This is a genomic window from Ferrimonas gelatinilytica, assembly GCF_039544205.1.
GTDB classification, from domain to species: Bacteria; Pseudomonadota; Gammaproteobacteria; order Enterobacterales; family Shewanellaceae; genus Ferrimonas; species Ferrimonas gelatinilytica.
The window spans coordinates 1-57,345 of sequence record NZ_BAABLF010000008.1; the positions used below are offsets into that span (position 1 = coordinate 1).

50 protein-coding genes, 6 tRNA genes and 1 riboswitch (1 of these 57 only partly in view) are annotated in these 57,345 nt (G+C 59.7%); of the genes, 29 read left to right on the forward strand and 27 right to left on the reverse strand.

Annotated features, from left to right (window positions below):
* Positions 1–754 precede the first annotated feature (754 nt).
* The 6 genes from ABD997_RS07255 to yciH all read right to left on the reverse strand — a co-directional run bounded on the left by ABD997_RS07255 (position 755) and on the right by yciH (position 8,013).
* Positions 755–2,278 carry a tryptophan halogenase family protein gene (locus ABD997_RS07255; RefSeq protein WP_345316349.1) on the reverse strand — a complete coding sequence of 508 codons (1,524 nt, stop codon included), beginning with the start codon at positions 2,276–2,278 and terminating at the stop codon, positions 755–757.
* Between the two features lie 9 nt (positions 2,279–2,287).
* Entirely contained in the window at positions 2,288–3,007 is a 720-nt protein-coding gene (locus tag ABD997_RS07260) for a SapC family protein (RefSeq protein ID WP_345316350.1), read from the reverse strand.
* A 187-nt stretch (positions 3,008–3,194) separates the two neighbouring features.
* Positions 3,195–5,795 (reverse strand): TonB-dependent receptor, encoded by a 2,601-nt coding sequence (locus tag ABD997_RS07265; RefSeq protein WP_345316351.1) that lies wholly within the window; start codon positions 5,793–5,795, stop codon positions 3,195–3,197.
* 882 nt (positions 5,796–6,677) lie between these two features.
* Positions 6,678–7,094, reverse strand: a complete 417-nt coding sequence (gene ruvX, locus ABD997_RS07270; RefSeq protein WP_345316352.1) for a Holliday junction resolvase RuvX — start codon at positions 7,092–7,094, stop codon at positions 6,678–6,680.
* Positions 7,091–7,654 carry a YqgE/AlgH family protein gene (locus tag ABD997_RS07275; RefSeq protein ID WP_345316353.1) on the reverse strand — a complete coding sequence of 188 codons (564 nt, stop codon included), beginning with the start codon at positions 7,652–7,654 and terminating at the stop codon, positions 7,091–7,093. Before ABD997_RS07275 ends, ruvX begins: the two co-directional genes overlap by 4 nt.
* 32 nt (positions 7,655–7,686) lie before the next feature.
* Positions 7,687–8,013, reverse strand: a complete 327-nt coding sequence (gene yciH, locus ABD997_RS07280) for a stress response translation initiation inhibitor YciH (RefSeq protein WP_345316354.1) — start codon at positions 8,011–8,013, stop codon at positions 7,687–7,689.
* A 340-nt stretch (positions 8,014–8,353) separates the two neighbouring features.
* Between yciH and ABD997_RS07285 the strand changes: the two genes are divergently transcribed.
* Complete coding sequence (locus ABD997_RS07285; RefSeq protein WP_345316355.1) at positions 8,354–8,914, forward strand: DUF4136 domain-containing protein; 561 nt, start codon at positions 8,354–8,356, stop codon at positions 8,912–8,914.
* 82 nt (positions 8,915–8,996) lie between these two features.
* Here ABD997_RS07285 and yciA read toward each other — a convergent pair whose 3' ends face one another.
* The 8 genes from yciA to ABD997_RS07325 form a co-directional block, all read right to left on the reverse strand.
* Complete coding sequence (gene yciA / locus ABD997_RS07290; protein ID WP_345316356.1) at positions 8,997–9,401, reverse strand: acyl-CoA thioester hydrolase YciA; 405 nt, start codon at positions 9,399–9,401, stop codon at positions 8,997–8,999.
* Positions 9,394–10,398: a low-specificity L-threonine aldolase gene (ltaE, locus tag ABD997_RS07295; RefSeq protein WP_345316357.1), complete on the reverse strand. Its 1,005-nt coding sequence runs from the start codon at positions 10,396–10,398 to the stop codon at positions 9,394–9,396. Before ltaE ends, yciA begins: the two co-directional genes overlap by 8 nt.
* 152 nt (positions 10,399–10,550) lie before the next feature.
* Positions 10,551–11,378, reverse strand: a complete 828-nt coding sequence (locus ABD997_RS07300; RefSeq protein ID WP_345316358.1) for a mechanosensitive ion channel family protein — start codon at positions 11,376–11,378, stop codon at positions 10,551–10,553.
* Between the two features lie 217 nt (positions 11,379–11,595).
* Positions 11,596–12,198, reverse strand: coding sequence for a DUF924 family protein (locus ABD997_RS07305; RefSeq protein WP_345316359.1), 603 nt, complete (start codon positions 12,196–12,198; stop codon positions 11,596–11,598).
* 218 nt (positions 12,199–12,416) lie between these two features.
* Positions 12,417–15,602, reverse strand: coding sequence for an efflux RND transporter permease subunit (locus ABD997_RS07310; protein WP_345316360.1), 3,186 nt, complete (start codon positions 15,600–15,602; stop codon positions 12,417–12,419).
* Positions 15,599–16,912, reverse strand: a complete 1,314-nt coding sequence (locus ABD997_RS07315; protein WP_345316361.1) for an efflux RND transporter periplasmic adaptor subunit — start codon at positions 16,910–16,912, stop codon at positions 15,599–15,601. The genes ABD997_RS07310 and ABD997_RS07315 overlap by 4 nt, the downstream gene beginning before the upstream one ends.
* Positions 16,913–17,322: 410 nt before the next feature.
* Positions 17,323–18,438, reverse strand: coding sequence for a PilT/PilU family type 4a pilus ATPase (locus ABD997_RS07320; protein WP_345316362.1), 1,116 nt, complete (start codon positions 18,436–18,438; stop codon positions 17,323–17,325).
* Between the two features lie 22 nt (positions 18,439–18,460).
* Positions 18,461–19,495 (reverse strand): type IV pilus twitching motility protein PilT, encoded by a 1,035-nt coding sequence (locus tag ABD997_RS07325; RefSeq protein ID WP_345316363.1) that lies wholly within the window; start codon positions 19,493–19,495, stop codon positions 18,461–18,463.
* Between the two features lie 27 nt (positions 19,496–19,522).
* On the opposite strand from ABD997_RS07325, the gene ABD997_RS07330 reads away from it, so the two are divergent.
* The 10 genes from ABD997_RS07330 to ABD997_RS07375 all read left to right on the forward strand — a co-directional run bounded on the left by ABD997_RS07330 (position 19,523) and on the right by ABD997_RS07375 (position 30,718).
* Positions 19,523–20,206, forward strand: coding sequence for a YggS family pyridoxal phosphate-dependent enzyme (locus ABD997_RS07330; protein ID WP_345316364.1), 684 nt, complete (start codon positions 19,523–19,525; stop codon positions 20,204–20,206).
* 14 nt (positions 20,207–20,220) lie between these two features.
* Positions 20,221–21,060 (forward strand): pyrroline-5-carboxylate reductase, encoded by an 840-nt coding sequence (gene proC, locus ABD997_RS07335; RefSeq protein ID WP_345316365.1) that lies wholly within the window; start codon positions 20,221–20,223, stop codon positions 21,058–21,060.
* 21 nt (positions 21,061–21,081) lie between these two features.
* The gene (locus ABD997_RS07340; protein ID WP_345316366.1) at positions 21,082–21,633 is read left to right on the forward strand and encodes a YggT family protein; all 552 of its coding nucleotides are present in this window, start codon (positions 21,082–21,084) and stop codon (positions 21,631–21,633) included.
* Positions 21,630–21,926: a DUF167 family protein YggU gene (gene yggU / locus ABD997_RS07345; RefSeq protein ID WP_345316367.1), complete on the forward strand. Its 297-nt coding sequence runs from the start codon at positions 21,630–21,632 to the stop codon at positions 21,924–21,926. Before ABD997_RS07340 ends, yggU begins: the two co-directional genes overlap by 4 nt.
* A gap of 67 nt (positions 21,927–21,993) precedes the next feature.
* Positions 21,994–22,431: a DUF4426 domain-containing protein gene (locus tag ABD997_RS07350; RefSeq protein WP_345316368.1), complete on the forward strand. Its 438-nt coding sequence runs from the start codon at positions 21,994–21,996 to the stop codon at positions 22,429–22,431.
* Between the two features lie 93 nt (positions 22,432–22,524).
* Entirely contained in the window at positions 22,525–23,124 is a 600-nt protein-coding gene (rdgB, locus tag ABD997_RS07355) for an RdgB/HAM1 family non-canonical purine NTP pyrophosphatase (protein WP_345316369.1), read from the forward strand.
* Positions 23,125–24,267, forward strand: coding sequence for a radical SAM family heme chaperone HemW (gene hemW / locus ABD997_RS07360; RefSeq protein ID WP_345316370.1), 1,143 nt, complete (start codon positions 23,125–23,127; stop codon positions 24,265–24,267).
* 114 nt (positions 24,268–24,381) lie between these two features.
* On the forward strand, positions 24,382–26,229 hold the full coding sequence (locus ABD997_RS07365) for a DUF885 domain-containing protein (RefSeq protein WP_345316371.1): 1,848 nt from the start codon (positions 24,382–24,384) through the stop codon (positions 26,227–26,229).
* A 196-nt stretch (positions 26,230–26,425) separates the two neighbouring features.
* On the forward strand, positions 26,426–27,586 hold the full coding sequence (locus ABD997_RS07370) for an efflux RND transporter periplasmic adaptor subunit (RefSeq protein WP_345316372.1): 1,161 nt from the start codon (positions 26,426–26,428) through the stop codon (positions 27,584–27,586).
* A 9-nt stretch (positions 27,587–27,595) separates the two neighbouring features.
* Positions 27,596–30,718, forward strand: a complete 3,123-nt coding sequence (locus ABD997_RS07375; protein ID WP_345316373.1) for an efflux RND transporter permease subunit — start codon at positions 27,596–27,598, stop codon at positions 30,716–30,718.
* Between the two features lie 442 nt (positions 30,719–31,160).
* Here ABD997_RS07375 and ABD997_RS07380 read toward each other — a convergent pair whose 3' ends face one another.
* The 5 genes from ABD997_RS07380 to trmB form a co-directional block, all read right to left on the reverse strand.
* Positions 31,161–32,093, reverse strand: a complete 933-nt coding sequence (locus tag ABD997_RS07380; RefSeq protein WP_345316374.1) for a LysR family transcriptional regulator — start codon at positions 32,091–32,093, stop codon at positions 31,161–31,163.
* A gap of 128 nt (positions 32,094–32,221) precedes the next feature.
* The gene (locus ABD997_RS07385; RefSeq protein WP_345316375.1) at positions 32,222–33,031 is read right to left on the reverse strand and encodes a DUF2884 family protein; all 810 of its coding nucleotides are present in this window, start codon (positions 33,029–33,031) and stop codon (positions 32,222–32,224) included.
* Between the two features lie 313 nt (positions 33,032–33,344).
* Complete coding sequence (glsB, locus tag ABD997_RS07390; protein WP_345316376.1) at positions 33,345–34,256, reverse strand: glutaminase B; 912 nt, start codon at positions 34,254–34,256, stop codon at positions 33,345–33,347.
* Positions 34,256–34,594 (reverse strand): 50S ribosome-binding protein YggL, encoded by a 339-nt coding sequence (locus tag ABD997_RS07395; protein ID WP_345316377.1) that lies wholly within the window; start codon positions 34,592–34,594, stop codon positions 34,256–34,258. Before ABD997_RS07395 ends, glsB begins: the two co-directional genes overlap by 1 nt.
* A 9-nt stretch (positions 34,595–34,603) precedes the next feature.
* Complete coding sequence (gene trmB, locus ABD997_RS07400) at positions 34,604–35,320, reverse strand: tRNA (guanosine(46)-N7)-methyltransferase TrmB (RefSeq protein WP_345316378.1); 717 nt, start codon at positions 35,318–35,320, stop codon at positions 34,604–34,606.
* Between the two features lie 94 nt (positions 35,321–35,414).
* Here trmB and mutY point away from each other — a divergent pair, with 94 nt between their 5' ends.
* The 9 genes from mutY to ABD997_RS07445 all read left to right on the forward strand — a co-directional run bounded on the left by mutY (position 35,415) and on the right by ABD997_RS07445 (position 38,425).
* A complete protein-coding gene (gene mutY / locus ABD997_RS07405) occupies positions 35,415–36,464 on the forward strand; it encodes an A/G-specific adenine glycosylase (RefSeq protein WP_345316379.1) in 1,050 nt (349 codons plus the stop codon).
* A 50-nt stretch (positions 36,465–36,514) separates the two neighbouring features.
* On the forward strand, positions 36,515–36,787 hold the full coding sequence (locus tag ABD997_RS07410; protein ID WP_345316380.1) for an oxidative damage protection protein: 273 nt from the start codon (positions 36,515–36,517) through the stop codon (positions 36,785–36,787).
* Between the two features lie 99 nt (positions 36,788–36,886).
* Positions 36,887–37,444 (forward strand): acyl-CoA thioesterase, encoded by a 558-nt coding sequence (locus ABD997_RS07415; protein ID WP_345316381.1) that lies wholly within the window; start codon positions 36,887–36,889, stop codon positions 37,442–37,444.
* A 303-nt stretch (positions 37,445–37,747) separates the two neighbouring features.
* Positions 37,748–37,823, forward strand: a tRNA-Phe gene (locus ABD997_RS07420).
* Between the two features lie 114 nt (positions 37,824–37,937).
* Positions 37,938–38,013 (forward strand) — tRNA-Asn (locus ABD997_RS07425).
* A 31-nt stretch (positions 38,014–38,044) separates the two neighbouring features.
* A tRNA-Phe gene (locus ABD997_RS07430) sits at positions 38,045–38,120 on the forward strand.
* A gap of 6 nt (positions 38,121–38,126) precedes the next feature.
* Positions 38,127–38,202: transfer RNA gene (locus ABD997_RS07435), tRNA-Asn, on the forward strand.
* 37 nt (positions 38,203–38,239) lie between these two features.
* Positions 38,240–38,315: transfer RNA gene (locus tag ABD997_RS07440), tRNA-Asn, on the forward strand.
* Positions 38,316–38,349: 34 nt separating this feature from the next.
* A tRNA-Phe gene (locus ABD997_RS07445) sits at positions 38,350–38,425 on the forward strand.
* Between the two features lie 172 nt (positions 38,426–38,597).
* Here ABD997_RS07445 and ABD997_RS07450 read toward each other — a convergent pair.
* The 3 genes from ABD997_RS07450 to ABD997_RS07460 are packed head-to-tail and all read right to left on the reverse strand — an operon-like array spanning position 38,598 to position 41,035.
* Positions 38,598–39,443, reverse strand: coding sequence for a DMT family transporter (locus tag ABD997_RS07450; protein WP_345316382.1), 846 nt, complete (start codon positions 39,441–39,443; stop codon positions 38,598–38,600).
* A 57-nt stretch (positions 39,444–39,500) separates the two neighbouring features.
* Entirely contained in the window at positions 39,501–40,028 is a 528-nt protein-coding gene (locus ABD997_RS07455; RefSeq protein WP_345316383.1) for a prolyl-tRNA synthetase associated domain-containing protein, read from the reverse strand.
* A gap of 5 nt (positions 40,029–40,033) precedes the next feature.
* Entirely contained in the window at positions 40,034–41,035 is a 1,002-nt protein-coding gene (locus ABD997_RS07460) for a calcium/sodium antiporter (protein WP_345316384.1), read from the reverse strand.
* Positions 41,036–41,053: 18 nt separating this feature from the next.
* Positions 41,054–41,234: riboswitch (yybP-ykoY riboswitch) on the reverse strand.
* A gap of 92 nt (positions 41,235–41,326) precedes the next feature.
* Between ABD997_RS07460 and ABD997_RS07465 the strand changes: the two genes are divergently transcribed.
* Positions 41,327–41,968 (forward strand): glutathione S-transferase family protein, encoded by a 642-nt coding sequence (locus tag ABD997_RS07465; protein ID WP_345316385.1) that lies wholly within the window; start codon positions 41,327–41,329, stop codon positions 41,966–41,968.
* On the opposite strand, the gene amrS is transcribed toward ABD997_RS07465, so the two are convergent.
* Positions 41,965–43,056 (reverse strand): AmmeMemoRadiSam system radical SAM enzyme, encoded by a 1,092-nt coding sequence (gene amrS / locus ABD997_RS07470; RefSeq protein ID WP_345316386.1) that lies wholly within the window; start codon positions 43,054–43,056, stop codon positions 41,965–41,967. The two genes, ABD997_RS07465 and amrS, sit on opposite strands and share 4 nt — an antisense overlap.
* Before the next feature lie 115 nt (positions 43,057–43,171).
* Here amrS and amrB point away from each other — a divergent pair, with 115 nt between their 5' ends.
* The 7 genes from amrB to ABD997_RS07505 all read left to right on the forward strand — a co-directional run bounded on the left by amrB (position 43,172) and on the right by ABD997_RS07505 (position 53,770).
* Positions 43,172–43,957: an AmmeMemoRadiSam system protein B gene (gene amrB, locus ABD997_RS07475; RefSeq protein ID WP_345316387.1), complete on the forward strand. Its 786-nt coding sequence runs from the start codon at positions 43,172–43,174 to the stop codon at positions 43,955–43,957.
* Positions 43,932–44,486 carry an AmmeMemoRadiSam system protein A gene (gene amrA, locus ABD997_RS07480; protein ID WP_345316388.1) on the forward strand — a complete coding sequence of 185 codons (555 nt, stop codon included), beginning with the start codon at positions 43,932–43,934 and terminating at the stop codon, positions 44,484–44,486. Before amrB ends, amrA begins: the two co-directional genes overlap by 26 nt.
* A gap of 270 nt (positions 44,487–44,756) precedes the next feature.
* Entirely contained in the window at positions 44,757–46,604 is a 1,848-nt protein-coding gene (locus ABD997_RS07485; protein WP_345316389.1) for a DEAD/DEAH box helicase, read from the forward strand.
* A gap of 192 nt (positions 46,605–46,796) precedes the next feature.
* Entirely contained in the window at positions 46,797–47,324 is a 528-nt protein-coding gene (locus ABD997_RS07490; RefSeq protein ID WP_345316390.1) for a phosphatase PAP2 family protein, read from the forward strand.
* A 137-nt stretch (positions 47,325–47,461) separates the two neighbouring features.
* Positions 47,462–52,264, forward strand: a complete 4,803-nt coding sequence (locus tag ABD997_RS07495) for a PAS domain S-box protein (protein ID WP_345316391.1) — start codon at positions 47,462–47,464, stop codon at positions 52,262–52,264.
* Positions 52,251–53,303: an HD-GYP domain-containing protein gene (locus ABD997_RS07500; RefSeq protein ID WP_345316392.1), complete on the forward strand. Its 1,053-nt coding sequence runs from the start codon at positions 52,251–52,253 to the stop codon at positions 53,301–53,303. The genes ABD997_RS07495 and ABD997_RS07500 overlap by 14 nt, the downstream gene beginning before the upstream one ends.
* 35 nt (positions 53,304–53,338) lie before the next feature.
* Positions 53,339–53,770, forward strand: a complete 432-nt coding sequence (locus ABD997_RS07505) for an HIT domain-containing protein (RefSeq protein ID WP_345316393.1) — start codon at positions 53,339–53,341, stop codon at positions 53,768–53,770.
* A 38-nt stretch (positions 53,771–53,808) separates the two neighbouring features.
* Here the strand turns inward: ABD997_RS07505 and ABD997_RS07510 are convergent, their stop codons facing one another.
* Positions 53,809–54,351 (reverse strand): YaeQ family protein, encoded by a 543-nt coding sequence (locus tag ABD997_RS07510; RefSeq protein WP_345316394.1) that lies wholly within the window; start codon positions 54,349–54,351, stop codon positions 53,809–53,811.
* A gap of 246 nt (positions 54,352–54,597) precedes the next feature.
* Between ABD997_RS07510 and fkpA the strand changes: the two genes are divergently transcribed.
* Positions 54,598–55,359 (forward strand): FKBP-type peptidyl-prolyl cis-trans isomerase, encoded by a 762-nt coding sequence (fkpA, locus tag ABD997_RS07515; RefSeq protein ID WP_345316395.1) that lies wholly within the window; start codon positions 54,598–54,600, stop codon positions 55,357–55,359.
* Between the two features lie 100 nt (positions 55,360–55,459).
* On the opposite strand, the gene ABD997_RS07520 is transcribed toward fkpA, so the two are convergent.
* The 3 genes in view from ABD997_RS07520 to ABD997_RS07530 are tightly spaced (at most 33 nt apart) and all read right to left on the reverse strand, a layout consistent with a single transcriptional unit that may run on beyond the window.
* The gene (locus tag ABD997_RS07520) at positions 55,460–56,038 is read right to left on the reverse strand and encodes a DUF3833 domain-containing protein (RefSeq protein ID WP_345316396.1); all 579 of its coding nucleotides are present in this window, start codon (positions 56,036–56,038) and stop codon (positions 55,460–55,462) included.
* Positions 56,039–56,052: 14 nt separating this feature from the next.
* On the reverse strand, positions 56,053–56,574 hold the full coding sequence (locus ABD997_RS07525; RefSeq protein ID WP_345316397.1) for a chalcone isomerase family protein: 522 nt from the start codon (positions 56,572–56,574) through the stop codon (positions 56,053–56,055).
* A gap of 33 nt (positions 56,575–56,607) precedes the next feature.
* Positions 56,608–57,345, reverse strand: partial view of a class I SAM-dependent methyltransferase gene (locus ABD997_RS07530; RefSeq protein ID WP_345316398.1) — the 3' portion only. 471 nt of this gene lie beyond the right edge of the window; the window shows 738 of its 1,209 coding nt (coding positions 472–1,209); its start codon lies beyond the right edge, outside the window; the stop codon is at positions 56,608–56,610.

Below are 57,345 nucleotides of genomic sequence, written 5' to 3' on the forward strand. Positions count from 1 at the left end.
CTGCGCCATGTTCACTCCTTTGTGGGTCGGCTGTTAGTTTTGGTCGACCAACAGTATTCCGACTCGCACGGGAGTGAACAACCTCCTGAAAGATTACATCTAGGTCCTAAGAGCCGGATCCCCAGGCCTAAAGGAGCTGATGAACCGGCATCAAAAAAGCACTAACTGATTTACTGGATTAGTATTGAGCACAGATTGAAGTGTCCCGCCGCTTATGGCCGACTAGGCCGCTCCAGTGCATCCCTGCACGCTCGGCATTTATGCTTCCTGCATGGCAGAACGCCCGAACGGAGCCACTTAGGACAAGGCCTGAGGCCAGGGTGAAAACCCAAGGTTTGAACGCGAAGGCAGGATGCCGAAGCTGGACTTTAGCGCGCAGCAGGGACTGCGCAGCGATAAAGCCGAAGTGGTGCGTGAAGACAGGGTGAAAGCCAAATGCTTGAACGCGCAGGCAGGAAGCCGAAGCCGGGCTTTGCCGCGAAGCAGGGATAGCATAGCGTCAAAGTCGACTCGCGCCAGTGCCGCAGGCTCAAGCGGTGAGAGTGAGGATAAGCGACGACCGGAGGCAAAGGGCCGCGCTTTATGAAGAGAAGGAGGGGCAGAGCCGCTTTTGTTGTTGCAGGCAACCCGGCAAAGCGGCGTCCTGTGAATTTGACGGTCTAGTTAGAGGTTAATGGCAACAACACTGAACTCTGACACGGTCAAAAAAGGGCCCCACGCTTGGCGTGGGGCCCTTTAGGTTCAAGCGGGCAAATCAGATCCGCTGCAGGCCGTGACGGCGGATCTTCTCCAGCAGCGTCCGATGGGGGAGCAACCGCTCGCCGGCCTGCTGCCGCTGGGCCTCCAGGCGCTCTGCCGCCCGGCTCGCCTCGACCCCCTCTTCCAGTCGCTCAGGATCGACCCGCGTATCAAACTCCATGCCGTAAAGCACATAGAGGTAGTTCTCCAAGTTGAACACCTCCAGCGTGCTGGCGAAGTCATAGGCCGCCGGCAGGGTATGGCGCCAATGGGCCAGATCCGCCTTCAGGCGTTCCGACCAGCTGGCCGGGTCCCGGTTGTCACGCCAGAAGTTGGAATCATCCCGGTCGGACAGCACGTAGTGAAGCTTGATGAAGTCGATCACCCGCTCCCAGGCATGTACCACCCGGGCATTGAACCTCGGCGCTGCGGTGGCCATTGCCTCCCCATCCATCGGCAACTGCTCCGCCAGCATCCTTGAGAGCAGGTCAAACAGCAGCAGTCCGGTGGCTTCTAGGGGTTCGACAAAACCGCCGGAGAGGCCGATGGCCACACAGTTGCCCCGCCACGCCTGGGCCCGGTACCCCACCTTCATCTCGATGGTGCGACAGGGGATCCCCTCCGCCACCGGCCCCAGGTACGCCCTCAACTGCCGCTCCGCGTCGGCATCACTCAGGTAGCGGCTGGCGAAGACATGGCCCACGCCACGGCGGCCGGTCAGACCGATGTCCCAGATCCAGCCCGCCTCCATCGCCGTGGAGAGGGTATGACAGGGGATGGGCGCATCCGGGTCGTCGTAGGGCACCTGGATCGCCAGGGCCCGATCCACCAGCAGGGTATCGCCCCGGTCGCACCAGGGTACCCCCAGCGCATCCCCAATCAACCGAGCCGCGAAGCCACTGCAATCGATGTAGAGATCCCCCCTGATGGGACCCTCGCTGGTCACCAGGGAGAGAATATTCTCCCCACCGTCGGTGATCACCTCGGTTACCTCCGCCTGTTTGTGCTTCACCCCCAGGCGCTCGGTCCCGTGCCGGGTTAGCAAGGCGGAAAACTTAGCAGCGTCCAGGTGATAGGCGTAGTGCGCCGCCCCCTCAAACTCCGGGTGCACCATGGTCTTGGGACCCAGCCCCTGTTCGCACAGGCTAGCCTGCACCCCGACCCAGTCGGCATAGCTGCCGGGCCTGCCCTTAGCCAGCCAGCGGGCGGTGGCATCGTGATCAAGGCGGGGATAATCGAAGGGGTGGTAGTAGTGATGGGGCTGGCCATCGCGGGGCTTTCGCCACTGCTGGAAGCGGATCCCCTGTTTGAAGGTGGCATCGCACTCGCGCAGCAGCTCAGTTTCGCTGATGCCGAGATGATGGAGGGTTCGACGCAGGGTGGGGACGGTGCCCTCCCCCACGCCGATGGTGGCGATCTGGGGCGACTCCACCAGGGTCACCCTCAGGTGCCCCTGGTGCTTCCTCGCCATATGACAGGCAGCAAGCCAGCCGGCGGTTCCGCCGCCGACCACCACCACGTCGCGGATCCGTCCGGTCATGGCCAATCCTTATTCGGCGTCTTGCGCGTCCTGCCGGGCTTTCATGTAAGCCAGTCGATTGACCTGCTGCAGGGAGCCCAGGTGGGTGTAGATGGGGCCCAGCATGCCGCGCTTACGCAGATCGGCAAACTGCTCATCATCCAGCTCGTTGAGCTTCTTCTCATCCACCATGTAGACACCGTTGAGGCTGATCTCCTGGCCGTTGACACGGATATTCAGGGGGCGGGTCATTAGCAGGTCCCGCTTGGCCAGTTCCGCCGCGAAGCCCCGGGTCAGCTGGTCTGACTCCACGTACTGGCCCAGCTTCTCCCGACGCTGCTCGGCGAAGGCGGTCAGTTCGCCCTCGTCGTTAAACAGGGCTTCCCCTTCGCTGTCACCCACCAGGGTGCTGCTCTCGTTGATCGCCATGATCAGGTTATCGGACTGCTGCATGTCCGGCACCAGCATCAGCGGGTAGTGGCCCACGGAGGCCGGGATGTAGATCCCGTTCCAGCGCTCTCCAACAAACAGGTTTTCTCCGGGCTTGAGGCCCATCATCACCACCGCCTGGAACTGGCCGTTTTCGCTGTTCTTGACGAAGATGATGGGGAATTCGGCCGCGGCCTGAACAAACTCATGCACCACCACGGGTGCGATATGCTGCTCCTTCACGTGGGCGAAGGTCGGGTCCATCTTGATCTTGGTATTGGCGTGCTTGCTTTTCTGCAGGGGTACGATGGCTGCGGTCATCCTGTGACTCCATTGTTATTCTGTATGAACCGTTCAGGCTCGACCGAGAACGGCCGGATCCCTCCGGTATTGGCCAGCACGAAGAGAGGGGGTTGCCCTATCCCGCTTAGGCAAGGGTTCTAAAGTACCGGCATTGCTGAACAGAAAAAAGGGGGCATAGCCCCCTTTTTGCTCAGTTTACGACCGCTTAGAAACGGAAGGCGGCACCCAGGGTGACCATCCGAGCCATTTCATACTCGAAGGCCGGGAAACCGTTAGCAAAAGCGCTGCGATCGGTCTGGAATGCATTGTTACCGAACTGCTTGGAGCTCTCCTCGGTCAGGTTGACCCCGTCCAGGGTGATATCGAAGAAGTCGGTGACCCGCCAGCGGGCAGAGAGATCCAGGGTGCCGTAGTCGTCGTGCAGACGGTTACCGTAGGCACCGGACTCGCGGATCATGTACTCATCACGCCAGGCGTAGGAGAGGCGCACCTCGAACCAGTCGTTCTCGTAGTAGCCCGTCACGTTGTAGCTGTGCTTGGAGCTGTTGGAGAGGAAGGGGTTGCCGTCGGCAAACACATCTTCACCGGTTTCGGTATCGGTGTAGGTGTAGTTGACGATGGCGCCCAGGCCGTTATCGAAGTCCTGCTGGTACTGCAGTTCCACCCCGTTGATCTCTGCGGAGGGACCATTGTCCTTCTGCTGAACGGTCCAGAGGATCTCATCGGGATCCAGAGCGCCACCGAAGTCGACCCCGCCCTCACCGTTCTCAAACGGGCCGGACTCGGTAATGGTCACGAAGTTGGACACATCCTTGCGGAAGTAGGTGGCGGAGAGCAGGGAGCTGTCGGTGAAGTACCACTCCAGACCCAGATCGTACTGGTTGGCGATAAAGGGCTTGAGGCCGACATTACCGACGATCCAGAACTGGTTATTGGGCACACCATCGTTGGCACCGGTCACCTGGGGGTTGACGTACATGTCGACGTACTGGGGACGGGCCATCACCCGGGCAGCGGAGAAACGCAGGATGACATCAGCGGACACGTTGTAGGCGGCGTTGAAGCTGGGCAGGACCTCGGTGTAATCCGCGTCGGCCTCGGTTTTCTTGCCGTCGTTGTAGTAGACAGAGGTGGCATCGGTGCCGACGAAGCGCAGGCCGAAGTTACCGCGCAGGCCGTCGGCATCGTAGCTTGCCATAGCGTAGAGGGCGTAGTTGTCCTCCTGAATCTCGGAGTAGGAGGAGAGATCTTCCTGTTCGCCGATGATGCTGGAGCGGGCCCAGGCCTTGAGCGCATCCGGGTTAACCTTGAGGAACTCGTAGTCACCGGCACCGGCTTCGATCAGGCCCGCATTGACGGAGGCGGTATCGATGACGGTGTTGAAGCTCTCATCCTGGATGAAGTCAAAGCGACGGCTGGTGGTTTCGTGCTGGGCGTAGCGGGCACCGAACTTCAGCTCGGTGAGGGCACCAAACTCCACCGGTACGGTGAAATCGATCTGGCCATAGGTTTCGTCATCGGTCTTGGGGGTGCGGTTGAAGTTGGCACCGGTGCCCATCGCCAGGCTGCCCGGGTCGTAGCTGCCCATGTCGAAATCACCCAGGTCCCAGGTCTGTTTGCCGCCGGTGAAGTCGTAACGGGCGTCGGTCAGGGCAAAGCCGCCGGAGCCGTCATCCACCACCATCTCAAAGTCGGTACCACCGGTGGAGGTGGTATCGCCAAGCTGCACCTTGACGCTGTAGTTATCCGCCATGTACTCCAGGGTCAGGTCGATCACGTCGGAGTTCATGGTCGCTTCCCGGGGCCGGGCCTGGTAGTAGGCCAAGTTCAGCGGGCCGGCGATCTGAGTACCGGAACCTTCACCCGGGGCATCGCCACCACAGAGACCGCAGCCGCCCAGCCAGGAGGTCTCATCCCAGTTGCCGGACCAGGAGGTGTCGGCCTGCGTCAACCACAGCGCGTAGTTGGTGTTGTTGGCCTCCATCTTCATGTCGATGTAGTTCAGGACGATGTTCCAACGGTCGGTCGGGGCCCACTGCAGGGTCGCGCTAACAGTGGAACGCTCACGGTCCTGTTCGAAAGCCACCGGACCGGCACCCCACTCCCAGAACGCTTCGTTGCCCTGACGCTGCAGGCTGCGCTCCTGGAACACACCGCCGATCATGAAGCCGAAGGTCTCTTTGTCGTTCTTCCAGCTGCCCAGAACGGAGGCCTGGGGATCCCACTCCTCGGAGTCGGACTGGTAGAGACCGTTCACGGAACCAAAGAAGGAGTACTTGTCGAGGTCGAGCGGTTTGCGGGTGTTCACCACCACGGTGCCACCGATGCCGCCTTCCAGCAGGTCTGCCTGGGCGCTCTTGTACACCTCGAGGGCGCCGACAATCTCGGAGGGCAGCAGCTCGTAGTTAAAGGAACGCTTGGCGGGCTCCAGTACGAACCAGCCGGTGGAGGCCACGTTCTGACCGTTGAGGGTAGTCAGGGTCAGGTCATCGCCAGCACCACGGATGGAAACCGAGGCCCCTTCACCAAACTGGCGCTGGATGGTCACACCGGGGATCCGCTGCAGCGACTCGGCCACGTTGCGGTCCGGGAACTTGCCCACGTCCTCGGCGGTGATGACATCCACCACGCTGTTGGAAAAGCGTTTTTCATTCAGGTTGGCTTGCTGGGAAGCACGCAGGCCGCGCACTTCGATAGTTTCAACGTTGCTGGTGTCCACCTCTTCCGCCATGACCGGCGTGGTGGCCCCCAATGCGACGGCGATGGAGCTCGCCAACAGGTGGTGTTTGAATGTTACTGAGGCCATCAATTTCCCCTTCCTTGTGCTTGTTATCGTCTGTCACTTCGGTTCCATGGCAAATGACAGCGTTGTCATGGATGGAACATAAATTACACAACGCCATCAAAAAGATCCATTTTTTCACACAGATTTTTAACGTCTCAGAATCATGCGCTTAGGTGTTTTTTTCGCACAAGGAGGAGGAGAGCGTGGTTTTCCCGCTGCGGGGGTAACCGACGAATTTGCTTATATTTGCGCCAAAACCCGGCGGACAGAGGGGCCTCAAATGAAAGTAGGAAATTTTCACCCCCAGGTGCGATGCGGCGATCTCACCGAGGTTTCGGAATTACCAAGAATAAATGTCTCGTACATCACTGCATGAGTTACACAAGGTGCCAGCGCGAGATAATCCGAATGAAAGCGGGTAACGGTTTTGCAAGAAATGAACTCGGTTGCGCCCCCAAGGCTTCGCAGGCGCACCGCCACCGCGCGTCCGGGTGCACCGTCTCCCTGTTAACCCCAATGTAAATATTGCGATACGAGATCAGTGATGGACGAAATTGTTGCCGGCGGTGATGCTGGAGGAATGGAGCGCGGGGCAGGTATGGCCGGACTCTGGCGATGCCAGGAACCTAAATCACTGTTGCGAATTGTGCTGCCCCCACCTGCGTTGAAGATGACTGGGCGCAGTGGGGCGAGGCGCACTGAGGTACTAGGGACTAGGAACTAAGATCTGGTTCCTAGATCCTAAGAGCCAGGGCTTCTTGGCGTATGCAAACCTGGAGCATAGTAAGGACCGGCGATTTAGAAGCCACGGCCTCCTTTCTATCGAACCGCACCTTTTCCTATCTCCCTGGACTGATGCCGGCGCCCCTGAGCACACTGCGTCAAGGACGAACCGGGCTCCCCCTATCCGTACAGCGATTCGAAATAGCTTTCGATGATCACCGCCGCCGACTGGGCGTCTACCGCCCCCTTGGAGAGGGCGCGATATCCCCCCTGCTCAAACAGGCGGGCGCGGGCATCTGTGGTGGTGAGACGCTCATCCACGGTCACGGTCTCCAGCCCGAAGCGGCCATGGAGCCGGTTGGCAAACTTACGCGCTGCCCGGGTGACATGCTGCTCGGTACCGTCCATGTTCAGCGGCAGGCCCACCACCAGCTTGTCCGGTTGCCACTCCTGGATCAGCCGAGCAATATCCTCCCAATTTGGGATCCCGTCCTGCGCCTTGATCCCTTTGAGCGGGCGGGCGGTGCCTGTCACCGTCTGCCCCACCGCCACCCCGATGCTCTTAGTACCGAAATCAAACCCTAAAACTGTGCTCATGAGTGCCCTACATCCGATGAGATCTGCCACACATCGACGCCAAGACGACGGGTCGCCAGCTCCCAGCGCTGGTCGTGCGGTACGTTAAAGAGCAGATCGGGATCCGCTGGTATGGTCAACCAGGCGTTCTCCGCCAGCTCCTGCTCCAGCTGGCCCGCATCCCAACCGGCATACCCCAGCGCAACCAGGGCATGTCGAGGTGCCCTATCGCTGCCCAGGGTCGCCAACACATCCTTGGAGGTGGTCAACATCAGCCCCTCCGGCAGCGGGTGACTGGAACTCAGCCCCTCCATAGCGCTGTGCAGAACAAACCCGCGATCCGGTTTGATCGGCCCCCCCATCAATACCTGGTTAGCCACGCCGGGAGGCAGCACGAAGTCCGACTCCTTGACCGACATCTGCCGCAGCAGATCATCCAGGGTGACATCCACGGGCCGGTTGATGATCAGCCCCATGGCCCCCTCGTCACTGTGTTCGCATAGGTAGGTGACCGAGCGGGTGAAGTAGGGATCCTTCAGTGACGGCATCGCGATCAGCAGATGATGTTCAAGACTTTTCATAATCCCCTCCGACATGGCATGGTGCCATTTTGCTAGCCTCCAGCGAGCTTGACCCGGTAACCCTTCTGCTCCAGGAGCCCCTGAACCTTGGCTCGGTCATCGCCCTGGATCTCGATATCAAACCCCTTAACGGACCCACCGCAACCCAGCTTCTTCTTAAGCTCGGCCGCCAGGGTTTTAAGCGCGGGGGCATCGAGGGCCAAACCGGTGATCACCATGGCGCCTTTTCCTTTGCGCCCTTTTCGCTCCATCCGGATCCGAACCACCCCATCGCCCTCGGGAACGACCTCTGCAGCCGCCTCGGGCCGGATCCGTCCCCCATCGGTGCTGTATACCAGTTGAGAATCTTTCACGCGCATCCTCTGTCTGCGGATTGTTCATTAGGGCCATTGTACCAAATTCCCCGGTGCGCCGGTCCCCCCGATAAGACGGTCGGGCCTTACCGAGACGCCATCAACGCTGTCCGAATTCGGCAGCCAAGCTCCGCTCAACGCCCACCCGCGCGACTCTGGCCCGAGCTTGAATCCAAGCTGTTCAAAACGTCAGTGGGAAAAGGAAAAGGGTTGCGGTGTGATGATGGGGCTGCTTTGATACCGTCATCGTATTGGCTTCATTCGCCATGGCCGAGGCCCTGGGAAACAAAAGAGGCGGCTTCGCGGTCTATGCTCTTAAGTAGCAGGAAAAAAGGCAGGTAATAACATGATGAAAAAACTCTTTATCGCGGCGTTGGGATTACTCATCGCAGGCTGCGCCAGCGTCCGCACCAATGCCGACTTCGACACGGACACCAATTTTTCCAGTTACCGGACCTGGGCCTGGATTGAGCCTGCCGACCTGGAGGATGGTAAGCAATATCATACCGATGGTCTGATGGATCAGCGCATTCGTAGCGCCATCACCCAGGAGCTCAACGCCAAGGGGCTGCAACAGGTGAGCGTCACGGAGGCGGACCTGCTGGTGAACTACCTGACGAAAATAGAAAAGAAGATCAACATCGATACCTTCTACTCCAATTTCGGCTATCACCCCTACTACTACGGCCGCTACCCTCTCTACACCCCCATCCAGACCGACACCCGGGTGCGGGAGTATCAGGAAGGCACCATTCTGGTGGACCTGGTGGATGCCCAAAGCAAGAGCCTGGTCTGGCGCGGCAGCGGTACCGATACCGTCAAACAGCGTCAAAGCCCGGAGGAGCGTACCGAACAGGTCAACACTATAGTGAACGGGATCCTGCTCCAGTTCCCCCCGGAAAAGTAAGCGGGGACGCCTCCCCAATAGAAACGCCCGGCAACTATGCCGGGCGTTTTGCATTCTTAAACCAAGCCAATCAGGTGCTTAATCAAGCCGGCGGCAAGGGGCGGGGATGCCCATGATCGTCGATCGCCACATAGGTATAGACCGCTTCGGTGACGCAGTAGTGTTCACTGAGGTCCTCCAGCATCGGGCGCACCCACACTTCGAGCCGTAGCCTCATCGATGTGTGGCCCCGTTTTTCGAAACTGCCGTAGACGCACACCGCATTTCCCACCGCAACGGGCCGATAGAAGGTCATCCCATCCACGGCCACGGTACAGATCCGCCCCTGGCTGATCTGCTTGGCCATCAGGCCCCCGGCAAGATCCATCTGCGACATGATCCAGCCGCCAAATATATCCCCGTTGGCGTTGGTGTCCGCCGGCATCGCCAGGGTTCGAAGCATCAGTTCGCCCGAGGGCTCGGTTTTTACCACTTTATCCTTAGACATAACGGTTCAACGCCTCCAACAATTTATCTATCCCGGAACGATCAATATCTTTGTGGATCACCAGACGACTGGGTTGGTGCCGGTTGATGCCGAGCCGCAGCCCTTCACCCTCCAACTGCCCCATCAGGGCCACGGTGTCCTCTATCAAAAAGTTAGCAAACACCATGTTAGTGTGCTGTGCCGTCACCTCAATGCCCGCAATGCCACTGAGCCCCTCGGCAAGCAAACGGGCATTGGCGTGGTCCTCTTCGAGCCGCTCCACCTGCTGCGTCAACGCCACCTGGCCGGCGGCTGCCAGGATCCCGGCCTGTCGCATGCCACCACCGAGCACCTTGCGCCAGCGACGGGCCTTGCGGATCAGCGCTTCATCACCGATCAGCAGGGAGCCCACCGGCGCGCACAGCCCCTTGGAGAGGCAGAGGCTCAAAGAGTCAAAGTGCTGGGCAATGGTGGCCACCTCGACCCCCTGGGCGATCGCCGCGTTCATCACCCGAGCGCCGTCCAGGTGCAGCTTCAAGCCCCGTTCGAAGGCGAACGCCTGTGCCCGGGCCAGGTAATCCAGCGACAGTACCTGTCCACCGATGGTGTTTTCCAGGCTCAGCAGCCGGGTTCGTGCGAAATGCACATCGTCCGGCTTGATCGCCGCCGCCAGTTTTTCCAGGCAGAGGCTGCCATCCGCTTCGTTCTCGATCGGTTGGGGTTGGATCGAGCCCAGCACCGCTGCCCCGCCCCCCTCGAACTTGTAGTTATGCGCCTGCTGACCGCAGAGGTACTCGTCGCCACGCTCGCAGTGAGCCATCAACGCCAACAGGTTGGCCTGGGTACCGGACGAGGTAAAGAGTGCCGCTTCAAAGCCGGTTAATTCCGCCACCTGGGCCTCCAGGGCGTTAACGGTCGGGTCCTCACCGTAGACGTCATCGCCCACGGGGGCCTGCGCCATCGCCGTTCGCATCGCTTCGGTCGGCTGGGTGAGAGTATCGGAACGAAAATCAAACATAGGGTCCTGCCAAAGGAAGGAAAATGGGCGATAGAGTAGCAAAAGGACACCACCAAGATGTGACAACCATCACACCTGGGCATTTACTACCACTGCACCGACAGTAAAAAATTAACCCGCCAGACGGCGGGTTAGGAAATACAGGACCGAGGCTACTCGGACTTGGGTAACGCTTTGACGTGCAGATCCATCTGCGGGAAAGGGATCCCGATGCCTGCCTGGTCCAGCGCAAACTTAATGTCACGGGTCAGGGCAAAACGGGTTGGCCAGAAATCCTCCTTGCGCACCCAGGGACGAACGACGAAGTTCACCGATGAGGCGGCCAACTCCGATACCTCAATGGTGGGGGCCGGCTCCTGAAGTACCGCCGGGTTTTCATTGATTACCGACAGGATCACCTCCCGGGTCTGGCGCAGGTCCGCACCGTAGGAGACGCCGATCACCATATCGATGCGACGGGTGCTCTTGGCGCTGTAGTTCACGATAACCCCGTCCAAGATGGCGGAGTTGGGTGCGATGATGGTCTTGTTATCCGGGGTGACCAAAGTCGTGGAGAAGATGGAGATCTCCTCCACGGTGCCGGCGGTCCCTGCCGCCTCGATATAGTCCCCTGCCTTGCAGGGACGAAATGCGATAAGCAGCACACCGGAGGCGAAATTGGACAAGGAGCCCTGGAGAGCCAGGCCCACCGCGAGACCGGCGGCACCGATCACTGCCACCAGGGAGGCGGTCTGTACCCCCAACTGGCCCAATACCGCTATCAGGGTGATCAGGGTGATCAGGGCGCTGACAATGTTGCCGATAAAGCCAACTACGGTGGGATCGACCCCGCGGCCGCTCAGCACCTTGCGGGTCATGGTGGCGATCCCCTTGGCGACCCAGCGACCAATAATGAAGATCACCAGGGCCAGCAAGATGCGGGTGCCGTACACCAGCACCAGGTCCGGCGCCTTCTCCATCCACACTTCCATTCTTTCCATTTACCCCTCCTGACGGGTTCGCACAGCGGCAGGCTGCCCGAGGGCAACTGCGATAAAGTTAGCTTTATATTAGAGTAGTTTGCGATTTTTTATAACATTACAAACAGGCCAACTTTATTACCAGCTCGCACCCGTATTAACGCCTGAGCAGAGTGTCAGCGAGGAGAGAGCCCCTGGCGAAAAGCCAGGGAGGCCTATTGGTACTTTACGAGGCGTATTACTGACCGAAGCGCGGAGCGTTCTTGGCCAGGTAACGCGCCTCATCCTCACTGCTCTCTCTGCCCAATGCGGCGTTACGATGGGGAAAACGCCCGAAACTGTCGATGATCTCCAGATGAGCCTGCTGGAAGCGCAGCCCCTCGGCCACCCGGTCCCGCGCTGCGCCACTGAGGCTCGCCTGCCACTGGGCAAGCAAACGTTCGCCGAGGCGTTGCACCTCCAACTGCTCCGAATGCTGCAGCGGCATGTAGAAAAAGAGTCGATGGGCGACGGCCAGCTGCCGATCCTCCTCCTTTTTTATCCCCTCTTTGCAGAGCGCCAACGCCTTCTCATCGTAGGCAAACGCCTGCGCCTGACCACGAAACAGGTTGCGGCTGAACTGGTCCAGCAGCAGGATCAACGCCAGCCGTCCCAATGGGGTCTCAGTCCAGTGCTCAAGCTCTCCGTCGGCAGCCTGTTGGTGCAGCGCCGCGAACCGTTCGCGGATCTCGGCATCCATTGCCGGGCTGGCACCGAACCAGAGCTTCTCCCGTGAGGATGTCGGCAGCCCGTCAGCATCCAGTTCACCGAACCAGTAATCCAGAACATCATCTTTATTCATCTCGCAACTCCCCTTACTTCCGCCTCTCCAAGCAATGAGTGTTGCTCAAAACCAGGCAGCTTAAAAGAAAGGCGACAGGAAGCGAGCGAACATGGAGTCCCCCTTGTGGCGTCGGCCCCCGGAAGTGTTGGCCGGTACCGACAAGGCAACCGCGGTGTGAACGCACAAAGAGATCCCCGTTATTGAAGAAAAAGCCCGCTCAGTGCGGGCTTGGAACATCAGGTTGCGGCGGGCTCAGTGGCCCTGAGCCAACCCCGGTCCGCCAGGATGGCGTAGGCACAGGGGATCATAAAGAGCACCAGGAGGGTCGATGCCAGGATCCCAAAGACGATCGCCACCACCATCGGCTTCACCACCTGGGCCTGCAGGCTTGGTTCAAGCAGCAGAGGCAGCAGCCCAACCGCCGTGGTCAGTGAGGTCAGGAACACCGCCCTAAACCTGTCCCGACTGGCATCCACCACCGCCTCGAGCACCGGTCGCCCCTCGGTCAGGTGATGGCGAATATACTGCACCAGCAAGATGGCGTCGTTCACCACCACCCCCGCCAGAGAGATAAAGCCCATGATGGAGGGCATGGAGAGGTCGTAACCGGTCAACCAGTGGCCCCAGAGCACCCCGATCAGCGCCAGGGGAATGGCGACCATCACCACCACCGGCTCCCGGTAACTGCGAAACTGCACGCTGAGGATGGCGAAGATCCCGAACAGGCCGATCAGGAACCCGCGCATCATGGAATTGCCGGTCTCTTGGTTATTGCGAGCGGCTCCCTCGACACCAAAGCGCACCCCGGGGTAGCGAGCCTGCAGCTCCGGCACCTTCTCGGACAGCAACTGGCGACGGATCTCCGCGCCGTTGGCCAGGCGCTGATCTACACTGCCCATCATCGTCACCGAACGCAGGCCATCGTAACGCTGGATCCGCACATAGCCGCGGTGCCAGCTGATCTCGGCAACACTGGTCAGCGGCACCTGTTGGCCATCCGCCAGGGTGACCGGGAAACGGGCCAGGCGGTTGAGATCCGCCGCTTCGCTGCGGTCCAGCTGCACCATTACCCGCAAGTTCTCCGGCCCAAGCTGGATCTCATCCGCCAAACTGCCGTAATAGGCGCTGCGCAGTTGGTCGGCGATCAACTGACCGTTAACCCCCAGGCTGTGGGCACCGGGGCGAAGCCGTACCAGCAGTTCCTCCTTGCCCGGCCGGGTATCATCCAGCAGGTTGTGCACCCCCTGGAACTGGCCCAGGTAGTGCTGAACTTCCAGGGAGACCGCCTTTAGCTGATCCAGGTCATCCCCGCGCAAACGCAGTTCGATGGCGCGCCCGCTCGGGCCATGCATCGGCTGGCTGAACACCAGGGAGATCGGTTCCGGCAGCTCCCCCACCTCATCACGCCAATCTGCCAGGAAATCCTCGATCCGGCTGTTTCGACGGTCGGAGCCCAGCAAATCCAGCCGCACCGTGGCCACATGGGGGCCGCTCTCGCCGGCGTCCATATTGAAGTTAAACTGCTCCGCCCGGTGGCGGATCAGTGACTCGCCGCCCTCGACGTTGGCACTGTAGCGCTCGGCCACCCGCCCCGCGGCTGCGCTGAGCTCGGCTACCACCGCCTCGGTACGGTGCAGGGGCGCCCCGGGGGGCATGATCACCCGCGCCTCCGCGACATCACCGTCAAGTTCGGGGAATCCGGTAAATTTGACCGCCCCCCCCGCCACCAGGGCAATAGAGGCCAGCAGCAGACCCAAAATACTGCCGACAAACCCGTAGCGGCGAGCCACCGCCCAGCGTACCGCCGGCACCAGCCGTGCCCGGCGAAAGTGATCGAAGGCGGCATTAAAGTTCAGTTTGAAGGTCACTGCCCGCTGTTGCAGCGCCTGCCAATGCCTGCCCATGGGTACCCAGAGGCGCCAGCGCTTGGGAGCCACACGGCGGGCCCCAGCGGCGGAGCGGTTCGCGGGACGCAGGGAGTGGGCCAGGTGAGCCGGCAGGATCAGGAAGGCTTCCAGTAGGGAGATTGAGAGCACCAGCAGCAGCACCCGGGGCACATCCCCCAGTACAGCCCCCATCTGGCCATCCAGGAACAACATGCCGCCAAAGATGCAGATGGTGGTGAAGTAGCTGGAGAGCACCCCAGGCAACACCCTCTTGACCCCATCCACGGTCGCCTGCTCTACCGGCACCCCCTGCTCCAGGTGGGCGGCAATGGACTCGGCAATCACAATGGCATCATCCATCAGGATCCCGATTGCCATCAGCAGCGCCACCAGTGACATGATGTTGATAGAGAGCCCCAGCAAAGACATCAGGTAGAGGCCACCGAGGAAGGCCACCGGTAACCCCGCCGCTACCCAGAAGGAGTAGCGCAGGGAGAAAAACAGCCACATCACCAGGAAGACCAGCACTATCCCCTGCAGGCCGTTCTCCACCATCATGGTCAGGCGATCCCGCACCAAGGAGGAGAGATCATTGGAGAGCACCAGGGTGATCCCCTCCGGGGCCCTGAGCCGCTCGGCAGCGATGAAGTCACTCACCCGCGCCTTCACCCGCATGGCATCCTCCTCCCGGTTCTTGCTGATCTTCAGCACCGCAGCGGGCTTACCGTCAAATAGGGTCTTGGCTTCCTCCAGCTCAAAGGTGTCCGTGATGGTGGCGATCTCCCCCAGGCGCACCTGGCCCCCCTCGGCGGATGAGGCCACCACCATTTGGCGCAGGGAGTCGGCGGTGGTGCGGCGTTCATCGAAGCGGAGCATCAGGTTGCGGTCCGCCGTTTCCAGGTTCCCCGCCGGCATCATCACATTCTGCCGGCGTACCGCTTGGGCCACCTCGCCGACAGACAGGCCGTGGCGCCGCAATGCAGACTCGGTCAGCTCGACCCGCAGCAGGTGATTGGAGAAACCCGCCACATCGACCAGGGCCACCCCACCATCCACCTTGAGCCGGCGCTTGAGCTCCTCGGCATAGGCCTTGAGCTGAGGCAGGGGAAGATCGGCGCTGATCGCCACGTCCACCACCGGCTCGGTGAACTCCAGCTGCTCCACCACCGGGGGCTCGATCTCACTGGGAAAGTCCTTGATGGCCCGGATCCGGGTCTGCACATCGATGAGCGAGCGGGTCATATCGGCCCGGTCCTCCATCTTGAGGCGCAGGCTGGCCGCCCCCTCGCTGGCCTGGCAGTGGCTTTCCCGCACATCCGAGAGGCCATCCACCGCATCCTCCATCCGCAGGCAGAGGTTCTGCTCCGCCTGCAGCGCGGTGGCACCGGGATACACGATGCTGGCGGCGATGGTGTTGAATTTAAACTCCGGGAAGGTTTCGCGCTTTATCTGGCCCAGGCTCATCAGGCCCACCAGCAACAACAGCGCCATCAACAGGTTCGCCGCGGTAGGGTGGCGAACGAAAAAGCGGATCATAAAACCGGCTCCGGCGATGACGCATCTGGGGTTGTCGTCCCCTCCTCTACTCTCAGTTCCATCCCCGCCACGGCAGGGATAAGATCATTGAGCACCACCCGCAGGCCCGACTCGAGGGGCTCCCCGCTTCGGGCGACGATCGCCACCCGGTCACCCTGTCGAAACAGCACCTGCACCGGCAGGATCTCCAGGCGGTCCTCCCCGTCCATCAGGTAGAGTTGCTCTCCCCGCAACGCCCGCTGGGGCACGGACCAAACCCACCGTTCGCGCCCTTGCAGGCGCGCCTCGACAAACAACCCATCGATCAGCGGCGGCTGAGTGGCACCGTCCAGATAAGCATCCGGCTGATGCACCTCCAGCACTACCCCAACGGTGGCACGACTGGGATCCGCCGACGCGCGGATCCGGGTTGGCGTCGCCCGCCAGTTGAGCGTCTCACCGGCGGTGGCGAGGGTGACGGTCGCACTTAGGCCCAGCAGACTGTCACCCTGGCGCTCGCTCGGCAGCAACAGGCGCAGATCGTGCTGGGCCACCGCCACCTCGACCTCCATCTCATCGATGCCATGAGCCTCCAGCATCACCGTATTGGGTGTGACCACCTGGCCCTCCTCCACGTCGACAACGGCAATACGGCCATCGAACGGGAGGGTTATCTCGGTCTGGGCCAGGCGACGCTTGGCATCCGCCAGGGCTGCCTCGGCCACCTTCAGTTGTGCCTGGGCTACCCGGCGGTCGTCAGGCAGCAAACGACGCTGGTTTTCCAGCTCCTGCACCAGCTTGCGCTGGCTCAAGGCACTCTGTTGCTGGTTGTCGAGCTCGGATTGCGAAGCCAGCCCCTGTTCATGCAAACGCTGTTTCCGGGCCAGCTCCGCCTCCGCAAGAGCCAAGCGGCGCTGCTCCAGGGCCAGGGTGTCATCAAGGTTAACGGCACTTTGCTCCAACCGGGTCAGTTGGGCCTGGGCGGCATTATGGTCCGCGCGAGCCTGCGCCAGGTACAGCTGGTACTCCAGGGGATCGATGGTAAGCAGACGGGTGCCTGCTCTGAGTAGGCGTCCGGTCTCAAGCTGCGGGTGACGATCCTGCACCTCGCCTCCCAGCTCAGCCACCGCCTGCCAAACCCGCTTGGGCTTAACCCGGCCAAAAGCCTGGACCTCGGGTGTCATAACCCGTTGCTCCAAGGGGACCACCTGCACCACTTTGGCCGGAGCGGCGCGCTGTACCGTCGGTGCCGAGGGGCGTAACATCACCGCCAGCAGCAAAACCAGGGTGCCGGCCAACAGGCCATAAGCGAAACCGCGTTTGGAGGGCATCGATCTCATTGCAGTTATCTATCCAGTCCAGTTTGGGGGGGCGTCCGGTGTTCTAAGCCCCGAAACAAATGACGCGCATTCTAAGGGGTTTAGTTCCTGCCCACCGCGCCCAAAACGGCAAAACCCCTCTACGTCTCCCCGCTATCTGCCAATTTTTTGGCCTGGCTCACACCCCACCTCATCCAATTAAGCCAGGGTGGCCCAGCGGCAACGCCCCCCGCCACTGCGCCGCTCGCTGAGTGACGAAAGTGCCCCTCCAAACCATGGCATCAAACCGAGATAAAACCGATTAGGAAGACGATGAATGCGCATAAAAAAGCGCCGCCTGGGATTCCCGGCGGCGCTTTCAGATTGTCGACTGCAGCATGGATTGCTGGACGACGCCTCCCGACCGAGCGTCAGGCCCCGCTTCAGTCGAGATCTATGGTGATCCCGTCCAGGTAACCGGACGCGGTATTGCCCGACTGGGATAGCTTGATCATCAGGCGAAGGTCATTGGGTGAGTCCGCATGATGAAGGGCATCGGCAAAGCTGATGATGTCCTGCTGGTAAAGTTCATACAGCGCCTGGTCGAAGGTCTGCATCCCCTGCTCCCTGCTGTTAGCCATAGTCTCCTTCAGATGATGCAATTCACCCTTGGCGATGATATCCGCCACCCTGGGGGTGTTGAGCAGCACCTCGATGGCAACCCGGCGGCCCTTGCCATCCCGCCGGGGGACCAACTGCTGCGCCATCACCGCCTTGAGGTTGAGGGAGAGATCGAACTTCAGCTGTTGATGCTTCTCCTTGGGCATCAAGTGCATAATCCGCTCAAGCGCCTGATTGGCGTTGTTGGCATGCAGGGTCGCCATGCAGAGGTGTCCGGTTTCCGCGAAGGAGAGGGCAAACTCCATGGTTTCCCGGGAGCGGATCTCCCCAAGCAGGATCACATCCGGTGCCTGCCGCAGGGCACTTTTGAGCGCTTCATCGAAGCTTTCCGTATCGATCCCCACTTCCCGCTGGGTCACGATGCTCTGCTCATGTTGATGGACGAACTCGATGGGATCCTCGATGGTGAGGATGTGGCCACGCTGATTGCGGTTGCGATGCCCCACCATGGCCGCCAGGGAGGTGGACTTGCCGGTGCCTGTGGCTCCGACCAGAATCACCAATCCTCGTTTTGCCATACAAATCTCTTTCATCACCTCCGGCAGCTGCAGCGACTCCATGGTCGGGATCTCCGTAGTGATGGAGCGAAGCACCATCCCGGGATTATCCCGTTGCCAGAAAGCGGAGACCCGGAAACGGGCATCGGAACGCTCGCCAGCGAAACCAAAGTTGGCCTCTTTGTGCCGGTGGTAGCTGGCCCGTTTCTCCTCGGTCATCACCGATTCCACCAGGGCCAGGACCTCCTCCCGCTGAAGCGGCGCCTCAGAGAGGGGCGTTAACTCCCCATCAATTTTGGCGCTGGGAGGAAAGCCCACGGTAATAAAAAGATCCGACGCATTGCGCGCCAACATCTGGTCGAGCAGGGAGTGAATGTCCATATTCCTATCCAAAGTAGGTCCGTTAGAAAGCTGCCTTCTTGCTCATCTTGCTCATGGCATCCTGGCGGGTGATAAGGCCTTGGTTCAGCAGGTTTTCAATGCTTTGATCCAGCGTCTGCATCCCATAGGCCATACCAGTTTGAATGGCGGAATACATCTGCGCCACCTTGTCTTCACGAATCAGGTTACGGATGGCAGGCGTCCCTATCATGATCTCATGGGCAGCGACCCGGCCGCCGTTGATCTTCTTGATCAGCGTTTGCGAGATCACCGCCTGCAGGGACTCCGACAGCATGGTACGCACCATATCCTTCTCCCCAGCGGGGAAGACGTCTACCACACGGTCGATGGTCTTAGCCGCCGAGGTGGTGTGCAGGGTGCCAAAAACCAGGTGCCCGGTTTCCGCCGCGGTGAGCGCCAGACGAATGGTTTCCAGGTCCCGCATCTCCCCAACCAGGATCACATCCGGATCTTCCCGCAACGCGCTGCGCAGGGCCGCAGCGAAACTGTGTGTGTCCCGATGCACCTCGCGCTGGTTGATCAGGCAGTTCTTGGAATCATGAACAAATTCAATCGGGTCTTCGATGGTTAGGATATGATCGTGTCGACTCTGGTTGATGTGATCAACCATCGCCGCCAGCGTGGTACTCTTACCGGAGCCTGTGGGGCCGGTCACCAGCACCAGGCCGCGGGGAAACTCGGAAATTTTGCGGAAGATATCGGGGCACCCAAGCTGTTCCATGGTCAGAACGGTACTTGGAATGGTACGAAATACCGCACCGGCGCCCCGGCTCTGGTTGAACGCGTTAACACGGAAGCGGGCCAGCCCTGGTACCTCGAAGGAGAAATCGATCTCCAGGTGCTCCTCGTACTCCTTACGCTGCTTATCATTCATGATGTCGTAGATCAGCGAATGGACCTCTTTGTGATCCATCGAGGGCAGGTTGATTTTGCGGACTTCGCCATCGACACGAATCAGCGGCGGAACCCCGGCAGAGAGGTGCAGATCGGAGGCGTTGTGCTTTACACTAAAGGCGAGTAATTCAGTTATTTCCATTTTATTTTTGAGTCCCTAAGCAGATCTATGACCACCATAGCAGAGCGGATAATCCAAGCCAAAAGCCGAGTGGCAAATGCGGCCCGGAGTGCTGACAGAAACGCGGAGGAGATCACCCTGCTGGCGGTCAGCAAGACCAAGCCGGCGGACGACATTCGCGCCGCCTTTGAAGCCGGCCAAAGCGACTTTGGGGAGAACTACCTTCAGGAGGCGCTCGACAAGATCGACCAGCTGCAGGACCTTCCCTTGACCTGGCACTTTATCGGGCCATTGCAGTCCAACAAGACCCGTCCGGTGGCAGAGCATTTTGCCTGGGTCCACAGCATTGACCGCCTCAAAATTGCACAGCGCCTCAGTGAGCAGCGGCCCGATACCCTGCCCCCCCTGAACCTCTGCCTACAGGTCAACATCAGTGGAGAGCAGAGCAAATCCGGGGTGCAGCCGGAGAATCTGTGGCAACTGGCCGCCGAGGTCGCCGCCCTGCCGCGGGTGCGGCTGCGCGGGCTGATGGCGATCCCCGCCGCCAGCAACGATGATCGTCAGCAGCGCCAGGCTTTTGCCCAAATGTGCGAGCTGTTCATTGAATTGCAGCGCCACCATCCGCATATAGACACTCTGTCGATGGGGATGAGCGGCGATCTGGAAGCCGCCATCGCCGAAGGCAGTACCCTGGTTCGACTGGGCACCGCCCTGTTCGGCGCCCGACAATAAAACTTGGAGTGAATGTGCAATCCACCCAAACCGCTCAGCCCCATCGCCGCATCGCCTTTATCGGCGCCGGGAACATGGCCCGCAGTATCATCAGCGGCCTGGTCAACAATGGTTACCCGGCCGACGCCATCCTCGCGGCGAATCCCAGCCAGCCCAAGCTGGACCGGCTGGCCAAAGAGTTTCATATCCATACCGGAAACGACAATCTCGCCGCCTGTGACTGGGCCGAAGTGATCGTCCTTGGGGTCAAACCCCAGCTGATGGCCCAGGTGTGCGCCCCGATAGCCGGCATTAACCTGGGCGGCAAGCTGGTGATCTCCATCGCCGCAGGGGTGACCTGTGACAGCCTGGCCAACTACCTGGCTCAGCCAGTGGCGCTGGTACGCACCATGCCCAACACCCCCTCCCTGCTGGGGCTGGGAATGACCGGGCTCTATGCACCGCCGGAGGTGAGTCAGGAAGATCGCAATTTCGCCGGCCAGTTGATGCAGGCGGTCGGGGAGATCATCTGGCTCGACCGGGAAGCGCAGATCGACCAGGTGATCGCCTGTGCCGGGTCCAGCCCGGCCTACTTTTTCCTGTTTATGGAAGCGATGCAGCAGGCAGCCGAGAAGATGGGTGTCACTGCCGAGGATGCCCGGGCGATGATCCAACAGGCTGCGGTAGGGTCGGCGGCGATGGTAAAGCAGAACCCCGAGCTCTCCCTGGAGCAACTCAGGCTTCAGGTCACCTCCAAAGGGGGGGCCACCGCTAAGGCGATCGAGGCCTTCGAACACCACGGGTTGCGCGACAGCGTGGCCGATGCCATGGACGCTGCGGTGCTTCGCGCCCAGGAAATGGCGAAACTGTTTTAAAACGGACATAACGAGATCCCTATGAACGAAGCTCTTATCTTCCTGGGTACCACCCTGATCAAGCTCTACCTGATGGTGGTTCTGCTGCGCCTGTGGCTGCAGTTTGCCCGCGCCGATTTCTACAACCCCTTCAGCCAGTTCGTGGTCAAAGCCACTCAGCCGGTGCTGGCGCCAATGCGTCGCGTAATCCCGGCATTCGGCCGTTTCGACACCGCCACCGTGCTGTTAGCCCTGCTGCTTGGAGTGCTGATCTGGGTGTTGCGCCTGATGCTCAGTGACGCCCCGTTGAACCCTCTTCTGCTGCTGGTTATTGGCGCCGTCACCGTGCTCAAAGAGGCGGGTCTGCTGCTGTTCTGGACCCTGCTTATCCGAGCCATCCTCTCCTGGGTCTCCCAAGGCTATAACCCCATCGAGGCGGTACTGCATCAGCTGACCGAGCCGATGCTGGCACCGATCCGCCGCTTCCTGCCCCCCATGGGTGGCCTGGACTTCTCCATGCTGGTGCTGCTGATCGGCATGAACTTCATCAACATTCTGTTGCACAACTACCTCCCCTTCTGGGGCGTTGTGTGAACCAGGCGGTACAGCGGCGGGGGGATACCTTGCTGCTGAACCTCTATATCCAGCCCAAAGCCAGCCGGGATGGGCTGGTGGGGCAACATGGCGACGAACTGAAAGTGGCCATCACCGCACCGCCGGTAGACGGTCAGGCTAATGCCCACCTGATCAAATATCTGGCCAAACAGTTTCGCGTGCCTAAGTCTCAGGTAGAGATCACCAAGGGCGCCCAGGGGCGTCATAAGCAGGTCACCATCTCCGAGCCCAAGGTGATCCCAGAGGCGGTATTGCAACTGCTTACAGAGTGATCACCGTTGGGGCGGTAGCCGGTGCTATAGTTTTGTAACGGGCTGTAAAAACAACGAGGAATTGGCAATGAAGATCCTGATGGCCCTGGCCTTGAGTGCCCTAATGCTGGTACTCCCCGCCCAGGCAGAGCAAAAGATGCAGGTCGGTAAATACGCGATCCACTACGCGGCCTTCGGCAGCACCTTCCTGACGCCTACGATTGCCAAGACATACGGACTTACCCGCAGTCGCTTTAATGGCCTAGTTAACATTACTGTGCTGGATACCTCTCAGACCGGTCCTGAGACCCACGCTGTCCCACTGACCATCAGCGGCACCGCGCGTAACTTAGTGGGCAGCATCCGCGAGCTCGACTTCCACGAAATTCGTGAAGGCACCGCCATCTACTACATCGCCGAGTTCAAACACAGTAACGAAGAAGCCTTTTTCTTCGACATCCAGCTGAGCAATGGCAGCGATCTCAACACCAAGTTGCGTTTCGAGCACAAGTACTACGCCGACTGAGGCTTTCCCAACCCCCTTTCGATCCGCTAAGATCGGCGCCCTGTTTCAGCGGGGCGCCGTTTTTTTTGTGCGCCCCGGCCCGAGGAGAATCCCATGTCCCAACGTCTCGTCCTGGCGACCGGCAACGCCGGCAAGGTCAAAGAGTTTGCCCAGCTTCTGGCAGACTTCCCCTTCACCGTTTTGCCCCAGTCACAGTTCAATGTCAGCAGCGTTGCCGAGGATGGCACCACCTTCGTGGAAAACGCCATCATCAAGGCGCGTCATGCGGCCCGGGAGACCGGTCTGCCGGCCATCGCTGATGACTCCGGTATCGAGGTGGACGCCCTCAACGGTCGCCCCGGGATCTACTCCGCCCGCTATGCCGGTGACAACGCCACCGCAGAGCAGAACTGGCAGAAACTGCTGCTGGCGATGGAAGGGCAGGCTGACCGCCGTGCCCGCTTTCAGTGCGTGCTGGTATTCATGCGCCATGCTGATGATCCCTCTCCGGTGATCGCCCAGGCCAGCTGGGAGGGCAGTATCACCACTGCCCCCAAGGGTAACGGGGGGCACGGCTACGACCCCATCTTCCAGGTTGAAGGGACAACCCTCACCGCCGCCGAACTCGAACCTGCGCAGAAAAATGCCAACAGCCACCGCGGCAAGGCGATGGGGATGCTGATCGACGCCCTCAAAGCCAAAGGGATCCTTTAAATGGCTCAGCTGCCGCCGCTATCGCTCTATATCCATATCCCCTGGTGCGAGCAGAAGTGCCCCTACTGTGACTTCAACTCTCACGCCCGAAAGGGGGCACTGCCGGAGACAGACTATATCGATGCCCTGCTAAAAGACCTGGAGCGGGACCTTCCCCTAGCCCAGGGACGCATGCTGCGCAGCATCTTCATCGGCGGTGGTACCCCCTCGTTGATCTCCGCCGAGGGAATTGGCCGACTCCTGCGCGGCGTTGACCAACGCCTGCCGTTGGCCGCCGATTGCGAAGTGACCATGGAAGCCAATCCGGGCACTCTGGAGGCGGGGCGGTTCAAGCCCTACAGGGACGCCAGTGTCAACCGCCTGTCGGTGGGAGTACAAAGCTTCCAGGAAGATAAACTCAACCTTCTGGGCCGGATCCACGGCGCAGAGGAAGCGCGCCGAGCGGCCAAGGAAGCGCGCAAGGCCGGCTTCGAACGCTTTAACCTGGACCTGATGCATACCCTGCCGGAGCAAAGCGTTGACGATGCCCTCTACGACCTTCAGCAGGCGATCGCGCTGGCACCTCCCCACCTCTCCTGGTACCAGCTCACCATCGAACCCAACACCCAGTTCGCCAGCAAGCCGCCGCAGCTTCCGGACGAAGAGACCCAGTGGGCAATCTATGAGCAGGGCAAGGCGCTGCTGGAGGCCGCCGGCTACCGCCAGTACGAGATCTCCGCCTGGGCCCAACCCGGCTACCAGTGCGAACACAACCTCAACTACTGGCGTTTCGGCGACTACCTGGGGATCGGCTGTGGTGCCCACGGCAAGATCACGCAAGCCGACGGCACCCTGCTGCGCACCGTCAAGGTACGTCACCCCAAAGGCTATCTTGAGCCCGGCCGGGATCCCATGGATAAGCAGGTGACGGTGGCCAAGGAGGATCAGGCGCTGGAGTACTTCATGAACCGTCTGCGCCTGATGGAAGCGATGCCACTGGCGGAGCTGGGCCAGCGCACTCAGTTGCATCACGACGACGTTGAAGCCGAGCTCACCTGGGCCCAGTCCCGCGGACTCATCACCCGTGACGACACCCAGATGCAACTGACGGAGCTGGGCCACCGCTATTTGAACGAGCTGCTGGGCCGTTTTCTGCCGGATTGAGCGTTGAGGCAGCCGGCGTCATTAAGATCTGCTAACAGTTCCGGTTTGGCCTGACGAAAACCCACTGGCACACTTGCGACTGATTTTCCATCATCATGTCGCAAGGAGCGCTTCGTGAAGCATCTTCCCACCACCTTAGCCATCGCCCTGGCACTGGGCCTGACCGGCTGTGAACCGGCCAGCTCAACGGCCACCACCGCAGCCCAACCGGCACCCGCTTCGGCCCCCGTCCGCCAGCAGAGTGAATCAGACAGGGCCAATGCCCTGTTCGAAGAGATCTTTATGGCCGATGTCATGGCCTCCCCCATGACCCAAACCGGCCTGGGCATGGACAGCAATAAAGATCGTTGGGACCCCTTTACCGAGGAACACGCCGAGCAGCAATTCAAGCTGGCCCAGCAGCACCTGGCCCAACTTGAACAGATCGAGGCCGATAAACTGGATGAGCAGACCGCGCTCAGTTACCGGTTGATGAAAGCGCAGTTGGAGCAGCAGATCAGCGACTACCACTGGCGTCACCACAGCTACCCCATCAACCAGATGTACGGCATGCAGTCCACCACCGCCAGTTTCCTGATCAACCAGCATCTGGTCGCCACAGAGCAGGACGCGCTGGATTACATCGAGCGACTCAAGGGGATCGAGCTGCGCTTTGACCAGCTGATTGAGCAACTTAATATCCGCGAGCAGAAAGGGATCCTTGCCCCCAGGTTTGTCTTCGGCCACGCCCTCTCCGATAGCCGAAACATCGTTTCCGGTGCGCCCTTCACCGAAGGCAAGGACAGCGTGCTTCTGGCGGACTTCAAAGCCAAGCTGGACGCACTCGCACTGGACAACGAGCGCAAGCAGGTGCTGCTGAACCAGGCCACCGAAGCCCTGAAGCAGCAGGTTAAACGGGGTTACGACAAGTTGATTGCCCACCTGGAGGGGCTGCAGCAACGTGCCGACACCCGGGACGGCGTCTGGAAGCTCCCGGATGGCGAAGCCTTCTACCAGATGCGTCTGGCCAGGGTCACCACCACAGATCTCAACGCCAAGCAGATCCACCAGCTGGGGCTGGACGAGGTGGCCCGCATCCACAATGAGATGCGCCAGATCATGCAAAAAGTGGGATTCGAGGGCGATCTTCAGGCCTTCTTTGCCTTCATGCGGACCGATCCCCAGTTCTACTTCAGCAATGACGAAAGTGGCAAGCAGTCCTACCTGCAGCAGGCCGATGCCACCATCGCCACCATGAAGTCGCGCCTTGACGAGGTGTTCGGCATCAAGCCGCAGGCCGACCTGGTAGTTAAAGCGGTGGAGCCCTTCCGGGAGAAATCCGCGGGCAAAGCCTTCTACCAACAGCCGGCTCCGGATGGCAGCCGCCCTGGGATCTACTACGCCAACCTCTACAACATGAAACATATGCCGAGCTACCAGATGGAAGCCCTGGCATTCCACGAGGGGCTGCCCGGCCACCATATGCAGATCGCCATCGCCATGGAGCTGGAGAGTCTGCCCAAGTTCCGTCGCTACGGCAGCTATACCGCCTATATCGAGGGCTGGGGCCTCTACTCCGAGTACCTGCCCAAGGAGATGGGTTTCTACCAGGATCCCTACAGCGACTTTGGTCGCCTGGCGATGGAGCTGTGGCGCGCCTGCCGCCTGGTGGTCGACACCGGGATCCACGATCAGCGCTGGAGCCGGGAACAGGCGATCGACTACCTGGCCCAGAACACGCCCAACCCCCATGGTGATATTGTCAAAGCGATCGAGCGCTACATCGTGATGCCGGGTCAGGCAACCGCCTACAAGGTGGGAATGCTGAAACTGCTGGAGCTACGTGCCGAGGCCAAAGCCCAGATGGGTGAACAGTTCGAACTAAAAGGCTTCCATGATGCGGTGCTCGCAAACGGCCCGCTGCCGTTGGATGTGCTGGAGCAGCAGGTAAATAACTGGACTCAGGAAACCCTGCGCCTCTAATCCTCAAACCTCATCCCTTGCCACACCTCGCCCTCAAAGCCTCCAGGCTTTGGGGGCGCTTTTCCCTCTGGGCTACCTGTCCTGCCACTTCACTAAAGCAATGATTAAGATCAGTGACTTAAGGCACATCCCCAGTAATGATCCTAATATGTTAACTGAAGTTAAGTGACGTATTGGGTTAAAGGGAGTGTCGGCGGTGAAACGAGCGGGAATCATGCATGGAATACAGTACTGGAGCCCTGTGGCCCTTCTGGTTTTGGGACTCTTTGGATGTGGTCGGGAGCCGGCTTCGGCGCCGGCTGTCCCCCCAAGCGTCCAGACCCTTACCGTGTCAGAGCGGACGGTCCAACCCAAGGCGGAGTTTGTCGGCCGCACCCGGGCATTCGAGGATGTCACCCTGCAACCCCAGATCTCAGGCCAGGTTCTTGAACGTCACTTCAATGAGGGACAAACGGTGTCAGCCGGCGACCTGCTCTTCACCATTGACCCTGAGAGCTACCGATCCGAAGTAACACAGGCAGAAGCACTGTTGGAGCAGGCCATCGCAGCTCGGGATGTTGCTGTCCTCAATTGGGAGCGGGGCCGGAGACTCCACCCGGATGGAATGATCTCCGACAACGACATGGATGAACTCACCGCCCGAAAGTTGCAGTCAGAGGCCCAGGTTGGGCAGTTGCAGGCGGCACTTGAAAGGGCCCAGTTGCAACTCTCCTACACCCAGGTGAAGGCCCCCATCGATGGACGGATCTCCGTCTCTTTAGTTGCCACCGGGGACCTGGTCACTCCCCAGACCGATCTCGCCACCCTGGTTCAGGCCGACCCCATCTACGTTTTCTTCCAGACCTCCGAACGAGAAGCGACCCGGGTGCGTCGCATGATAAGCAACAGCGATGAGGAGATCGATCTCAGTGCGCTGCCCGTAGCCATGGTCCTGCCGGATGGCGAACGCTTCGATCAACAGGGCGTCATCGACTTTGTTGATAATCGCGTCGATGCCGCCACCGGCACCATCGCCATCCGGGCACGATTCCCCAATCCGAACCGCTTTCTGGTTCCCGGCATGTACGTCAATGTGGAGCTCAGTTCCCCCAACGAGGAGAAGCGCCTGCTGGTGCCGCAATCCGCGGTACAGGAGGATCAACAGGGCCGTTACGTCATGGTGGTGGACAAGGACAACACGGTGAACAAACGCATCATCGAACTGAGAGACCGCTTCGGCATCGATTGGGCGGTCACCCGAGGGCTGGAGCCGGGAGAGCAGATCGTGGTGGAGGGGCTGCAGAAGATCCGTCCGGGGGCCGTAGTTACCCCGGTGGCCCAGGAGGCTCAGCCCTTCCAGTCCGAAACCCAACGATAGGGGGCGGTCATGATCAGCCAGTTTTTTGTCCGCCGTCCCAAGTTTGCCTTTGTCATCTCCATCGTGCTCACCCTGATGGGGCTGCTCTCCATCCCGGTATTGCCGGTAGCAGAGTTCCCCGATGTCTCGCCCCCGCAGATCTCCGTCAGCACCAGCTATGCCGGTGCCAGTGCCGAGGTGGTCAAGGACACCATTGGCCAGGTGATCGAGGCGGAGGTTAACGGCGTCGAGAACATGATCTACATGCAATCCAAATCCGCCAATGATGGCTCCTACAGTCTGACCGTCACCTTCTCCGTGGGCACCGACGCCGATATGGCCCAGGTTAACGTACAGAACCGGGTCCAGCAGGCCCTGCCCCGACTGCCCGCCCAGGTCACACAGCAGGGGGTGAAGGTCAAGAAAAAGAGCCCCAACTTCCTGATGGTGGTGAACCTGTTCTCACCCAACGGCACCTTCGATGCCCTGTTCCAGACCAACTACGCGGGGCTCAACATCAAGGACACCCTGGCTCGGGTTCAGGGCGTCTCCGAAGTGCAGATCATCGGCGGCCTGGATTACGCCATGCGGATCTGGCTCAATCCGGACAAGATGGCCAGCTACGCCATCACCGCCAATGACGTGGTCAAGGCACTGCAGGAGCAGAACATACAGGTCGCCGCGGGCCGTATCGGAGCTGCGCCCGTGGATCCCAACCAGCAGTTTCAGTACACCCTGCAAACCAAAGGACGCCTGAGCCAGCCGGAGGAGTATGAGCGTGTGGTGCTTCGCTCCAACCCGGACGGCTCCAAGGTGATACTGGCTGATCTCGCCCGGGTTGAGCTGGGCAGCCAAACCTACGATGCCCAGGGCAAACTGGATAATGCCCCCAGCGCCATTTTGGCCATCTACCAAAGCCCCGATGCCAATGCCCTGGAGGTCTCCGCCGGGATCCGCCAGCAGATGGAGCGACTGGCTACCAATTTTCCCGATGATCTTGAGTACGAGGTGTTGTACGACACCACCGAGTTCGTTGAGGTCTCCATCAACGAGGTGGTCCAGACACTCTTTATCTCCGTGGGGCTGGTGATCCTGGTGGTCTACCTGTTCCTTCAGGATCTGCGCTCCACCCTGGTTCCGGCGATCGCCATTCCGGTCTCACTGGTGGGCACCTTTCTGTTCCTCCTGCTGTTTGAGATGACCATCAACACGGTGTCGCTGTTTGCCCTGATCCTGGCCATCGGCATCGTGGTGGATGACGCCATCGTGGTGGTGGAGAATGTCACCCGGCTGATGGAGGAGCGAGGCCTGACGCCGGCAGAGGCTACCATTGAAGCGATGAATGAGGTGACCGGCCCCATCGTTGCCACCACCTTAGTGCTGCTGGCGGTATTTGGCCCCACCGCGGTCATGCCGGGGATCACCGGGCAGATGTACGCCCAGTTCTCGGTCACCATCTGCATCGCAGTGCTGATCTCCTCGGTCAACGCCCTTACCCTCTCCCCCGCCCTGTGCGCCTCGCTGCTTAAGCCCCCCAAGCAGCATGAGCAGGGTTTTCACGCGGCCTTCAACCGTCAGTTCGAGCGCCTCACCGGCAGTTACACCGGCCTGGTCGCCCTGTTTATCCGTCGGGGCGCCCTGACCATGGGGCTCTTCGTTTTGGCCCTGGTGGCCACCGGCGGGCTGACCAAGATCCTGCCCACCGGCTTCGTACCCGCGGAGGATAAGAAGAGCTTCCTGGTGGATCTGCAACTGCCGGACGGTGCCTCACTCAACCGAACCGAAGAGGTGATGAAGGATCTGGTGACCCTAACCCTAGAGGAGCCGGGCGTGCAGCATGTGATTCACGCCTCCGGCTTCTCGGTGCTCACCGGCTCCATCGCCTCCAACGGCGGCCTGATGATTGTCTCCCTCAGCAGCTGGGAGGAGCGGGACGACCCCAACCTAAGCGATAAAGCGATCCTCCAACGCCTGCAGGCCAAGTACGCGGCCAACCCTCTGGTCAACGCCATGGCCTTTGCCCTGCCGCCGCTACCTGGCGTAGGGGCCGTCGGCGGCTTCGAGTTCGTGTTGCAAGACACCATGGGGCGCTCACCGGCGGAGCTGGCTTCGGTGATGCGCGCACTGATCATCGAGGCCAACCAGGAACCCGCCATCGCCGCGGCGTTTTCCAATTTTCGCGCCGATGTACCGCAGATGTATGTCGAAGTGGACCGAGAAAAGGCCAAGGCGCTGGGGATCCCCCTAACCGAGATCTTTGCCACCATGCAAACCATGCTGGGAGGCAATTACGTCAACGACTTCAACCGGTTTGGAAAGGTATTCCGGGTCATGGTTCAGGCCCAAACCGACTTCCGCAACTCGGAAAATGACATCAACCGATTCTATGTACGCACTTCTACCGGGGAGATGGTCCCCCTCTCCACCTTGGTGACGGTGCAGCCCATACTCGGGCCGGAGGTGGTAAGCCAATATAATCTCTATAGCTCGGTGACCATCAACGGCATCCCCGCGCCCGGCTACAGCTCCGGCGATGCCATCAAAGCGATGCAGCAGGTCGCGGCACGCGCTCTGCCCAGTGGTTACCAGTTCGAGTGGACCGGACAAACTTACCAGGAGATAGAGGCGGGCAACCTAGCTCCCATCATCTTCTCCCTCGCATTGGTATTCACCTATCTCTTCCTGGTGGCCCAGTACGAGAGTTGGACCATCCCCCTTGCGGTGATGTTGGCGGTGCCTGTAGCAATTCTGGGTGCCTTTCTGAATGTTTGGCTCGCCGGGGGGGAGATCAACCTCTACACCCAGATAGGCCTGGTGCTGCTCATCGGTCTGGCGTCGAAGAACGCGATTCTTATCGTGGAGTTTGCCAAGCAACAGCGGGAAAGTGCAGGCGTAAGCATCGTCGAAGCGGGCCAGATGGCGGCCAAACTGCGGTTTCGCGCCGTACTTATGACCGCCTTCTCCTTTATTCTCGGAGTCTTCCCCCTGGTGGTGGCAAGCGGCGCGGGAGCGGAAAGCCGTAATGCCCTGGGTTACGCGGTGTTTGGCGGCATGATCGCCGCGGGGATCGTCGGTACCCTGCTGGTTCCCGTGTTCTACGTCGTACTGCAGACCCTTCGAGAGAAGATGAAAAGCCGGGGAGCCAGCGCCTGAGGTAAGAGCAACCCGGCCCGAGGTAACATGAGGATAAAAAAATGGAGGACCCAGGGTCCTCCAATTTTTCTTATTAATTTGAGCTTGGTTATTGTTGTTACCGCGGCTCGTCGCTTTATTGCCCGATGGTCTTAGTGCCATGGTACGGGCGAATCGTGATGGCAATCCAAAGTCGCCTGGTATCAAAAGCCGGTTGGGTACGGCCCTTACAGCAGCGGCAGGAGCCTAAATAGGGCTATCTCGGCCTCGCCTGTTCGATGGCGCTCATCATACCAGTGGTTTCGCCACGGGCAAGACCAGACCCATCGCAAGACAACAAAGACGCAACATTGATGACCTCTTCCCCTGCTAAGGACGCCATAAAAAATATATAAAAATTAATGCCTTGAAGATTACTCCGCAAAAAAGTCCGTAACTGTTCTCTGTAAAGAACAGTCTCTCCTCACTCCTGAGTCGAGTCCACCTTCAATCCCCAGCGTTTTTTGTCGCCTAAGTGGCCCCGAATGAACTCGACAAAGGCACGAACCTTGGGTGGAAGGTGTTGTCTACGCGGGTAAACCGCCTGCAAAGCCAACTTGTGATTCAGTTGCCAATCGGGCAAAAGTTGCACCAACTCCCCTTTTTGCAGCTCCTGCTCCAACAGATAGGTCGCCAGATAGACGATCCCCAGACCATGTTGAGCGGCGTCTTTCAGTGCCGGTGCATCATCCACCCGGTAATTCCCCTGCACCCGAATCTCACAACGCTCTTCGTCGCGGCCAAACTCCCAAACGCTGTGTTGATACCACTCGCTTTTGTATGTCAGGCAGTTATGCTCCGCCAACTGTTCAGGATGATAGGGAACACCATGCTTGGCCAGGTAGGTGGGAGACGCCAGCAGGGCGAACTCGCACTCCATCACCGGACGGGCCACCATGCCCAATGGGAGCTGCTCAGACATGGTCAACAGCAGGTCCAACCCCTCCGCCACGACGTCTACCTTATGGTCAAGGAAGCTGATCTCCAGCTCCAGCTCCGGATGCTCATCCATAAACAGGGGGATCAGGGGCATCAAGTGCATGGAGCCAAACGCCTGGGTAATGCCCACCCTCAGTACCCCTCGGATCTCCCGCTGCAAAGTCTGTACGCTGGCAATGGCCTGATCCAGGTCCTTGAGCAGCCCTTCTCCGTGGCTGTAGAGCAACTCTCCGCTCTCGGTCAGGCTCAAAGAGCGTGTGGTTCGCTGAACCAGTTGAACCCCAAGATGCTGCTCCAGCTGACTGATCTGACTGCTGACTTTGGATTTGGAGATCCCAAGCTTGCGCGCTGCCGCTGAGAACCCCTGGGCCCGCACCACATGGGTAAAAATAACAATAGGTTCTAACAATTCACGCATTCACGACGGTTCCTCTTTGCCCCAAACATTATTGAACCCCGACGGGCCAGAAAAGAAAAGCGGCGGTGTTGAACACCGCCGCCCACTCCACACTGTAGCGAACCGACTGTAATCAGGGGCCAGAAAACTTAGCGGATCCAGGCCAATGAGGGGTCACCCTGGACAATCACATCGATGCCATTGAGCTCTGGGATCAGGCGCTGCACCTCACCCTCAATCTGGTCAACGGCGATCCAGTCCTGACACATCGCCTCTGCCTTGCGTTCGATCTCCTCGGACTGCGCTTCGACGCGGGCTTCCAAGCGCTCGCCCATCTGCTCCATGGAGCGGCCAAATTTCTCCATCTTTTCCTCGAAGCTGCCCGCTTCGCCGTCCGCCAGCGCCTGGCCCATCATCACCATGACGCTACCCACCGATGCCGTGATCGCCTGCTCGAGTTGCTCGGAAACCGCGTCGTCGATCTCGGACTCGAGATTATTCATCGTCTCGCCACTGAGTTTGTAGCTGCCGGACCCTGTCACCAGCGATCCCTGAACCCGCTGACGAACCCCCTCCATCAACCCCGTCAGGCTATCCGCTTCCACCCCCAAGGCGCCAAGTTCGGTCACCACCTCATCGACAGCCACCGTGGCCAATCCCAGGGCTTCATCCACTACGCCCACCAACGCCTTGGCGTTGACCAGCAGCTGGCTTTGATAAAGCGCCAAGGCATCATGCTGGACCGGTGTCAGTGGGACCTCTTCGTCACCAAGCCAGAGGCGTCCCTGCTCGAAGCGATAAAGGATTTTCTTGTTTTCGCTCACCAGCAAACGCTCCGAATCCACCTCCAACGTGTGCTGGAAACTCAGGTCACACTGGACACCATTGAACTGCAGATCGTTGGCAAACGCCGTAAACGAACCAAACAGCGCTGCAACACAAAAAGCAAAACGTAACATGATGAATATCCTTAAAAGCAATCTTAGGTGCTCCTGCCCCATACAGGCCCGGTGCCCACGAAATTAACGGCCGTTGCGAGATAATCTGCAAACAAATTTCATGCCAGGTCATCACGATGAACTGCAGGGCCCATTAGCCCTCGCTTCCTATGAACAATGGCAGGTTGACGATAATGCGCAATTTCGTTGAGTTCGCCAAATGTTAGGCAAACTTCACAGACGCCCATGACGGCCTATGGTCTCAACGACGAACAAGAGGGGCCGCATAATCGCGGCCCCCTCTTTTTACAACCGTGAGATTTAAAAGCGCGGGTCAGAAAATAGAGCGGCCCAGGCGCTTGCTCAACATCTCAAGCATCGCCACTCCGGCCACCGAATTACCACTGGGGTCCAGCTCCGGAGACCACACCGCCACACTCATCTGCCCCGGCACCACGGCCACAATGCCTCCGCCAACGCCACTTTTGCCCGGCATTCCAACCCGGTAAGCAAACTCACCAGAGCCGTCATAAAGGCCACAGGTGGCCAGCAGGGCATTCACCTGGCGGTTCTGCTTTTCCGAAAGTCGGTTCTGATGGTCCAATCCGCTGCCCTTGTTGCTGAGGAAGAAGAACGCCCGAGCCAGATCGGCGCAGCTCATTCGGATTGCGCAGTGACTGAAGTAGGTTCGCAGTACCGCATCCACATCGTTATCGAAGTTTCCAAACGACTTCATCAGGTAAGCAATCGCGGCGTTGCGGGCAGAGTGCTGGTACTCCGATGCGGCAACCAACTTGTCGGAAACAATATGGGGATTGCCGGACAGCTCCCGGACCATCTCCAGCATCCGCTGCTTAGGCGCACTGAGGCGGGACTGCAGCATATCGGTGATCACTAGGGCACCGGCATTGATAAAGGGATTTCGGGGTTTGCCGCGCTCAAACTCCAGCTGGACCAGCGAGTTAAATGGGTTTCCCGAAGGCTCCTTGCCTACCCGGCTCCACAGCTCCTGCTCGTCATACAGTCCCATTGCCAGCACCAGGGCAAACACTTTGGAGATGCTCTGGATGGAAAAGGCCTCCTCGAAGTCTCCCGCCCCGACCACACCACGGTGGCTGCAAACGGCGATGCCCAGCTTACCGCTGGGCACCTTGGCGAGTTCTGGGATGTAATCGGCGACCTTACCGCCACCCAGGAGTGGCGTCGCATCCGCCACCACTTCCTGCAGTTGGAGCGCAGTCGGCATCAGCCCCACCAGATATCGTAAAGCTCCGACATCCGGAAATCGGAGACCGGCTGCTTGGCAAAGAAATCACTGACCCTCTGTCGGTCCGCCTCGGTGCACTTGCCGATATCACGGGTACAGATAACGCCTTCCCATGCTTTGTGACCGCTGCCGGAGAAACCCAGTCCAGCTGGCTCGATCACCTTGTCAATAAACTGATCGACGATGGTATCGATCTGCGCTTCGGTCACTTCAGGGTTGAAGGTCCAGAACAGGTCAAACCCCAGCTCCTGGTAGGCACCGGTGCGCAGCTTCTTGTGAATACGTTGGTTACGTTTCGCATTACTCTTGATGGCCATGATGTCGCCTTAACTCTCGCGCTTGAAGATGAGATCCCAAACCCCGTGGCCGAGACGATGGCCGCGGGCCTCGAACTTGGTCAGGGGACGAAAATCGGGACGAGGTACAAAATCACCATCACTGGCGGTGTTCACGAAGCCAGGCGCTTCATTCATCTCCGCCACCATGTGTTCTGCGTAATGTTCCCAATCGGTGGCCATATGGAAGAGCCCACCCAGCTTTAGCTTCTGGCGGATCTGGGCAATAAAGGACTCCTTCACGATACGGCGCTTATGGTGACGCTTCTTGTGCCAGGGATCCGGGAAATAGAGCTGTACCCTGTCGAGACTGGCATCGGCAATACAATCCTCCAGCACCTCAACGGCGTCATGCTCGTAGACCCGCAGGTTGGTCACCCCCAACTCCTCCGCATAGAGCAGGCAGGCCCCGACGCCCGGACCATGCACCTCGATACCGACGAAGTTCTTCTCCGGCTCCGCCTTGGCCATCTCGACCAGGGACTTACCCATGCCAAAGCCGATCTCTAGCACCACCGGGGCGCTGCGGCCAAAGACCTGGTCCAGATCGACCGGACCATCTTCATGGTTCAGTCCCATGGTGGGCCAGTACTGCTCCATGGCACGGGCCTGCCCCTTGGTCATACGCCCCTCCCGCTTTACGAAGGAGCGGATCTTGCGCATACGTTTGTCCTCGTCCTGGACACCCGGCTTCTGCTCGTCAGTCATCAATTCTTCTCGCTATAGGCGCTTTGCGCTGAGTGCGGCGGGCGATACACTGGCGCCCACAAAAACGCGTGATTGTATTTTAGGTTGCTCATCGATGGAAGCGAACCCCACCCCCTTTGCCACCCAGATCCTAGCTTGGTACCACAAACATGGTCGAAAAACCCTGCCGTGGCAGCAGCGACGCTCCCCCTACCGGGTCTGGCTGTCGGAGGTGATGCTGCAGCAAACCCAAGTCGCCACGGTGATCCCCTACTTCGAACGATTTACCGAACGCTTCCCCACCCTGAACGATCTCGCCAACGCCGATGACGACGAGGTGATGCACCTTTGGACGGGATTGGGTTACTACGCCCGCGCCCGCAACCTCCTCAAGGCGGCACGCCAAATCCGAGACAACCATAACGGTGAGTTTCCCACCAGCTTCGAGCAGGTCGTGGCCCTGCCGGGAGTTGGGCGGTCCACCGCTGGGGCGATCCTCAGCCTATCCCTGGACCAGCCCCACCCCATCCTCGATGGTAACGTTAAGCGGGTCCTGGCCCGTCACCATGCGGTTGCAGGCTGGCCTGGAGAGAAAGCCGTGGAGAATCGACTCTGGCAGCTGGCGGATGAAAATACACCGCTTGGGCAGGCCCAAGCCTATAACCAAGCGATGATGGACATGGGGGCGATGATCTGTACCCGCTCCCGACCCAAGTGCGATCAGTGCCCTGTCGCCCTCACCTGCCAGGCTATGCAGCAGCAGCGTCAATCAGACTATCCGGGAAAGAAGCCCAAAAAGGAGAAGCCGGTGCGTGCCTGCTTCCTGCTGTTGATGCGATTCGAAGGTAAAGTGTTTCTCGCCAAGCGCCCCGGCGCCGGGATCTGGGGGGGGCTCTGGTGTCCCCCCCAACTCGATACCAAGGCGGAGTTGGATAGCGCCCTGCAGCCGCTTAAAGCCGACAAGTCACCCCAAATGCTCGACCCCTTTCGTCACACCTTCAGCCATTACCATCTGGATATTCAGCCGGTACTGGTCGAACTGGGCAGACAACCGGAGCAGGTGGCAGAACAGAGCGCCGGGTGGTTTCACCTCGACGAGCAACACACCATAGGGCTGGCCGCACCGACCGAAAAGCTTCTAAATCAACTGCGGCAGTTGGGCTGATCCCCCGCCTTCTGGTATAACAGCGCCTAAGCAACCAAGAGGAAGCAGCAATGGCACGAACCGTTTATTGCCAGTACCTGAAGAAAGAGGCCGAAGGGCTGGATTTTCAACTTATCCCCGGCGAAGTGGGTAAGCGGGTATTCGATAACATCTCCAAGGAAGCCTTTGCCCTGTGGCAAAAGAAACAGACGATGCTGATCAATGAGCATAAGCTCAACATGATGAATCCGGAGCATCGACAGATGCTGCAGGACAACATGATCAAGTTCCTGTTCGAAGGGGAGGAGATCCATATTGAAGGCTATCGCCCACCAGAATCTTGAGTGATTGCACCAAACGGTCGTTCACCTCTGATATGATCCACAAGGCTCCCTAGGGAGCCTTGTTTCGTTTCGCCTGTACAGGATCAAGGATGTGTTGCCATGTACCCGCTGCTTAGACTCTTAACGACCTCAATCAGGGCCCTTCGTGCCCCCGCGATGCCGCCGGATGGGGTCGCCGAGACCCATTTTCGCTGCCGCCCCTGGGATCTGGACATGTTCATGGAGATGAATAATGGAAGGGTACTCACGCTTTACGATCTGGGCCGGTTCGACTTTGCCATACGCTCAGGCCTGGCAAAAACCCTCAAGCAACAGGGCTGGGGTCTGGTCGTGGCCGGCAGCACGGTCCGGTACCGTAAACGGATCAAGTTGTTCGATAGCGTTACCATTCGCACCCAGGTCGTCGGTATCGATGAGCGGTGGATCTACGTGAAACAGTCAATGTGGCTAAAAGGGGAACCCGCCTCCTCCGTCCTGCTTCGCACCGGCGTCACCAGCCAGGGCCGTTCAGTCAAGGCAGAACAGGTGATCAAGGCGATGGGAATGCCAGATTGGAAGCCTGCCCCCAGTGACTGGCCTAAAGCCTGGATAGAGAGTGAGTCCCTGCGCCCCTGGCCACCAGTGCACTCCCAGACTACTGACACAAATTCGCTTTGACGGGGCCGGGCCAGAAGAAAGGAAGATGCCCAGACCCGTTATCGACACCAAGGAGCAGAGGCCGGCATTGCCCGTCTCCCACGCCTGTTGAGGTGTTAATATTGAGCCATCGACCGATGACTGTTCATTTGTTAGCCCCCCTAGTTGTTAGCGGAAAAAGCTCTCAAACCTACTTCTAGAGCGCTTTGCGGGGCCCATAGCGACTAAACTTCGGCCACTTGATAGCAGGCTGCGCATCTTTCGCCCAAACGAAGAAAATCGTGTTGACTTGCCCCATCAAAATCCGTTTAATAGCGCCCCGTCGCCTCGTTAGCTCAGTTGGTAGAGCAGCGGATTGAAAATCCGCGTGTCCCTGGTTCGATTCCGGGACGAGGCACCATTTTTGGTGTTATAAACACCTTGCTTCGGCCGAAAGATTCGGTAGGACAGCGGATTGACTCTTATAAGAATCAGCGTGTCCCTAACTCGATTCCAAGACGAGGCAGCAATCTGTTCCCCCTTAGTTCAGTCGGTAGAACGGCGGACTGTTAATCCGTATGTCGCTGGTTCAAGTCCAGCAGGGGGAGCCACTTTCTGAGGCGTCAGTTAAAACACGCGAGCGCCTCGTTAGCTCAGTTGGTAGAGCAGCGGATTGAAAATCCGCGTGTCCCTGGTTCGATTCCGGGACGAGGCACCACTTCGTTCCCCCTTAGTTCAGTCGGTAGAACGGCGGACTGTTAATCCGTATGTCGCTGGTTCAAGTCCAGCAGGGGGAGCCACTTTCTGAGGCGTCAGGTAAAATACGCGACAATCTGTTCCCCCTTAGTTCAGTCGGTAGAACGGCGGACTGTTAATCCGTATGTCGCTGGTTCAAGTCCAGCAGGGGGAGCCACTTTTCTGAGGCGTCAGGTAAAATACGCGACTGTGCCTCGTTAGCTCAGTTGGTAGAGCAGCGGATTGAAAATCCGCGTGTCCCTGGTTCGATTCCGGGACGAGGCACCATTTAAGCAAAGCCCTGACCTCTGGTCGGGGCTTTTCTCTATCTGCAACCGAAAGACCTCAAGCGGCCGAGCAGCGGATTGACGCTTGTAAGAATCAGCGCGCGTCCCTCACTCGATTGCAGGAAGGACCATCGATGAATCGCCCACGATTTTCCAGGGCAAAGCCGGAGCAATCAGGCCCGATGCTGCTTCTGCCAAAGCACAAGGCTGATCCCGCCCAGGACCAATCCACTGGACAAAACTAACCGCAAGGTGAAGGACTCCCCAAGCAGAAACACCCCCGCCAGCGCCGCCCAAACCGGCACCGACAGTTGGCAGACCGAAGCCGCCACCGTGGACAACGTGGGTAAAACTCGGTACCAGAGTACGTAACCGAGCGCCGATGTCAGGGCTCCGGAAAGTACCGCCAATGCCGCGCCACTAGGGGGAACCTGCCCCCAGAGCAGCGCCGGCACTATCAGCGGCAACGCCCAGACAAAGGCACGCTGAAAATTCCCACGAGTATCAGCGATGGGCGCCACGCTGCCCTGTCCCCGGATACTGTATAGCGCCCAAGCGATACCGGCAGTCACCATCAAGGCCACACCCGCAGGTTGGGGCGCATCGACTCCCGGCAGCAGCAAAATCAGCAATCCTCCCGCCGCCGCCAGAAGCCCGATTACACCACCCATTGAGAGGCGCTCTCCTTTAGCCGCCGCCCAGCTCAGCATCATTAACTGCACCGCAGCAAACAACACCAAGGCGCCGGCACCGGCATCCACAAACCGATAGGCGTAAGAGAAACCAACCGCGTAGAGCATGAGCCAGAACCCTGAACGCCAGCTGCCGATTGGCTTGGCCGATCGCGGTGGTGACGACAGGGGGAGAAGGGTCAACAGGGCTGCGCCGGATGCCAAGCGCAGCAGGGTGAAGCTGGCGGCATCGATCTGCTCAACATCGAGTGCCATTCGACAGAGGATCGAGTTGCCAGCAAAAGCAAACAGGGCCAGCAACGTCATAATGAGATTGGTTTTTGTCATTCTTTCCCCGTACCAAGCCAATTTTTCCCCTGGCATCTTCTCCGAAAGGAGAAGGAGTCAGCTCCCCGTGACTAATTTCGGCACCGTCAATAGCTCCAAGGGGCGCCGCCAATAGGCCAGTAAACACTCAATATCTTGCAGAGACAGAACCCAGGTTGTGCGGTTATCCAGGGGGTGGCACTGCAAACATTCCCCTTGCCAAAGCTCCCTGTCAATCAGTAGCTGCACCGCTCGCTCCGGATCCTTGACCAGTGCCAACAACGAAACATGACCCGGTGCCACCCCGAGGTAGCGGAGAAGCCGCTGCGACGAAGCAAAGCCCAGGCGAGACACCTTCAGCTGTCGAGACAGCGCCTTAAGATCCACCGACGCTTGCGCCCCGGTAATCAGTAGAAAATGACGCTTCCCGTAGTTATCTCTTAAAAAGAGAGACTTGGTCCTCTGACCGGAACGTACCAGCTTAAGCCGATCCGCCTCCTGACAATCATGCAGAGGGGGGTGATGATACACACGATAGGTAATGTTCAGCTGACTCAGCAAGGATGCCAACTCAGCGTCTTCCAAACCCAATGTCTTGTTAGTCATAAAAATTAGCCACTCATCGCTCCACCGAGTTGCCAAAGGTAGGTGCTAAAAACGATCAGCAACACCCCACCACCGAGACGACTCATCGGATAGTTATGCACCCCTACCGATGAAGCCCGGCTTCCGCCCCGCCCCCAGCGGGCCCAGAGAAAAGCCACCGCCACCACCAGGGTAAGAAGTGCCATCATCGGCAGATCCCGGCTCAATACTTCCTTGGGGAGCTGCAATCCGTCCCCCAGCAGGGCGGGAAAGGCCAACACCCCAAGCAGGTTAAAGATGTTCGATCCGATCACCGTTGCAAACGCGATGTCATGCATCCCCCGGCGTACTCCGGCAACGGCCGCCGCCAGCTCCGGTAAACTGGTGCCAAAAGCGATCACGGTCAAGCCGATCACCAGCTCACTGATCCCCATCGCCCTGGCCAGTTCAACCGCGCCCCACACCATCATCTGGGAGGCCCCAAGCAGCACCAGCAGCATCACCAAAGACTCGACACCTGCCCGTCTGCGAGAGATCGACAGCAGTTCCAGCGCTTCCGGATCACTCTCCCCCTGCTTAACCGAACGAGCCAGGTAAGCGCAGTAAAGCAACAGCGCACCGAGTAAAATAGCGCCATCCCAACCGGCCAGGCTCCCATTGGACATTAAGCCCCAGGAGAGCAGCATCGCGGCAACAAGCAGGGGGAACTCCCTGACTAAAAAACGTCGATTCACCGCCAGCGGCGTGATCAGGGCACATACCCCCAGCACCAGACCGATATTGATGATGTTGGAACCCAGTCCATTGCCCACCGCCAGCCCTTCGGCGCCATTGGCGGCAGCCACCGCCGACACCAGCAACTCGGGTGCAGAGGTGCCGAATGCCACCACCGTCATACCGATAAATACCATAGAGACACCGCTGCGCTGTGCAAAGGTCGACGCAGCAGCGATCAGGCGGTCGGCGCTCAAGGAGAGCAGGATAAAGCCGGCAACAAGGGCCAGCAGAGGCAGGAGCAGTGTAGACATAACAAGAGGATCCAGGGCGAGGGTGCAATGACTGAATGAAGGCACGACTCACCCTCACGAAAAGGCGTGCGATCATTCGAGTCTCGCCAGGCCAGCAGATACAAGGTCACTGCGGCTGAATGTGCCACGGCCGAACGGCCAATGATGTTGACACACCCTCCTGCATCTTGCAGGACGGCTACTCCCCCGAAAGAGGTGGTTAGTTTATCACTCAAAGTGGGCATGACAAGTCAAAAGCCTTGCCATGCATCCTGACCTTGTTAAGTTAGCGTCACAATCAAGGAGGAACTTATGATCACCCTGTACGGCTACCCCAAAACACGCTCACTGAGAGTGTCCTGGCTTCTGGAAGAGCTCGGTGTCGAATGGCAGTATCACCTGGTGGACCTGAAACAGGGGGAGCACTTCCGTGCCCCCTTTAGCCAGTTAAATCCCCGCAAGAAGATCCCGACCCTGACCGATGGGTCGCTTACATTGAGCGAGTCTGCCGCCATCTGCCTCTACTTGGCAGAACGATACGGCCAGGAGCAATGGCTTCCCCAACCGGGTACCGATGCATCCGGGAAACACCATCAGTGGATCAGCCTCATCACCTGCGAGCTGGAGCAACCGCTCTGGCTGATGGGCAAACACAAGTTCGCCCTTCCCCCGGCACGACGGGTGCCCGAGGTGCTGGAATGTGCCCATTGGGAGTGGCAAAAAATTCTCGAGGAGGTCGACCCGGAGTTGCCCGAGTCCGGATTTCTTCTGGGCGACCACCCCATGGTGGCGGATCTGCTGTTGGCCCATACGCTGAATTGGGCTAAGAACTTTGAGCAGCCCCTGAGCGAGAGAGCTGAAGCCTATCGCGCCCGTATCTGCCAGCGTCCCGCCCTGAAGCGTGCGCTGAAGAAAGAGCTGGCAGGACTCCCGGAAACCACCATTGGCAGCTAACCGGCAGCGTCAAAGAGTGTAACCGGCAGCCGCTTGGGCCCCCAGGTTCCGGGTCGCGCTTCAAAATGTCCCGGGATAGTTGCCGCACACTGGGGACAGCGTCCCCGCCCCTCGGCATCCAGGCTTAAACGCCAACGCCCCAACCGGTACCAGTCGCGCTCGATCAGGCAGCACCCACACCCGTGGCACCAGGTGCTGCCCCCTTCGCCGTCGTGTACGTTACCGGTGTAGACATAACGCAGTCCCAGTGCCATCGCCTGACTCCGCGCCCGGCTCAAAGTCTCGGCGGGGGTCGGTCCCGGTGTTTGCATCTTGAAGTCCGGATGGTAGGCGGTGAAGTGCAGCGGCACATCCGGTCCAAGATGCTCCAGTATCCAACCACACATCTGCTCTATCTCCCCCTGGCCATCATTGAGTCCCGGGATCAATAGAGTGGTGATCTCAAACCAGCAGCGAGCCTCCTGCTTCAGGTACAGCAGGGTATCCAACACCGGTGCCAGATCACCGCCGCACACCTTGTGATAAAACTCCTGGGTAAACCCTTTAAGATCAACGTTTGCCGCGTCCATGGCGGAGAAAAAGGCAGGCCGGGGCTCGGGATTGATATAACCGGCAGTCACCGCAACCGAGTGGATCCCCCGTTGTCGGCAAGCCGCTGCCACGTCCAACGCATATTCATAGAAGATCACCGGGTCGTTGTAGGTAAAAGCAATGCTGCGGCACCCCAGCCGCTCTGCCGTTTTCGCCAGTGTTTCCGGCGAGGCGGTACTGGCGAGGGTCGCCATCTCCCGGGACTTGCTGATATCCCAGTTCTGGCAGAACTTACACGCCAGATTGCACCCCGCGGTTCCGAAGGAAAGCACCGGCGTCCCAGGTAAAAAATGGTAAAGGGGCTTCTTCTCTATGGGGTCAACGCAAAAACCGGATGATCGACCATAACTCGTCATCACGATCTCTCCGTCCTGGGCCATGCGCACGTAGCACACTCCCCTGTGCCCCTCCCGCAATCGGCACAACCGCGGGCAAAGGGTGCACTGCACCCGGCCATCGTCCAACTTTTTCCAGTATCGGGTCGCTACCGTTGACATCGTGCCTCCAGCAAAGCCAGCTCACTCACTATAATTTTAGGAGTCACCGTCGTTGCCGGCTTCACTAAGACGGTGGCATCGCGTAAACCGCGCCGAAGCTAACGAGGAGCCTTTGATGATCGCCTCCCGCCCCCCTGCCGTGGCCGGACAGTTCTACTCCGACGATGCCGACGTTCTGAATAGGCAGATGCGTAGCTGGCTGCCACTGCAGCCCACCACTGAAAAGGGAGCCAGGAGGCCTCGTGGGTTGATCGTTCCCCACGCTGGCTATCTCTACTCCGGTGCAACCGCGGCCAAAGCCTTTCGCCACCTCCAAGGGCACAACTATCGGCGTATATTCCTGCTTGGCCCGCCCCATCGGGTGCCCGTTGAGGGGATAGCCCTTCCCCATTGGCAACAATTCAGCACCCCCCTCGGAGAAGTCCCACTGGATACAGAGTGCATTGAGAAACTGGCTCGGCTGGGGGATGTCCGCTTGAGGAATACGCCCCATGCCCGCGAGCACTGCCTTGAGGTTCAGCTGCCCTTCCTGCAATGGCTGATGCCCGGGGTTCCCGTCGTTCCCATGCTGGTGGGCGACATTGCCCCCCAAGCCCTTGCCGAGTTGCTCACCAACTTTGTCGAAGAGGAGGATCTGCTATTGATCAGCACCGACCTGAGCCACTTCCATCCCCTGGCCGAGGCACAGCAGAGGGACAACGCAACCGTGGCTAAGATCCTTCGGCTTGAAGCGCAGATCGATCCCAACGAGGCCTGCGGCGCATCGCCGCTCAATGGTGCCCTGTTGTTTGCCCGTGAACGTGGATACAAGGTCTCCCTGCTGGCCCAGACCACCTCCGCTGAGGCAGGCGGCGATACTGAACGTGTTGTGGGTTATGCCGCTTTTGCCCTCTACCACTGAACAGCAGCGTTGGCTGGCCCTGGCCAGAGCGAGCATCCTCCAGCACTGGCACCCCGATGAGCACGGACCAGAAGCACTGGAGTGGGGCGAGCGGCTCCTCAACCTTTTCGTCACCCTGCATGATGAGCAGGGGCAGCTGCGAGGCTGTATCGGAACCACGGACAACACCCGGCAGCCCCTTGCGGAACTGCTACCCCACTTGGCCCGGCAAGCTGCTTTCGAAGATCCTCGCTTTAGTCCGCTGTCGGAGGCCCAGCTGAACCGATGCCGCATTAGCCTGACACTCCTGGGTGACCCCACGCCAGTCGCAGCAAAGAGCCCTGTCGAACTTTGCCAGAAGCTGGATCCTGAGCTGGGACTTATCCTCAGCTACCAGGGCCGGCGAGCCCTGTTTCTTCCCGCCGTGTGGCAGCAGTTGCCGGAGCGGTCGGCGTTCCTTGCCGCCCTGCTGCGCAAGGGGGGCTGGCATCAATGGCTCCCCGGCATGCAGGCTTGGCAATTCCCCGCGACCGAGTTCGAGGAAAATTAACGCGTTAGCGTCACTTTGAGCAATGCGGACGCCGCTGCTCTGAGATGAACCGGCATCGAAAACCACACCCTATCGGTCAGTTTTCCGACAAACTACTTGCGTTTCTGATTGAGTTAGATAGAATGCGCCACCTCAAGCAATGCTCCTACCGCTGCTTGATTCCCGGGGTGAGAAGCGCCACGCGACCGTAGTTGTTATTGGGACCGTCGCTGGGCTATCACCTCCTCGAATTTCCGCAGGATCCTCTCCTGCCTATATACAGAGCATCTAATGTCAAATAGCTGTGATTTTTCCAGCCTCGGTCTGCCCGAAGCGCTGCTGAACGCCGTCTCCTCTATGGGTTTTACCGCCCCTACCCCGATTCAGGCCCAATCCATCCCCTACATGCTGGATGGCCACGACATCCTGGGTGAGGCCCAAACCGGTACCGGTAAAACCGCTGCCTTCGGCCTGCCGGGCCTGGCAGGAATGGACCCGCGTCAGCGCACTTCCCAAATGTTAGTCCTGGCTCCGACCCGTGAGCTGGCCATCCAGGTGGCGACCGCCCTGGAAGAGTTCGCCTGTAACATGAAAGGCCTGCGTGTCACCACCCTGTACGGTGGTCAGCCTTACGGACCTCAGCTGCGTGACCTGGAGCGTGGCTCCCAGGTGGTGGTTGCCACCCCGGGCCGCCTGATGGACCACATCCGTCGCGGCAGCATCGATCTGGACAGCATCCAGTGCTGCGTCCTGGATGAAGCGGACGAGATGCTCAATATGGGCTTCCTCGAAGATATCGAGTGGATCCTGGAACACCTGCCGGAACAGACCCAGATGGCTCTGTTCTCAGCCACCATGCCGAATCAGATCCGCCGCATCGCCGAGCGTTTCCTGAAAGATCCCAAGCATGTGAAGATCGCCGCGGACACCTCCAAGAAGGCCAACATTGTTCAGAAAGCCTGGAAAGTTTCCGGTCTGAACAAGCTGACCGCCCTGGAGCGACTCTCCGAGACCCTCGATTACGACGCCATGATCGTGTTCGTACGTACCCGTAACGACACCATGGAACTGGCCAACCACCTGAACAACCTGGGCTTCAAAGCCGCTGCGTTGAACGGTGACATGAGCCAGCAGCAGCGCGAGCACACCGTGGCTCAGCTGCACAAAGGTAAGATCAACATCCTGATCGCTACCGACGTGGTTGCCCGTGGCCTGGATGTGCCGCGCATCACTCACGTACTGAACTACGACCTGCCGATGGATCACGAGTCCTACGTGCACCGTATCGGTCGTACCGGCCGTGCCGGTCGCAGCGGAACCGCCATTCTGTTTGCCCGTCCTCGCGAACTGCGTCAGTTGCGCTTCTACGAGCGTGCCACCGCTGGCACCATCGAAATGATGGAACTGCCGACTGCCGAAGAGCTGGGCAAGCACCGTATTGCCAAGCTCAGCGTTGAGCTGGCCGAGTGCGTCGCTGGCAATGAGCTGACCGAGATGCAGGAGTTGATCGGCAAGATGGCGGAAGAGAACGAGCTGAGCGTCGAGCAACTGGCCGCCGCCCTGCTGTTCCAACGTCAGCGCACCAAGCCGCTGAATCCTCAGCCGGATCCGAAGCCGCGCTTCGAACGCGAGCGTGGTGAACGAGGCGAGCGCGGTGAGCGTCGCGAACGTCGTGAGCGCCGCCCGGCTACCGATTTCGAGACCTACCGTCTGGAAGTGGGCCGCGAGCACGGTACTCAGGTCAAGGATATCGTCGGTGCCATCGCCAACGAGCTGCAACTGGACTCCGGCAACATCGGTCAGATCCGTCTGCACGACGCCCACTCCCTGGTGCAACTGCCCAAAGCGATGCCCAAGGATGTGCTGGCCAAGCTGCGCACTATTCATGTGCGCAACCGTGCCCTGTCTGCGGAGGTCACCTCTGAGGTGATTGAGCCTCGCCGTGAGGGTGGCTTCCGTGGCGAGCGTCGTGACGGTGGCCAACGCCGCGAAGGTGGCTTCCGTGGCGAGCGTCGTGAAGGTGGTTTCCGTGGCGAGCGCCGCGAGGGCGGCCAACGTCGTGATGGTGGTCAGCGCCGCGAGGGTGGCTTCCGTAGCGAAGGCCGTCGCCCGCGTCGCGACAACGCCGGCACCCAGTAAATCTCATCGAGTCTCACGATGATACAGGGCCGCCCTTCGGGGCGGCCTTTTTGTTGTCTCCCCCTTTGCCGACTGCCCTCTCCCTGTGCAGAGATCCATACTGGATAGGCTTAACCCCGTACTTATCGAACCTTGCAGATTATCAGGCACTTGTTATCCTAGCGCGCCATGTCGAGCGACGGACTTATCGCCATGAAACCGCTTCCCCTGGTTTTGGGTTCAACCCTTTCCCTTCTCCTACCCGGCGTCCATGCCTCCACCAGCGAGGACCTTGCCCACGCCCTGCGCCTGGCTCTTCCCGCGACAGCGGTGGGGGTCAGTCTCTACGAGAAGGACAAGGAGGGGCTCAAACAGTTTGGCCTCAGCTTCGTCGCCAGCAGTGCAACGACCCTGGCTCTGAAGCAGGCGGTCGACAGCGAGCGTCCCGATGGTAGCGATAACGACAGCTTCCCCAGCGGTCATGCTACCAACGCCTTCTCTGCTGCGGGCTACCTGCAGCGACGCTATGGCTGGGACTACGGACTGCCCGCTTATGCCCTGGCCTCCTGGACGGCAGTGAGCCGGGTCAATACCGATCAGCACCATTGGGCCGATGTCCTCGCCGGCGCCGCCATCGCCCTGGCATTCAACCATTACCTGGTCTCCCCCGGGCCACGCCTGCAACTGGTTCCCACCGTGACCTCCGAGGGCTTCTACCTAAACGGCGCACTCCACTTCTAACCCCAGCAAAGAGAGTTAAGCCAACTACACTGAATTCAAGGAAAAATGACAGTTGGCTGCCAGTGGTTCCCGCATCGACATCTCACTCCAAACCGCCGCCGCTGCGCCGCCAGGTGCTGTGGAAACTGTTGCTGCCAATGCTCCTGCTTCTGGCCGGCGCAATGGCAGCCAATCTCTACCTGGAGCAGCGCCGCTGGACCGTTGAAGCCAACCTCCACCTTGAGGATGAGCTCATGGTACTGGCAGAGCGCCTCGGCGGGCTGCTCAACGGCGTGACCCTGATCATCAACGGCAGCGCCAACCAACTCGGCCATGGTGCCCTGCCCGACGATGACGCCCTCTACCAGCTCACTCGTCACCACCTTCACAGCAACCCGGTGATCTTCGGCAGTGCCGTGGCACTGGAACCGGAGATATATCAGCGTCGCTTTGCTCCCTACAGCTGGCGCGGTCCGGCGGGGATCAGCAGCATGGATATCGCCGCCAATGCTTACGACTACAGTGACGGCAACTGGGCCTGGTGGACCCTCCCCCGGCGCCACAACACCCCCCAGTGGACACCCGCTTACTTTGATGAAAGTGCCGGTAATATCCTGATGACCAGCTACAGTGCCCCCATATTCATTGATGGCATTTTTCACGGCGTAGTCACTGCCGACCTAGCACTCAACACCCTGGCCCAGCAGCTCAACCTGGTTCGTGATGAACTGCTTATCGCCGACGACCAGAGTCGACTGCTATTCCATCCGGACCAGGAGAAGATCCTGCGTAACCGATTGGAAGAGCTGGTAGAAGACAATGCGGAGGAATCGACGCTGCTCACCAGGTTGAAGCAGGAGAAGAGCGGCACAGCTCGTCTGACCCTCAACAGCGGTGAAGAGCTGGTGGTGGCGTTTCGTCGCCTGCCACAGACCCAATGGCTGATGATGTTGATGCGCCCCGTGGCCCTGGTGGATGCCCCCATCAATAGCCAGTACCGGCGCGGGTTGGGGCTTTTGCTGCTCTACACCCTGCTGTTCAGCCTGATCGGCTGGATTCTTTCTCGCCGGCTGTTACAGCCTCTGGAGCAGCTTCGGCACCGGGTCATCGCCCTGCAACACGGAAGCCGGACGTTGGCTCCTCTAGCTTCACCAGGCACCGAGGAGATCCAGGCACTGGACCAGGGCCTGTTAAACATGGCCGCCAGTCTCCAGGAGCGGGAGGCACGCCTCCAGGATGCTCACGGTAACCGGCTGGCAGGGCTGCTGGAGGGGATGGGGGATCGCGGTTTCTACCTGTCGATGGATCCCCAGGGACGACTGCTGCAGGTCAGCGACGGGGTCGAAGCCCTGCTTGGCTATGAGCCGGACCTCTTTCGCGACAAGTTTGCCCGCCTGCTGACAGACCACCCAGACAACGAGACCAACTGGCATTATCAGCAGCAGGTACTCGCCGGTGTTCCCGTTCCTCCCCACCCCCTGGAACTTCGCCACAGGGAGGGTTACCCACGCCAATTCAACGTCTACCTGCAGCCTATCCGGGATGAACATGACGAGATCCTCGGAGCAGAGGCACTGCTGATGGACATCAGTGAGGAGGTGGAGGCCGGCCGCTGGTACCAGTCGATCCTAGAAGCCGCGCCGGATGCCATCCTGCTGGTGGACAGCGAGGGTAAGATCACCTATCTCAATGACCGCCTGACCGAACTCACCGGTCACGATAAAGCCAAGCTGATCGGCCAGCCTGTGGAGCAGCTTCTCCCGAAGGCGGCTCGGGAGCGCCACCCGGAACTGCGGCAACGTTTTCTCAAGGACCCGCGACCCCGGGCCATGGGCCAAGGGCAGGATCTCAGCCTGATGCGCGCCGACGGTTCCGAGCTGGCGGTAGAGATCAGTCTCAGTCAGCTGCCCAAAAGTGCCGGGCGGGACAGCATGACCGCCGCGATACTGCGTGACATCAGCGAACGCAAGGAGCAGGAGCACGCCCTCAAGGAGACCCAGCGCCAACTGGAAACCATCACCGAATCCGTTCCCGGCGTGGTTTTCCAGATGGTCAGCCAGCAGGAGGCACCTCGGGTACGCTTCACCTTCATCAGCGGTGGCATCGCCAAGGTGCTGGGGTTGACCCGGGAGCAGATACTGGCGGATCCCCTCACCCTGCTCTCCCGGGTAGCGAAAGAGGACCGCCATCATCTGGAGGGCGCCCTCAAACAATCGGTTGAGCGCGGTGAGGACTGGAACATGGAGTTGCGAATGGCACCCCACGGTGGCCCTCAGCGCTGGTTCAGCATCGGCGCACGATACGACCGGGATGAGCAGGGTCAGTCACGCTGGAACGGCTTCCTGCTGGATATCACGGAGCGGCGAAAGATGGCCCAGAAGCTGGCGGAGTCCGAGTCTCACTTCAGAGCACTCTTTGACAACGCGGGGATCGCTATCGTCACCCTCAGTCCCACCGGCGTAATCAAGGAGCTGAACGAGCGATTTATCCAGTTTGCCCAGTTACCCCCGGACCAATTGATCGGTCAGCACATCAGTCAGCTTCTCCCTGCGGAGGACCGGGATCCCTTTAACCGTAACCTTACCCCGCTGCTGAAGGGGGATAAGCCCCACCTCGCCTGTGAGCTACGCTATCGCAAGGCGGATGGCAACCTACGCTGGGCCGACCTTCGCGCAGTCCGGCTGACCCAGGAGGGCAAGCCGGATCGGGCCGTCGTACTGACCATGTCCGACATCACCGAGCGACGTGAGATCAACGAAGCCCTGCAGCAAGCCAAGGAAGCCGCTGACACCGCCAACCAGGCCAAGAGCGACTTCCTGGCCAACATGAGCCATGAGATCCGGACCCCGATGAACGCCATCATCGGCCTGACACAGCTGTGTCGGCAGACCGAACTGACCCCTCGCCAGTCCGATTACCTGCGCAAGATAGACTCCGCCAGCCAGTCACTGCTGGCCCTGATCAACGATGTGCTGGACTACTCCAAGATCGAGGCGGGCAAGCTGGAGCTGGAACAAACGGAGTTTGCCCTGGACGAACTGCTCGAACGACTCTCTGACCTGTTTGCCAGCAAGGCCCACGACAAGGGGATTGAACTGCTCTTTTCTGTCGCCCCCCAGGTACCAAACCGCCTCTGCGGCGATCCGTTGCGGCTAGGCCAGGTCCTCACCAACCTGCTCAGCAACGCGCTCAAGTTCACCGAGAAGGGGGAGGTGGTACTGAGCATCGATGGGGATGACCGGATCCGTTTCTCGGTTCGCGATACCGGGATCGGCATGAACCCTGCCCAGCAGCAGCGGCTGTTTCAATCCTTCAGTCAGGCAGACAGCTCTACGACCCGAAAATATGGTGGCACAGGCCTGGGACTGGCGATCAGCCGCCGCCTGGTGCAGCTGATGCAGGGCGAGATCCGGGTCGACTCCACCCCCGGCCACGGCAGCACCTTCTACTTTGAACTGCCCCTTAAGGCCGCCGCCCCCGTGCAGCGCCCCATGCCCACGGAGCTTTCGGGCATGCCTCTATTGCTGGTGGACGACAACGATACCGCCCTGGATATCCTGGAACATACCCTCAGCAGCTTCGGTTTCACCGTCATCCGGGCCCGTAGCGGTCGGCAGGCACTAACCCAGTTGGAGGATGGCCTGCCGGAACTGGTGCTGTGTGACTACCGAATGCCCAAAATGGATGGTCTGATGCTGTCCCGCAAGCTGATCAAGCAGGGGATCTCACCCTCCCGTATCCTTATCCTGACCGCCCACCAGGATGAGCCGCTGTTGAAGGCGATAGAGAAGCTCGGCCTGGCCGGTCACCTGACCAAACCGGTCAACCCCAGTCGTCTGCTGGACGCCCTATTGGTGGCTCTCGGTAAACAGGGACGACATCACCCGATCCGCACCCAGCAGGGGCCCAGGCTGAGCGAGACGCAGCAGGCATACCTGAAAGGGAAAAAGGTCCTGCTAGTGGAGGATAACCCCATCAACCAAGAGGTCGCCTGCGAGTTCCTGGAGCAGCTCGGTCTGGAGGTGACGTGGGCGGAGAATGGCAAACAGGCGCTGCAGAAGCTGGAGCAGAGCCAGTATGACCTGATACTGATGGACTGCCAGATGCCGGTGATGGATGGCTTCGAGGCCACCGGCGAGATCCGGCAGCGACTGAAGCTGACGGAGCTTCCCATCGTCGCCATGACCGCCAACGCCATGGCCGGAGACCGGGAGCGCTGCCTGGCGGCAGGCATGGATGACCATTTGCCCAAACCCTTTGAACTGGCGCGGCTCCACCAGGTTCTCTGGCAATACCTTGGCGATCCCTCGCTGGATAGTGGGCCTGCCCAGAGCAGCGCATCCCCGGATGAGCCGACGCAACCGGGCTGGCCTCATCACCCCCTGCTGGATGTGGATCGCGGTTTACAGCTCCTTCAGGGCAGCCGCAGGCTCTATGACCACCTGCTACGCCGCTTTCTCAGCTCCTACCGGGACGCCATGGCAGAGCTGAAGACCCAGCTGGCAGACCAGGCCTACGAGGACGCCACCCGTCTCTGCCATACCCTGAAAGGGCTCTGCGCCAGCCTGGCATCCCCGGTGTTAAGCCAACAGTTTCAAAAGCTTGAGGAATACTGTAAGCAAAAGCAGGTGGATCAGGCGCTCCTAAGCGAAACCGAGGAGAACCTGCTAAGCCTGATCCAGGCACTGGAGGCCTGGGCCGGCCAGGAATGTCAGGCTGCCCCTCCCGGCGAAGATACCTTCGAGCGACTGGCCCAGCTCAAAGCCCTGCGCACGCCCCTGGAGGAGTACGACCCTGCCGTCGCCGAGCTGGTAGATAGATTGACCCAGGCGAACCCGGCCGACGCTGGCCTCAAGCGTCTGGCTACACTGATAGAGGGCTACCAATACGATGAAGCACTGTCTTGGCTATCACAACTGATTGCACAGAGCGAGGAGGGGCGTAACGATGAGCAGGGATAAGGCCAGCATTCTGGTGGTCGACGATACCGCCGCCAACATCGATGTGCTGGTTGGGATCCTGCAGCCGGACTACCGGCTCAAGGTGGCACTGGATGGCCCGACCGCGCTGAAAATTGCCACCCGAACGCCGCCAGACCTGATCCTGCTGGATATCATGATGCCGCAGATGGATGGCCTGGAGGTATGCCTTCGGCTCAAGTCGGATCCGGCGACCTCCGCGATACCGGTGATCTTCGTGACAGCCTTGGGTGAAGTCTCCGACGAAGCCGCCGGCTTGGCTGTGGGCGCCGTAGATTATATCAGCAAGCCGGTCAATGCTGCCGTGGTGCGGGCCCGGGTGGCCACTCACCTGTCCCTGTACAGCCAGGCGCGCCACCTGGAATCGCTGGTGCAGACCCGCACCGCCGAGCTGGAACAGACCCGCTTGCACATCATCCAGTGCCTGGGACGAGCCGCCGAATACAAGGATAATCAAACCGGCCTGCACGTCATCCGCATGAGCTATTTCGCTCACCGGCTGGCCCAGGCAGCCGGTCTCAGCGAGCGGCACTGCCAGCTGATCCTCACCGCCGCGCCCATGCACGACATCGGCAAAATAGGGATCCCGGATCAGATCCTGAAAAAGCAGGCCCGGCTGGACTCCGACGAGTGGCAAGTGATGCAGCGTCACCCGGAACTGGGTGCCGGGATCCTGGGTGAGTTGAGCTCAGAGCTGATGTCCATGGCCTCCACCATCGCCCTGACCCACCATGAACGTTGGGACGGAAAAGGTTACCCGCGAGGGCTTTCCGGCACCGACATCCCCATCGAGGGGCGCATCGTAGCGATCGCCGACGTGTTTGACGCCCTCACCTCCGAACGCCCCTATAAACCGGCCTGGTCCATCTCCAAAACCATGGCCCAGATAAAAAGCGGGCGCGGCAGCCAGTTCGATCCCGACCTGGTGGATCGCTTCATTGAGCTGGAGCCGGACCTGGTGGCGATCCGCAACCGCTATCTGGACAGCCCCGAGATTGCCTCCACTGAGGAAATCCGCTAGCGTGGCGCCATCAACTTTCGACCCGTCGAGTCCACATGTTTCAGTTACACCCCCAGCTTCACCAAGACTCCAGCCTGATTGGGCACCTGGCAGGCTGCCAGGTCCGGCTTCATCATGACAGTCGCTACCCTTGGCTGATCCTGATCCCCGAGTGCGACGGGATCCGGGAGATCCACCAGCTTCCACAGCCGCTGCGCCAGGATACCCTGGCCGCCTCCTGCGACCTGGCCGAGCTGATGCAGCAGACCCTGCAGGCGGATAAGATGAATGTTGCCGCCCTAGGCAACATGGTCCCGCAGCTGCACATCCACCATATCGCCCGCTTCGAGGGAGACGATGCTTGGCCGGCGCCCATCTGGGGGGCACTGCCAGCCCAACTTTATCCACAGACGCTGCTCCAGGCGGCCATCCAGGACTGGCGCCGCCGGCTGAACGTCCTCCCCAGCTTCCTCGCGGCCGAGGAGTAGGGATCCATAACGCAGGGGGGCAGCCCCCCCTCTTTCTTCTAGGCCCGCTTGAGATAAACCGGGTCTATCTGGGCATAGCCCTGTTCCGAGCTTATCCCAACCTGGCCGTCACTGATATTGATGGAGAGATCCATGGTGCGGGCCGCCAGTGCCGCCAATGACTCCCCCTCCTCGTCGCTGACGGTGAGCACGGACAGGTTATCGAAACGACGGAACTTGCCCTCGTTTTTCTCCCACCAGATCGGTACAGCCCGCTCTCCGTAAGCCAGCACCACCACCTGCCGGGCCCGACCACAGGCCTTTTTCAGGCGCGCCTCATCCGGCGACCCCAGTTCTATCCACAGCTCAATCTCATCGCTGTAGCTCTTCTGCCACAGGTCCGGCTCCTCGTCCTCACACAGCCCCTTGGTAAACTCCAATCGCTCATCGGCATAGAGTCCCCAGGCCAGTACCCGCAGCATCATACGCAGATCCGTCTCTGATGGATGGCGAGCCAGGGTCATGCTGTTTTCGGTATATAGGTGGCGATCCATGTCAGAGAGTTGGATGCGCGCTTTAAAAACGGTGGCTTTGAGCGCCATGACGCCTCGCTTACGTTTACAGTGATGATGGGAAGTGATTTGGGCGCAAGGGTACTGCCCGGCACACCGGCATACAAGTATCAAACCGGTGTAATGGGTGATTTCTTCATTTTTCTCAAATAGATCTTGGGTTCAAGGGAACTGACCGCCCCAGACCGGGTCACAACAAACATTCTTATCCGCAGGGGTTGCACTTTGCACGGCCAACCCCAATAGTAATTCCGACATTTATTAGGGAGAACATCCATGAAATCCATCTTTAAAGTCGGCCTCGTCAGTGCCTCCATCGCCCTGGCCGGTTGCCAGGACGCCGCGGATCAGACCGACAGCGCTCAAGTTCAGCTGCAGAATGACGATCAGAAAGTGGCTTACGCCATCGGTGTATCCATGGCCCAGTACATCAGTGGCAGCCTGGAGCAGCAGGCCACCCTGGGTGTCGAGCTGGACAAGAGCATCATCCTGGCCGGTTTGCAAGACGGCATGAACGAGCAACCTCAGCTGACCGAAGAACAGATGCAGGAAACCCTGATGGCGTTTGACCAGCGCGTCAACGCCTTGGCCCAGGAGAAGCGTGACGCCGAAGTTGCCGCCGCCAAAGCGGAAGGCGAAGCCTGGCTGGCAGAGATGGCCAACGCAGAAGGCGTCGTGAAGACCGAGTCTGGGCTGCTCTACAAAGCCGTCACCGAAGGTGAGGGTGCCAAGCCCGGTGCCACTGACACCGTTACCGTGCACTACCGCGGCACCCTGCCCAGCGGCGAAGAGTTTGACTCCTCCTACGCCCGTGGCGAAACCATCTCCTTCCCGCTTAACGGCGTGATCCCCGGCTGGACCGAGGGGCTCCAGTTGATGTCTGTGGGCTCCAAGTACGAGCTCTACATCCCCTCCGAACTGGCCTACGGAGAGCGCGGTGCCGGTGATCTCATCACCCCCAACACCCCGCTGAAATTCGAAGTGGAACTGTTCTCCATCAACGGTGAACCGTCCCTCGAAGAGGCTTCTGACAAGTAAGGGTTGCCCTCTTGGTGTCAGCACCGCAAAGATAACGCAACGGCCACCCAAGGGTGGCCGTTTTCATACGAATCAAGACCGTGATTGTCACTGCATCGCTCTAGAGGCGGCGTATCGAAATGATGACACGCCCCACCTCAATCCCCCACTTGGTCATTACCGCGACGTTCATCAGTTCCTTCTCGGTCACCAGTGCCATGGTGTCGTCAAAGTGAATCAGCCACCCCCCCTGATCCTCCGGCAAACGCAGGTCATAGCTCCAGTGCAGCACAGGCCCGGAAACCCGGCCCTCGGCAAACCCCTCCACATCTGCAGCTTCCCCCTTAAGGCGACCATCCCCAAGATCGGTCAGGGTCCAGATCCGCTCGCTCTGCTCACCATCGTCCCAGAAGAATTGCTCATCCAAGGTACCGACGTTGCCTTCCCAGCGGCCAATCATGGTGACGGTGAAGCGCCGTGTGACCTGACCACCGCGATCCACCACCATCCCGGTTGCTTCCAATGGCCCGTTGAAGAACGCCCTCATGTCCAGGCTTGGCGTCAGCCCCTGGTACTGAGACATATCATGGCTGGAGCAGGCAAACAGAGGCAGGATGACAAGGCTCAACAGGAGAAGCCTCCACCCCTGGAGGAGTGGCAGTTCCAGTGCTGTCTCGCGCTGACGCTTGACTTGAGTCATCTGAGTACCTCTCATTAATTCTCTCCTATCAGTTCACGACGCAAACTTGGAAAGCGGGTATTGGGGTGCAACCATATGGCGGCAAATTGCGGCCCAAAGCCACTGTCTGACAGGCTACCCAGGGGCTCGCCGTTGAAGAAAAAGTGGCTGCTATCGCCGTCGTAACGAAACATCAGCTCATCCCCCTTTTCTACGTCGGGCCAGAGCGAAGCCAACTGCTTCAACCAGGTTTCACTGGCGTCGGGATGGTACAGGCCCAGACGTTGCCACTCGTCCCGGGTCGACGAAACAAGCTCCTTGGAATCGATATCTCTCAGGTACCTCAGCCGCAATGCCAAAGGGTGGTTAAGACTGCGAAACTCCCCATCCGGGCTGTAAAGGTGCGCTTCGTATACCGGAAACCAGAACACCTTGAGCTTGGTCTTCCCAACCGGTTGAAACTGCTGGAGGGGGTCGCCGCTGGCACTGGCGCTTAAGGGGGATGCTATGGCCCCCATGAGAATGAGGGCAGCCAGACTTGGAGACAGGATCCGCATGAAACCTCCTAGGCAAAGGAGGCCGATACCTATCTACTCGACCTTCTCCGCCGTCAACTGAACGGCACTGATCCGGCGGGTTTCGAAGCCCGCTTGGCAGTAACAGAAGTAGAAACGCCACAAACGGATAAAACGATCATCGAACCCCAGAGTTTTTACCCGTCCCAACTGGGCATCGAAGCGCTGTAGCCAGTGTCCAAGGGTCCTGCCGTAGTCGAGGCCGATATCGGTCAGGTCTCGCATCACCATCTGGGTTTCACTAGCGAGCAGCTCTCCCAACACCCGCACGCAGGGCAGGAATCCCCCCGGGAAGATGTAGGTCTGAATAAAGTCGGTGCTTCGACGGTAACTGTCGTAACGCTGGTCGGCGATGGTGATCGCCTGCAGTGCAAGCCGTCCCCCCGGCTTGAGACGTTGCTGCAGGACCTGGAAATACCCCTTGAGGTAACGCTCTCCCACCGCTTCCACCATCTCTACCGAGACAATCTTGTCGTACTCCCCCTCCAGATCACGGTAATCCTTGAGCAGCAGGGTGATCCTGTCCTGCAAGCCCGCCTCCGCGATACGCGACTCCGCCACCTCATACTGTGCCTGTGACAGCGTGGTGGTGGTGACCCGGCAGCCATAGTGCTGGGCCGCGTAGATCGCCAGGGCGCCCCAACCGGTTCCTATCTCCAGCAGATGGTCCTCAGGCCCAAGCTGCAACTGTTGGCAGAGCCGCTCCATCTTGTTTTTCTGCGCCTCTTCGAGGGTCTGGGCATCGCGCCAGAG

Excerpts from the sequence above, each read along its gene's own strand:
- ABD997_RS07255 (WP_345316349.1), bottom strand. The coding sequence starts at position 2,278 with ATGACCGGACGGATCCGCGACGTGGTGGTGGTCGGCGGCGGAACCGCC.
- ABD997_RS07260 (WP_345316350.1), bottom strand. The coding sequence starts at position 3,007 with ATGACCGCAGCCATCGTACCCCTGCAGAAAAGCAAGCACGCCAATACC.
- ABD997_RS07265 (WP_345316351.1), bottom strand. The coding sequence starts at position 5,795 with ATGGCCTCAGTAACATTCAAACACCACCTGTTGGCGAGCTCCATCGCC.
- ruvX (WP_345316352.1), bottom strand. The coding sequence starts at position 7,094 with ATGAGCACAGTTTTAGGGTTTGATTTCGGTACTAAGAGCATCGGGGTG.
- ABD997_RS07275 (WP_345316353.1), bottom strand. The coding sequence starts at position 7,654 with ATGAAAAGTCTTGAACATCATCTGCTGATCGCGATGCCGTCACTGAAG.
- yciH (WP_345316354.1), bottom strand. The coding sequence starts at position 8,013 with ATGCGCGTGAAAGATTCTCAACTGGTATACAGCACCGATGGGGGACGG.
- ABD997_RS07285 (WP_345316355.1), top strand. The coding sequence starts at position 8,354 with ATGATGAAAAAACTCTTTATCGCGGCGTTGGGATTACTCATCGCAGGC.
- yciA (WP_345316356.1), bottom strand. The coding sequence starts at position 9,401 with ATGTCTAAGGATAAAGTGGTAAAAACCGAGCCCTCGGGCGAACTGATG.
- ltaE (WP_345316357.1), bottom strand. The coding sequence starts at position 10,398 with ATGTTTGATTTTCGTTCCGATACTCTCACCCAGCCGACCGAAGCGATG.
- ABD997_RS07300 (WP_345316358.1), bottom strand. The coding sequence starts at position 11,378 with ATGGAAAGAATGGAAGTGTGGATGGAGAAGGCGCCGGACCTGGTGCTG.
- ABD997_RS07305 (WP_345316359.1), bottom strand. The coding sequence starts at position 12,198 with ATGAATAAAGATGATGTTCTGGATTACTGGTTCGGTGAACTGGATGCT.
- ABD997_RS07310 (WP_345316360.1), bottom strand. The coding sequence starts at position 15,602 with ATGATCCGCTTTTTCGTTCGCCACCCTACCGCGGCGAACCTGTTGATG.
- ABD997_RS07315 (WP_345316361.1), bottom strand. The coding sequence starts at position 16,912 with ATGCCCTCCAAACGCGGTTTCGCTTATGGCCTGTTGGCCGGCACCCTG.
- ABD997_RS07320 (WP_345316362.1), bottom strand. The coding sequence starts at position 18,438 with ATGGACATTCACTCCCTGCTCGACCAGATGTTGGCGCGCAATGCGTCG.
- ABD997_RS07325 (WP_345316363.1), bottom strand. The coding sequence starts at position 19,495 with ATGGAAATAACTGAATTACTCGCCTTTAGTGTAAAGCACAACGCCTCC.
- ABD997_RS07330 (WP_345316364.1), top strand. The coding sequence starts at position 19,523 with ATGACCACCATAGCAGAGCGGATAATCCAAGCCAAAAGCCGAGTGGCA.
- ABD997_RS07340 (WP_345316366.1), top strand. The coding sequence starts at position 21,082 with ATGAACGAAGCTCTTATCTTCCTGGGTACCACCCTGATCAAGCTCTAC.
- ABD997_RS07350 (WP_345316368.1), top strand. The coding sequence starts at position 21,994 with ATGAAGATCCTGATGGCCCTGGCCTTGAGTGCCCTAATGCTGGTACTC.
- rdgB (WP_345316369.1), top strand. The coding sequence starts at position 22,525 with ATGTCCCAACGTCTCGTCCTGGCGACCGGCAACGCCGGCAAGGTCAAA.
- hemW (WP_345316370.1), top strand. The coding sequence starts at position 23,125 with ATGGCTCAGCTGCCGCCGCTATCGCTCTATATCCATATCCCCTGGTGC.
- ABD997_RS07375 (WP_345316373.1), top strand. The coding sequence starts at position 27,596 with ATGATCAGCCAGTTTTTTGTCCGCCGTCCCAAGTTTGCCTTTGTCATC.
- ABD997_RS07380 (WP_345316374.1), bottom strand. The coding sequence starts at position 32,093 with ATGCGTGAATTGTTAGAACCTATTGTTATTTTTACCCATGTGGTGCGG.
- ABD997_RS07385 (WP_345316375.1), bottom strand. The coding sequence starts at position 33,031 with ATGTTACGTTTTGCTTTTTGTGTTGCAGCGCTGTTTGGTTCGTTTACG.
- glsB (WP_345316376.1), bottom strand. The coding sequence starts at position 34,256 with ATGCCGACTGCGCTCCAACTGCAGGAAGTGGTGGCGGATGCGACGCCA.
- ABD997_RS07395 (WP_345316377.1), bottom strand. The coding sequence starts at position 34,594 with ATGGCCATCAAGAGTAATGCGAAACGTAACCAACGTATTCACAAGAAG.
- trmB (WP_345316378.1), bottom strand. The coding sequence starts at position 35,320 with ATGACTGACGAGCAGAAGCCGGGTGTCCAGGACGAGGACAAACGTATG.
- mutY (WP_345316379.1), top strand. The coding sequence starts at position 35,415 with ATGGAAGCGAACCCCACCCCCTTTGCCACCCAGATCCTAGCTTGGTAC.
- ABD997_RS07410 (WP_345316380.1), top strand. The coding sequence starts at position 36,515 with ATGGCACGAACCGTTTATTGCCAGTACCTGAAGAAAGAGGCCGAAGGG.
- ABD997_RS07415 (WP_345316381.1), top strand. The coding sequence starts at position 36,887 with ATGTACCCGCTGCTTAGACTCTTAACGACCTCAATCAGGGCCCTTCGT.
- ABD997_RS07450 (WP_345316382.1), bottom strand. The coding sequence starts at position 39,443 with ATGACAAAAACCAATCTCATTATGACGTTGCTGGCCCTGTTTGCTTTT.
- ABD997_RS07455 (WP_345316383.1), bottom strand. The coding sequence starts at position 40,028 with ATGACTAACAAGACATTGGGTTTGGAAGACGCTGAGTTGGCATCCTTG.
- ABD997_RS07460 (WP_345316384.1), bottom strand. The coding sequence starts at position 41,035 with ATGTCTACACTGCTCCTGCCTCTGCTGGCCCTTGTTGCCGGCTTTATC.
- ABD997_RS07465 (WP_345316385.1), top strand. The coding sequence starts at position 41,327 with ATGATCACCCTGTACGGCTACCCCAAAACACGCTCACTGAGAGTGTCC.
- amrS (WP_345316386.1), bottom strand. The coding sequence starts at position 43,056 with ATGTCAACGGTAGCGACCCGATACTGGAAAAAGTTGGACGATGGCCGG.
- amrB (WP_345316387.1), top strand. The coding sequence starts at position 43,172 with ATGATCGCCTCCCGCCCCCCTGCCGTGGCCGGACAGTTCTACTCCGAC.
- amrA (WP_345316388.1), top strand. The coding sequence starts at position 43,932 with ATGCCGCTTTTGCCCTCTACCACTGAACAGCAGCGTTGGCTGGCCCTG.
- ABD997_RS07485 (WP_345316389.1), top strand. The coding sequence starts at position 44,757 with ATGTCAAATAGCTGTGATTTTTCCAGCCTCGGTCTGCCCGAAGCGCTG.
- ABD997_RS07490 (WP_345316390.1), top strand. The coding sequence starts at position 46,797 with ATGAAACCGCTTCCCCTGGTTTTGGGTTCAACCCTTTCCCTTCTCCTA.
- ABD997_RS07495 (WP_345316391.1), top strand. The coding sequence starts at position 47,462 with ATGCTCCTGCTTCTGGCCGGCGCAATGGCAGCCAATCTCTACCTGGAG.
- ABD997_RS07500 (WP_345316392.1), top strand. The coding sequence starts at position 52,251 with ATGAGCAGGGATAAGGCCAGCATTCTGGTGGTCGACGATACCGCCGCC.
- ABD997_RS07505 (WP_345316393.1), top strand. The coding sequence starts at position 53,339 with ATGTTTCAGTTACACCCCCAGCTTCACCAAGACTCCAGCCTGATTGGG.
- ABD997_RS07510 (WP_345316394.1), bottom strand. The coding sequence starts at position 54,351 with ATGGCGCTCAAAGCCACCGTTTTTAAAGCGCGCATCCAACTCTCTGAC.
- fkpA (WP_345316395.1), top strand. The coding sequence starts at position 54,598 with ATGAAATCCATCTTTAAAGTCGGCCTCGTCAGTGCCTCCATCGCCCTG.
- ABD997_RS07520 (WP_345316396.1), bottom strand. The coding sequence starts at position 56,038 with ATGACTCAAGTCAAGCGTCAGCGCGAGACAGCACTGGAACTGCCACTC.
- ABD997_RS07525 (WP_345316397.1), bottom strand. The coding sequence starts at position 56,574 with ATGCGGATCCTGTCTCCAAGTCTGGCTGCCCTCATTCTCATGGGGGCC.